Origin of the sequence: Cupriavidus cauae, from assembly GCF_008632125.1 — a bacterium.
In the GTDB taxonomy this organism is placed as follows: domain Bacteria; phylum Pseudomonadota; class Gammaproteobacteria; order Burkholderiales; family Burkholderiaceae; genus Cupriavidus; species Cupriavidus cauae.
The window spans coordinates 1-55,695 of sequence record NZ_VWRN01000054.1 but is presented as its reverse complement, the minus strand read 5'-3'; the positions used below and the strand labels follow the sequence as shown (position 1 = coordinate 55,695).

Sequence of the window (55,695 nt, the reverse complement as noted above, 5' to 3'; positions counted from 1 at the left end):
AGCGTGGGCTCGAGCGCGGCGACGATCTCGACGATCTGGTCCGGGTCGCGCGCATCGAGTTCGATGTCGAACACGTCGATGCCGGCGAACTTCTTGAACAGGCAGCCCTTGCCTTCCATCACCGGCTTGCCGGCCAGCGGGCCGATGTCGCCCAGGCCCAGCACCGCGGTGCCGTTGGTGACCACCGCCACCAGGTTGCCGCGCGAGGTGTACTCCGCCGCGGTGGCGGGGTCCCTGGCGATTTCCTCGCAGGCATAGGCCACGCCCGGCGAATAGGCCAGCGACAGATCGCGCTGGTTCGACAGCGCCTTGGTCGCGGTCACCTGGATCTTGCCCTTGGTCGGGCTGCGGTGATATTCCAGCGCGGCGAGGCGCAGTTGCGCTTCAGGACTGTTGGGGGCGTGTTGCGGTGCGTCACCGCTGGTCTTGCTGCTCATGTCGCTCGTCCGGAAAGAGGCCCAACATGGCGCCGTGCGATGCCGGCAGATGCCGATCGAACAGCCAGGGCCGAAAAAATCGAGCAGCTATTCTAGCCCAGCCGCAGTGCGCGAGTCGCGCCGATGGCGCCCTGCAGGGCCGCAAATGCGGGGAATTTGCGGTTAAAGAGCTTTTACCGGAATAGCGTCAATGGCGAATGGAGCAGAGCAGGCGGATCGGTGCGAACCGGAGGCGAATGCGCCCTGCGCGATCCACCAGTAAAACAAGACGCCGGCATGCCTCCCTTGGCGAAGGCATGCCGGCGTCCATGCCGGCGCACCGGAACCGCGCCGTTTCGCGCTATCTCGCGTTCTTGTCGACCTCCAGCGTCACGCGCCGCGGCCGGCCGCTTTCCATCGGAAATTCCGCGAAGGCGCTGCGCACCAGATACGGCATCAGCCCCGGCATCGTGCTGCCTTCGCTCAAGTTCTGCGCGGTGACCTGGTAGACCCGCTTGTTGCCCGCGGCTTCGCGGATGAAGACGCGCAGGCTCGCCAGCGTGGCCGGCACGTCGCGGATCACCGTCTGCGGCGGCCAGTAACCCGGACCCCAGCCCCAAGGCCCCCACGGGCGGTAGTAGCCGTACGGGCCCCAGTAAGGACCCCACGGGTACCAGGGATCGGGATAGTAGGTCTCGTGCACGCGCACCAGGCGCGGATCGGCATCGAAATCGAAGCTGACCAGATAGCGCGCCTGCGAGCGGGCCACCTGCGTGAAGCCGTGGCCGGCCAGCGCGTCGGCGATCCAGTTCTGATAGGTGGCGCGGTCCAGCTGCGCCTGCTGCTCCTGCTGGCCCTGGCCCTTCTCGGCCTCGAAGGCGTAGGTGCGCGGCGGATCGTTCTGCCAGCCGGGCTGGCGGAACGCCGTCACGTCGGTGGTCACGGTGCTGGCGCAGCCCGACAGCAGCAAGGCGCCGAGCATCGCGGCACCGGTCCATCGGGTCCACCATCGCGCCCAAGATCGTCCGGACCAGCCTGCCGGCGAGCCGGCGTTGCCGGCCCGCGCAGCGCCCTCACCGCGGCCGCCCACGGTGCCCAGCCATTGGCCCGCCCGTGCACAGGCCTTTCGCCATTGCCACATGATGTTCTTCCTTCTGTTCATGGTCCCGCCGATAGGTGGTGCTGCCGACAGGGTGGCCCTGCCGACAGGGCGCCACCCGAGCGCACGTCGACGGATTGCGCGGGGGCGGTCGGCGGGCCGCCCTCTCGTTGCATCAGACCGGCCGCGTGCGCCGGAATTCCCTTGGCGCCATGCGGCCATGCCGTGCTTGGCTACAATGGATTACCCGGCGCCCGGCGCGCCCGACTCACCGCCTTCCAGGACAGGACCATCCATGCTCCGCACCGATACCCCCGTCACCGTCCACCGCAAGGACTATACCCCGCCCGCCTTCGCGATCGAACACGTCGACCTGGTGTTCGAACTGGATCCGCAGCGCACCGTGGTGACCAGCACGCTGCGCTTTGCCCGCCGCCAGGCCGGCGCGCCGCTGGTGCTGGCGGGCGAGGCGCTCGAACTGCTGGGCGTCAGCGTCGACGGCCAGCCGCTCGCCGACTATCGCCAGGACGACGGCGGCCTGACGCTGAACGGGCTGCCCGAGCAAGGCACGCTGCAGATCGTCAGCGCCTGCCAGCCAGAGGCCAACACCACCCTGTCGGGCCTGTATGTCTCCAATGGCAACTTCTTCACGCAGTGCGAGGCCGAGGGCTTTCGCCGCATCACCTATTTCCTCGATCGTCCCGACGTGATGGCGACCTATCGCGTCACGCTGCGCGCGGACAAGGCCGCCTATCCAGTGCTGCTGTCCAACGGCAATCTGATCGGCGAACAAGAGCTGGACGGCGGCCGCCACGAGGCCGTGTGGGAAGACCCCTTCCCCAAGCCCTCCTATCTGTTCGCGATCGTCGCCGGCAAGCTGCAATGCATCGAGCAGCGCATCACCACCGGCTCGGGCAAGGAGAAGCTGCTGCAGGTCTGGGTCGAACCGCAGGACCTCGACAAGACGCAGCACGCGATGGATTCGCTGATCCATGCGATCCGCTGGGACGAGCAGCGCTTCGGGCTGGAGCTCGATCTGGACCGCTTCATGATCGTCGCCGTCGGCGACTTCAACATGGGCGCGATGGAGAACAAGGGCCTGAACATCTTCAACACCAAGTACGTGCTGGCCAATGCGGCGACCGCGACCGACACCGACTTCTTCAATATCGAATCGGTGGTCGGCCACGAGTACTTCCACAACTGGACCGGCAATCGCGTGACCTGCCGCGACTGGTTCCAGCTGTCGCTGAAGGAAGGGCTGACGGTGTTCCGCGACCAGGAATTCTCCGCCGACATGATGGCGCAGCAGGGTGCGGACGACGGCTCGGCCCGCGCGGTCAAGCGCATCGAGGACGTGCGCGTGCTGCGGCAGGTGCAGTTCCCCGAGGACGCCGGCCCGATGGCGCATCCGGTGCGGCCCGACAGCTACGAGGAGATCAACAACTTCTACACCGTGACGGTGTACGAGAAAGGCGCCGAGGTCGTGCGCATGTACCAGACCCTGCTGGGCCGCGACGGCTTCCGCAAGGGCATGGACCTGTATTTCCAGCGGCACGACGGCCAGGCGGTGACCTGCGACGACTTCCTCGCCGCGATGGCCGATGCCAACGGCCGCGACCTGACCCAGTTCGGCCGCTGGTACAGCCAGGCGGGCACGCCCGTGGTCGGCGTGCACACCGACTGGGACGCCGACCAGGGGCGGCTCACGCTGACGCTGACGCAGCAATGCCCGAAGGTCGGCATCGAGACCCAGCCCGGCACGCCGGAGAAGCAGCCTTTCCATATCCCCTTCGCGCTCGGGCTGATCGGCGAGGACGGCAAGGACCTGCCGCTGCAGCTCGACGGCGAGGCCGCCGCGGGCGACACCACGCGCGTGCTGAACTTCACCGAGGCGCGGCAGACCTTCCGCTTCGTCAACCTGCCCAAGGGCCCGCGCGCGCCGCTGCCCTCGCTGCTGCGCAACTTCTCGGCGCCGGTGATCGTCGATGTCGACTACAGCGATGACGAGTTGACCTTCCTGCTGGCGCACGACAGCGATCCGTTCAACCGTTGGGAAGCCGGCCAGCGGCTGGCCACGCGCGCGCTGCTGAAGCTGGTCGCCGACGTGCAGGCCGGGCGTGAGCTCGAGCTGGACCACGCGCTGATCGGCGCGTTCCGCTCGGTACTGACCGACACCTCGCTGAGCCCCGCGTTCCGCGAGCAGGCGCTGATGCTGCCGGCCGAGGCCTATCTGGCCGAGCGCATGGGCGTGGCCGACCCGGCGGCGATCCATCGCGCGCGGCAGTTCATGCGCGCCGGCCTCGCTCGCACGCTGCAGAGCGACTGGCTCGGGGCCTACGAAACCAGCGCGACCACCGGTCCGTATCGTCCCGACGCGGAGTCGGCCGGCAAGCGCGCGCTGCGCAATCTCGCGCTCGGCTATCTGGTCGAGGTCGGCGACGACGCGATGTATGCGCTGGCCGGCGAGCAGTATCAGCAGGCCGACAACATGACCGACCGCTTCGCCGCGCTGACCGCGCTGGTCAACAGCTTCGCGCCGGGCCGCGAGGCCGCGCTGGCCGACTTCTACCAGCGCTTCGAGCACGATCCGCTGGTGGTCGACAAATGGTTCTCGCTGCAGGGCATGCAACGCGGCGAAGTCGGCCCGCATGCGGGCAAGCGCACCATCGACACGGTGCGGGCGCTGATGCAGCATCCCGCCTTCACGCTGCGCAACCCCAACCGGGCGCGGGCGCTGATCTTCAGCTTCTGCTCGGGCAACCCGGCGCAGTTCCATGCCGAGGACGGTTCCGGCTACGAGTTCTGGGCCGAACAGGTGCTGGCGCTGGACGCCATCAACCCGCAGGTGGCGGCGCGCCTGGCGCGCGCGCTCGACCGCTGGCAGAAGTACACGCTGCCGCTGCGCGACAGGATGCGCGCCGCGCTGGAGCGGGTCGCCGCGGCCGACAAGCTGTCGCGCGACGTGCGCGAGATTGTCGGCAAGGCGCTGTCGGCGTGATGCGGGCCGCTGGGGCCGATGGCGGTGCGGTTGGAGGCGCAGCCGCGTGCCCGGTTTGGGGGCGCGGTTAGCCTCCCCGTTGGGGGGCGTGGTTGGGTGCCCGCCAGGGTGCCCGCCGGAGGTCTCGGGCGGGTGCCAGTTGGGTGCGATAGCGAACCGGCCATTGCGGTCCAGGCCCACCGGCATCGGTGGGCCGCCCGCCCCGGCCTGTAGAATGGCGGCCATTCAAGGAGGAAACCCATGACTCGCATCAGCCTGACCCGCTATCTGGTCGAGGAACAACGCAAGCACAACACCATCCAGCCCGAATTGCGGCTGCTGATCGAGGTGGTCGCACGCGCGTGCAAGGCCATCTCCAACGCCGTCAGCAAAGGCGCGCTCGCCGGCGTGCTCGGCTCGGCCGGCACCGGGAACGTGCAGGGCGAAACCCAGCAGAAGCTGGACGTGATCGCCAACGAAGTGCTGCTCGACGCCAACGAATGGGGCGGCCACCTGGCCGCGATGGCGTCGGAGGAAATGGACTCGTTCTACGAGATCCCGAACCGCTATCCGAAGGGCGAATACCTGCTGCTGTTCGATCCGCTCGACGGCTCGTCGAACATCGACGTCAACGTGTCGATCGGCACCATCTTCTCGGTGCTGCATATGCCCAAGCCGGGCCAGACCGTCACCGAGAGCGACTTCCTGCAGCCAGGCACGCATCAGGTCGCGGCCGGCTACGCGGTGTACGGCCCGCAGACCACGCTGGTGCTGACCGTCGGCAACGGCGTCCATATGTTCACGCTGGACCGCGAGGCGGGCAGCTTCGTGCTGACGCAGTCGGACGTGAAGATCCCCGAGGACACCAAGGAATTCGCGATCAACATGTCCAACATGCGGCATTGGGCCCCGCCCGTGCGCCGCTACATCGACGAATGCCTGGCCGGCGAGGAAGGCCCGCGCGGCAAGAACTTCAACATGCGCTGGATCGCCTCGATGGTCGCCGACGTGCACCGCATCCTGACGCGCGGCGGCATCTTCATGTATCCGTGGGACAAGCGCGAGCCGGAGAAGCCGGGCAAGCTGCGCCTGATGTACGAGGCGAACCCGATGGCGATGCTGGTCGAACAGGCCGGCGGCGCGGCCACCAACGGCCATCAGCGGATCCTCGAGGTCCAGCCGGAAAAACTGCACCAGCGCGTGTCGGTGATCCTGGGCTCGAAGAACGAGGTCGAGCGCGTGACCGGCTATCACCGGGAAGCGCAGGCAGGCGGCTGATACGCCTGGCTGCACCGCGGCCGGCCGTTGCGCCTGCCTGCGGACCGGCCTTTGTGTCTGCACGGTGACCGGCCTCCGGGAGAGGCCGGTCTGATCCGGACCGGCTTCGACGTGCCCGTCCTCGCCTTGCCTCGCTGAATGGGAGCCAACCGCAATGCGGTGGCTCCTTTTTCTTTGGGCAGCGCAAATCAGAATCCGCTCATTTCCCCCGCCTCGACGCGTCCCTACCCTGCTGTTTTCTGCACCACACTTCTCCCCCAACAAGCAGCAAGGAAACCGCGATGGTCCCCCTCTCGGATGCCGGCGCCCGCTACGCCATCACCCCACCGATCAACCCGCCGGCCACCGCCATCACGCCGGCAAACCCGCCCTGCGGCGAGGCCCCGCTCGAACGCGCAGCCGTGCAGGCCCTCGCCATCCGGCTGCACGAGACGCTGGACGTCGCGCTGCACTACGGCCTGAGCGACGGCATCGACCTGCATGTCTGCGACCTGCGCCAGCTGGCCAACTGGGGCGTGCCGATCAGCGCCCAGGAGCGCGAGTTGTACTTCTATCCGTGGACCATCGACGCATCGGACCCCGTCTTTCCGGTCACGCTGGTCCGCCTGCGCGAATTCGTCGCCGCGATCGACGCCATGCTCGCCACCCTGACACGGCCCGACGAGCCCATGCCCGCCCATCGCGCCGATGCCGCCAATCGCGCCGATCCCGCCAATACGGCCTCTCCCGCCGACCGCACCTTCGGCTGACCGGCGCCGGCACGGGTGGTGAAAAAAGTGCGCCGAGGGGCTTCACAGCCGCCTGATCCGCTGCTATTATTGCGGGCTCTATCCGGTTCCAAACCGGTAGTGTTGCCGAAGTAGCTCAGTCGGTAGAGCAGCTCATTCGTAATGAGAAGGTCGGGGGTTCGATTCCTCTCTTCGGCACCAATGGATCCAAGCACAAAGCCCAACCCGCGCGGTTGGGCTTTGTCGTTTCTGGGGGCCCGGCGGCCACCATGCTCAACCCGATCCGGCGATCGCGGGTCTGTTGACGAAACCTGTCATGGTTCGCGAGCGCTCGTCGTGGCTGTCCGGGTAACGATGATGCCCACCAAGAGCGTGATGACCAGCGCCGCATGGAACGCCTTGTCCTCCCACGTTTGCGGGCCGAAACCGAGTGCAATCGCAAAGGCGCCAACGAGTGTGCCCAGCAACGCGAAGCCTTGCGCACCGAATGCAATCCAACGTGCCCGCGAAGGGAGGATCAAGCAAGCCGCGAGGCCCAGAACCAGCACGGCTCCAATCACGCCTTCCGCGGTTGCGGCACGCGAGTGCGGATAACCGGCGAACAGCACACCGGCATGGACCACAGAAGCCAGCGCGAAGAGCACGCACTCGCCGGCAAGGAAAAGAAGCATTGTCGTGCGGCGGTTCATCGGCCGCCGCCCCCTCGACGGTCTGCGCGGTGAAGCCCCATTCGGGCGAGAGCGTCGTTCAGCACGCCCCTGTCATTGGCTTCGCCGCACGGGGATCGCCACAGCACAAAGCCATCGGGACGAACGAGCACAGCACCGCTGCTGTCGAGGCCGTAGGCCGCCGGCCATCGGTCCTCGGGAATGAGCCCGCCGCCGGATGAGGAAAGCAGATGCAGATCGATCGGAATGCCAAATTCCTCCGTGACCGCCTCCGTAACCGCTCGCCACGCTGGTCGACTGCATAACAGGACAAGATTCCGGCCAAACAGGTCGTGCGTCGAAATCCGGTTCCCATCGCATTCGATCACGAGATGGGGCGCGCGCGTGCCGGGTTGGCCCGACAGTCCCGCCACGGGCTCGAACGGCCGATCGGGCGGCGGGCCCTCGAGCGACACGGCCCCGGCATCGTAGCGCTGGCCGAACACAACATCGTAGTCGTCGACCAGGGGAACCGGAGCGGGCAGGCGGCCCGCAGGATCCTGGAACCATTTCTGCAGACGGGAGAGCGCCTGCGCCAACGTGGCGGCGATTACCGGACGACGCTCCTGATCATAGGTACCGAGCAGCCTCTCGTCCGCCTCGCCACGGACGACCATGGCGAGCTTCCATGCAAGGTTATGGGCGTCGTGGATGCCTGAGTTGCCACCGAAAGCACCAGTCGGCGGCATAAGGTGCGCGGCATCGCCTATCAGGAAGCCGCGGCCTTCACGAAAGCGGTCGGCAATGCAAGCGGCCACTTCCCATGACCGCGCGTCGACGAGATCCGCCTTGACGCCGGATCGCCCGGCGGCACGCTCGACCAGTTGGCGGCAGCAATGCGCATCGAACGATTCCGGCCGTTGGCCCTCTTCCGGAAAATATTGCAGTGCCAGCAGCCAACGTCCGCCTTCGCGAGGCGTCATGGTGCCGTTGAGATCGCTGACGAAGCAGGAGGTGAAGCGCTTCCCATTGAGTACCGGCGGCAGGTCGGTATCGAAGATGACGTTCATCCAATGCTGCAGCACACCGGGACCAGTGCGGCCGATACCGAGCTGGTCCCGCAGCGTTCCGTTTGCGCCGTCCGCACCGATCAGGTAGTCGGCGCCCACGGTCTCTTCCGCTCCGCTTGCCCGATGACGAATGCGGGCGTGAACCCGACGCTCGTCCTGCTCAAACGAGACGAACTCGGTGTTGAACCGTATGTCGGCACCAAACTGCTCGGCGCAATGCCGCAGAATCGGTTCGAGGACATGCTGGTCACAAGTCGCGGGCTGCGTGGGGCTGTATGGACTGGCGTCAGGCCAGGCCGGGCCGCTCCAATGGACATCGGGATCCGCGAGGTTCCTGGCTCGCGCAATGCCGCCGCCCTGCTGGTCGCCGGTGCGGCTGGCGCGTATTTCCGTCTCCAGGCCAAGGCCCCGAAAAATCTCCATGCTGCGCGGCGATATCCCGGCAAACTTGTATTGAATCGACGTATCCGGATGACGCTCAATGACCATGCAGCGCACGCCCTGACGGGCAAGAAGCGCGGCGGCCGTCAGGCCGGAGAGCCCGCCGCCGACGACAAGAACGGACGTTTGCGTGCCCATGGAACCTCTCCTGGTTGACGCGCGCGAAGGCCTCCGCGCAAAACTTTCATTGACAAAAATATTTGACCAATCAAAATATGTCAACCTCCGCCAAACGACAGGGCAGCATGACGAAATCCCCCGACAGCAGCGGCGAACGCGCAGCCGAGGCGTGGCGCTCGATGTTTGAGTTCCTGATGCGCTCCGCGCCGCAGCGCTTGCGGACTCAGCAGGAGCACGGGCTTACGCCGAACGATTCCCGCGCGTTGTTTTCACTGGATGAAGACGGAAGACCCATCGGCGTGCTTGCCCGCGAATGGGGATGCGATCCATCGACCGCCACCTGGCTGGTCGACCGGTTGGAGCGTGCGGAACTGGCCGAGCGCATTCCTTCGCCTGACGACCGTCGCGTAAAACTCGTCCGCGCGACGAAGAAGGGCCTCGAGACCAAGACCGTGTTGATGGCGGCCTACCACCGTCCTCCAGCGGAAATGTCGAGCCTTTCGCCCCGCGAGTTGGACGAGTTGACCCGCATCTGCAGGAAGTTGTGCGGTCGCTGACGGGACGCCGATTCAAAGGGCCCTCCTGATTGCCCCGCCTTTCGGAATCCGCTCAACGCCAACCGCGCTGGCGCCGGATAAGCTCGAACCTCCTCCATCCGCTCGAGCTCGTCATGAATCCGATCACCCCTCACCGTCGGCCACAGGTATTTGCCTTTGCATCCATGCCCGAAGCCCCGCCCTCGCAGAACGTCGCGGCAATGCCCAAACACGGCGCGGACGACAACGGCCCGCCGGATTGCACCGCAGTGCGCGCGATGGCGATGCGATTGGACCAGGCGATTGGCAGCGCCGGCTCGAACGATCCCGATGCCTTCGTCACGCTCCGCGTCGCCGACCTGCGGCAAATGGACAGCTGGGGCGTCACGATCCACGGCGAAACGCTGCGAAGTTATTTCGACCTCGGCTCGATCGACGACGTGGAACAGCGCTATCCGGTAACGCTGGACGAAGCGCGATGGTTGCGGCGCGCTCTTGCGGCGTTGAATGATGGTCATTGCGCGTCCATCAATCGGAATCGGCGTTGGCGGCCGATGGCCTAGGAGCCGTGCCCCGGGCACCTGTTTTGTTGGAAGCGCGGCGCCCCTATCCCATCTACCTTTCGCCGGTCAACCCCACTTTGCGGCCCCCACTTTTGGGGAACGCCTTGTTAATATCCCGCGCGGCTTCGGCCGATAAAAACAACGGTGAATAACAAGGAAAAGAGATGAGAAATTGGACGGGATTTACCGCAACGGTATTCGCGGCAATGGTGCTGAGCGGATGCGGCGGCGGTGGGGATGATGGCGGCAACGACACGGGCTTCCAGCTGTCGGCCAGCCTGGACGGCACGCCGGTCAGTGGTTTTGCGCTGAAGGATGGTGGCACCACGACGCTCAATATCGAGTCGGGCCAGGAAGTGCGTCTGAGCGCCAGTAACGGCGTGACGTGGACGGCCAGCATGGAAAAGACCACGATCCAGCCCAAGAGCCAGAACAGCGCCGTGTGGGATGCCGTGCTGATCAGCCCGGAAGGCGGCACGGTGACGCTGGTGGCCAAGTCCGCTGCAGATGCGACCAGGCTTGCGACGATCCGTATCGAGGTGCCGCCGCACCGCTATGCGCGGGTGGCGGCCAAGGTCGGTGAAACCACCTTCTGGCGCGAACAGGGAACGACTGTCGACGGATCCCCGATCGACGTCACCTATCGGGATACGACGGACGCGGTCGATGCACAGGGTGGATTCACGATGAACCGCTATCGCATCGACGGCACGCTGACCGACACCTTCCTCAACGACGCCGACCGCAACCGTACGGCCCGCATTCGGGCAAGCAATCCAACCCAGACCTGCACGTTCACGCCGAAGCGCGAACATTTCCAATACCCGATGTTCGTCGGCAAGACCTGGACGTCGGGCTGGCAGTATCAGTGTGGCGCGTATCACGAAACCGCTGCCTTGCAAGCCAATGTGGAAGCCTTCGAGCAAGTCGCAGTCGGTAGCGATACGTTCGATACGCTGCGCATCAAGTATGACGTGGCCTTCACCAATTCGAACGACGGCACCCTGTCCAACGGCATCACCGGCAATGCTGCCTATCGGATGGACTACCGCTGCTGGTGGGCTACCGAACTTGGCCGCGCGGTCAAGTGCGAGTTCAACTACAGCTATGCCGGCATCGAGCCGGCCGGCCATATCCGACACTACGTGCAGACGGCAACGTCGCTGCAATAAGGGAAGCGCGGAAAGCGCATCCACTCGATGAAAAACGGCGCCGCGGCGCCGTTTTTTTTATTCCCGCACCACCCCGATCCCCTCGCCGACCAGCCGAAGTTCCACCTTCGGCATGTCCTCCATCACGCGCATGGCCTTCTGGCCGATGGTGACGCTGACCCCGCCGTGCACCTTCTTGCCGACCACCACGGCGGCGTCCGGGCGCGGGTGCAGCTGCTCGGTCAGCCTGGCCAGATGGGCGTCGGTGTCGAGCATGTCGCGCGTGTACTTGAACAGGGTGGCCCGCGCCTTCTCGCGCAGTTCCGGCGTGGCGCGCTCGGGGTTCTTGGCGAAGAAGGCCATCAGTTGCTGGATCTTGGCCTGCTCCTGTTCCTGCCGGCGCTTGTCCGCCTCGAGCGCGGCCTTTTCGGCGTCGGCATAGGGGTTCAGGCCGACGTGGATGGCGGTGGCGGTGCCGGCCGGCGCGCCGAGCGTGCCGGTGCGCACCGCATGCCAGGCGCGGCAGCGGCCGCCGGTGATATTGCCGCTGCCGACCGCTGGATCGCCCGCAGTGATGGTCTCGCCCGCGGCGACATCGCTCTGGCGAATGCCGCTGTCGACGGTGACCGTGGTGCCGGCTTCGACCACGGCGTTTTCGATGAAGCGGGCATGCACCGATCCCTTGCACTGGATCCGCGCGACGGCGCTGGCCGGATCGTGGGGTCCCTCGGACTTGCCGATGATGCCGCCGCTGACGACCACATTGCCGCCTGCCTCGACATGGGCGGCCTCGATGGTGCCGCCGACGATCACGTCGCCGGCCACGCGCACCGACATGCCGGTCTTGATATCGCCGCTGACGCGCAGCGTGCCTTCGAACGCAATGTTGCCGGAGTGCATGTCGACCGCGTCCACGGCGACGACCGGGTTGACGCTGACGCCGCGCGCGCGCACCGACGGCAAGCCCGCCACCGTCGCCACCAGCAGATTGGGGTCGTTTGCGTCCTGGGCCACGCCGTTCAGGCGTTCGGCGAACGGCGTGTCGGCGACCTCGGGAGCCGGCAACACACGGCCGAACACGTCCTGCCCCGCGGTGCCCGGCACCGCCGGGATACGCCGCATCAGATGCGTGCCGGGCTGCACCAGCAACAGGTTGCCGAGGTCGCGCAGATCGATGCGGGCGCGGTCGTCCTCGGCGCCGCCGCGGCGCGGCTCGAGCAGGTTGATGAAGCGCGCCGGCGTGCCGCGCGTCGGCGCCGTGCCGTGCACGATCGGCAGATCGTCGCAACGCCCCGCGGCGAAGGCCTCGGCCAGCGCCGGCTCGTCGACGGGCAGCTTGATGCCGCGCCCCGCCAGCACGATACGGACGTCGTTGGGCTGCACCGCGCGGCCGCCCTCCGGCGGCCATAGCGTCAGCCGCACCGTCAGCGAATCGGCATCGATGTCGATCTCGAAATAGCCGTCGACCAGCTCGCCGATCACCGCCTCGGCCGGCACGCCATCGCGATGGCAGGTCAGCAGGAAGGCCGCGATAGCCTGCTCATCGAGCTTCGCTTGCGCCCAGCCTTGGGCCTCGAGGGCCGCCATCAAGGCAGCGCGATCGGGCGGCCCCCCGGCCCCATCGGCCCCATCGGCCCTATCGGCCCTATCGGCCTCCGCCGGCGGCTCGTACCGCGCCCGCACGGACTTGTCCGTGTTCTCCACCCACACCCGTACAACCGAAGCTGCTACGTCGCCCATCGCGTCCTCCAGCCGTCTGCCTTTGATTTATCGTTGTTGTCGGGGCGGCACCCGAGTCGGCATGCCGCCTGTCCGTCACCTACGGCGGATTTCGGCAAAACTTTAGGAAAATTTTTTCGGGACGCCTTCCGGTAAACTGTCGCCCTGCCCGCCCGGGCCCTCGCCGCTCCCCAGACGCGGCGCTTCAGGACCCGGGCCAACCCCGCCGTATCCCATGTCGAACACCCACGAAATCCGTCCCGGCCAGTCGATCGAGCTGCTCAAGGAACTTCATATCCTGACCCGCGACGGCAAGATGAACCAGGACAGCCGCCGCAAGCTGAAGCAGGTCTACCACCTCTATCAGTTCATCGAGCCGCTGCTGCAGGACCTCAAGCGCGACCATGCCGACCTGACGCTGGTCGACCATGGCGCCGGCAAGTCGTATCTCGGCTTCATCCTCTACGATCTGTTTTTCAAGACGCAGCAGGACCGCTCGCATATCTACGGCATCGAGACCCGCGAGGAACTGGTGCGCTCGTCCACCGCGCTCGCCGAGCGGCTCGGTTTTCCGGGCATGTCGTTCCTGAACCTGTCGGTGGCGGAGTCGATCACCTCGGAGCGGCTGCCCGCCACGGTCGACATGGTCACGGCGCTGCATGCCTGCAATACCGCGACCGACGACGCGATCCGCTTCGCGCTGACCAAGCGCGCCAAATACATCGTGGTGGTGCCCTGCTGCCAGGCCGAGGTCGCCGCCGTGCTGCGCAGGAACAAGTCGAAGACGCTGGGCAATCCGCTGACCGAGATCTGGCGCCATCCGCTGCATACGCGCGAATTCGGCAGCCAGGTCACCAACGTGCTGCGCTGCCTCCAGCTGGAAGCGCACGGCTATCAGGTCACGGTGACCGAGCTGGTCGGGTGGGAACACTCGATGAAGAACGAGCTGATCGTCGCCCAGTACAAGGACCTGCCGCGCCGGCGGCCCGCCGAGCGGCTGGCCCACGTCCTCGAAACGCTGGGGCTGGAGGAAATGCGCGAGCGGTTCTTCACGCCCGCCTGAGATTCACCGGGGCGCGCTCACCCGCATGTGGGATCTGGGCATCGCGCCTACTGTGTCGCAGTTGTTGCGTCACACATTGCGCCGCACCTGCCGCGTCGCACCTACTGCGGTTCGTCGCCCGCCATCCAGCGCCGCCAGCCTTCGTGGCCGAGCCGGCGCATGGTTTCCTCGTTGCGCTCGTAGATGTCCGCCGCGTCGGGAAAGGCTTCGACTGCGCGCGCGATGCTGTCTTCGCGCAGCAGATGCAGGATCGGATACGGCGCGCGGTTGGTGTAGTTCTCGATATCGTCGGCGTCGGTGCCGGCGAACTGGTATTGCGGGTGGAAGCTGGCGATCTGCAGCACGCCGGCCAGCCCGAGGCTGTCAAGCAGGCGTTCGGCCAGATAGAGGAAATCGTTGTAGTCCGCAAAGTCCGCCAGCATCCGGGGGACGACCAGCAGCGTGGTATCGATGCGCGCGGGATCGGCCTGCGCCAGCCCCTTCAGTTCGGCCTCCAGCGTGTCGAGCAGCGCCTCGGCATCGGCCGCCTCGCAGACCACGTAGCGGATCTGTTCCTTGACGTGGACGCTCTTGGCGAACGGGCACAGATTGAGCCCGATCACCGCGCGCGTCAGCCAGTGGCGCGTGGCGTCGAGGATCGCCTGCTGCTCCGACGGCGACATGGCTCAGGCCGCCTTGCCGACCCGGCTGACGATATCGAGCGCGACCGCCTCGGCGACCTCGATGCCGTCGATCGCCGCGGAATAGATGCCGCCCGCGTAGCCCGCGCCTTCGCCGGCCGGATAAAGGCCTGCGACATTGACACTCTGGTAGTCGTCCTTGCGGCGGATCCGCAGCGGCGACGAGGTCCGCGTTTCGACGCCGGTCAGCACGGCGTCGTCCATCGCGAAGCCGGGCACCTGGCGCTCGAAGGCCGGCAGCGCCTCGCGAATCGCCTCGATCACGTAGTCGGGCAGCGCGGTGCTCAGATCGGTCGGCGTCACACCCGGCTTGTACGACGGCTCGACCGTGCCGAGCGCGGTCGACGGCCGCCGCGCCAGGAAGTCACCCACCAGCTGGCCCGGCGCGCAGTAGTTGCGCCCGCCCAGTTCGAAGGCGCGTTCCTCCCAATGGCGCTGGAAATCGATCCCGGCCAGCGGTCCGCCCGGATAGTCGTCGGGCGTGATGCCGACGACGATGCCGGCATTGGCATTGCGCTCGGCGCGCTTGTACTGGCTCATGCCGTTGGTCACCACACGCCCCGGCTCGGAAGCGGCCGCCACCACGGTGCCGCCCGGGCACATGCAGAAGCTGTACACCGAACGGCCGTTGCTGCAGTGGTGGACGATCTTGTAGTCGGCCGCGCCCAGCAGCTTGTTGCCGGCGAACTTGCCGAAGCGGCTGCGGTTGATCATGCCCTGCGGATGTTCGATGCGGAAACCCAGCGAGAACGGCTTGGCCTCCATGAACACGCCGCGGCGGTACAGCATCTCGAAGGTGTCGCGCGCGCTGTGGCCCACCGCCAGCACGACCTGCTCGCACGGCAGATAGTCGCCATTGGACAGCTGCAGTCCGCGCACGCGGCCGCCATCGATGTCGATGTCGTCGACGCGCGTGCCGAAGCGGATCTCGCCGCCGAGCGCGAAGATCTCGGCGCGGATGTTCTCCACCATCTTGACCAGCCGGAACGTGCCGATGTGCGGCCGCGCCTTGAACAGGATGTCCTCCGGCGCGCCGGCCTTGACGAACTCGTGCAGCACCTTGCGGCCGTAGTGCTTCGGGTCCTTGATCTGGCTGTAGAGCTTGCCGTCCGAGAAGGTGCCGGCGCCGCCCTCGCCGAACTGCACGTTGGACTCGGGATTGAGCACGCTCTTGCGCCACAGCCCGAAGGTGTCGCGGGTGCGCTCGCGCACCTCCTTTCCGCGCTCCAGGATGATCGGGCGGAAGCCCATCTGCGCGAGGATCAGCCCGGCCAGCAGACCGCACGGGCCCATGCCGATCACCACCGGACGCGGCGTCGCCGCATGCTGCGGCGCCTGCGCGACGAAGCGGTACGTCATGTCCGGCGTCACGCTCCAGTTCGGCTTGCCGGCCATGCGCTTGCGCGCCGCCTCCTCGTCCTTTACCTCGATATCGACGATGTAGGTCAGCTTGATATCGGAACGCTTGCGCGCGTCGTGCGCGCGGCGGAACACGGTGAAAGACACCATGCCGTCGCCCTTGACCCCGATCTCGATCAGCCGCGCACGGACGGCGGCCTCCAGGTCACTTTCTGAATGGTCGAGGGGGAGCTTGAGTTCACTGAGGCGTAGCATGGGGGGGCAATGTATTCGGCGGCCGAACGGCGGGTCCGATGGCCGGACCGCAATTCTAAAGCCTTTCGGCCGCGGCGGCCCCTTGCGGCGGCCGCCGCGCCCCGCCCCGGAAGATCGTCAGTCCTGCGCCGGCACCTGCCCCAGCAGCGCGGCGTAGCGCGCCATGTCGACATTGCCGCCGGACAGGATGATGCCGACCCGCTTGCCGGCGATCGGCGCCTTGCCCGCGAAGGCCGCGGCGGCGCCGAGGCAGCCGGTGGGCTCGACCACCAGCTTCATGCGGCCGGCAAAGAAGCGCATCGCCTCCACCAGCTGGGCATCGCTGACCGTGACGATGTCGTCGACCAGCTGCTGCAGCACCGGGAAGGTGTAGTGGCCCAGATGCTGGGTCTGCGCGCCGTCCGCGATGGTGTCCGGCGTGCGGATCTCGACGATGCGTCCGGCGCGCAGGCTCTGCTGGCCGTCGTTGCCGGCTTCCGGCTCGACGCCGATGATCTTGCAGCCGGGATGCATGGCCCGCGCGGCCACTGCGCTGCCCGACAGCAGCCCGCCGCCGCCCAGCGGCACCAGCAGCACGTCGAGCGGGCCGGCCTGCTCGAACAATTCCTTGGCGGCGGTGCCCTGCCCGGCCATCACGTGCGGATGGTCGAACGGCGGGATCAGCGTCAGCCCCTGCTCGCGGGCCAGCCGTTGGCTGATTTCCTGGCGGTCCTCGGTATAGCGGTCGTACAGCACGACCTCGCCGCCATAGCCGCGCGTCGCGGCGATCTTGGCCGCGGGCGCGTCCTTGGGCATCACGATCACCGCGCGGGTGCCGAACAGCCGCGCCGACAGCGCGATCGCCTGCGCGTGGTTGCCCGAAGAAAACGCCGCGACACCGGCGGCGCGCTGCTCGGGGGACAGCTGCGCGATCGCGTTGTAGCCGCCGCGAAACTTGAAGGCGCCCATGCGCTGCAGGTTCTCGCACTTGAAGAACAGCCGCGCGCCGGTCTGCGCGTCGGCGGTGGCCGAAGTCAGCACCGGCGTATGGTGCGCGACGCCACTGATGCGGCGATGCGCCTCCACGACATCGGTGAACGAGATGGCCAATTGCGTCATGGGACAGCACTCCTTGCAGGGAAAGACGTACGAACTTCGAAGGGAAAGGTGTCGGCTCGGCTTCAATGCGCGAGGCGCCGGCGGCGCCAGCCGGAAAGTATGCGCGCGATACGGGTCCGCGAGAATACCCGGGCACGCTGGCGCAGCCGCACCGCGGTATCGCGCCGCGCTCGCAGGGTGAACCACCCGGAGCGGGACAGCGCGACCACGCTGCCCGGCGGCAGCGGCCGCCGCGGCCAGTGCAGCGTCTCGGCCAGCAGCAGCGGCGGCTCGATCAGTTCCACGTCGCCATCCGTGACATGCAGCTCGGTGCCGGCTTTGGCATGGAAGGCGAACGATTGCCCGGCGCGCAGCGTCAGCGCGCGGTGCAGGTAGACGGGATGGGGCAGCAGGGAGAGGATGGACATGATGGCCTCGGCAGGTTCGGCTGCGTCTGCGTGTCACCGACACAGCGGTAAAGACCGGCCGGTATCGGGAGTACCGCGATCAGTGGCGCGATCAGTGGCGCGATCAGTGGCGCGGTCAGTGCCGCAAGTCAGTGCAGCAATCGAATGAACGCAGCGTACCGGCCGCCGTCGCGGCGCGGCAGGCACACCGCACCGGAACGGACAGCAGAACAGAGCCCCATCCTTCGCTCTGTTACGATACGGCCGAAACTTTTCTGTATCTGTTGCGCATCGGCCGGATGCGCCACCATGCCGCATGGACTCCGCCCCGCTGTACCGCCAACTCGCCGGCCACTATCGGCAAGCCATCGCCGCGGGCACGCTGCTGCCGGGCGAGCGGATGCCCTCGATACGGGCCCTGATGGAGCGCCACGGCGTCAGCCTGTCGACCGCGCTGCAGGCGTGCCGGGAGATGGAGGCGCAAGGGCTGCTCGAAGCGCGTCCGCGCTCCGGCTACTTCGTGCGGCCGCCGGCGCCGCAGGGCACGCCGATCGCCGAACCCTCGGCCTCGCTGCCCGATCCCGCGCAGTACGTCGGCATCCACGCCCGTATCTCGGCCATCATCGCGCGCGGCCGTCGGTATCCCGACGCGGTCAATCTGGCCGGCGCCTGCGCGCCGCCCGAGCTCTATCCGGTCGAAGCGTTGCGCCAGGCAGCCGGCCGTGCGCTGCGCCGCCATCCCAATCTGCTGGGCAGCGCGGTCGAGCCCGACGGGCATCCGGCACTGCGCGCCGCGCTGGCGCGCCAGGCACTTCAGGCCCGCATGACGCTGGCCCCCGAGCAGATCGCCATCACGCACGGCTGCACCGAGGCGCTGAACCTGGCCTTGCGCGCGGTCGCCGGCCCGGGCGATGTCATTGCGGTCGAATCGCCGACCTATTACGGGCTGCTGCAGATCCTCGAAAGTCAGGGCATGCGCGCGCTCGAAGTCCCGTGCAGTCCGCAGACCGGCCTGTCGCTCGAAGCGCTGGAGCTGGCGGCGCAGACCTACGACAACATTCGGGCGGTGGTGGTGGTGCCGAACCTGCAGAATCCGCAGGGCAGCATCATGCCGGACGCGAACAAGGCCCGGCTGGTGCAATGGTGCGAGGCGCGCGGCATCGCGCTGATCGAGGATGACTGCTTCTCCACGCTGGCCGACGACGATGCGCCGCTGGCCGCCGCCAAGGCGTGGGACCGCAGCGGCAACGTGATCTACTGCGCGTCGCTGCACAAGAATCTGGCGCCCGGCATGCGGCTGGGCTGGATTGCCGCCGGCAAATGGCAGGCTCGGGTCGAGATGCTGAAGTTCAGCCAGTCGCGGCCAAATGAGCTGCTGTCGCAGATCGCCGTGGCCGAACTGATGGCATCGGGCGATGTCGACCGGCACCTGCGGCGCCTGCGCGCGCGGCTGCGCCATCAGCGGCATTGGGCCGCCGAGACGATCGCGGCCCTGTTTCCGGCCGGCACGCGGCTGTCGGCGCCGCAGGGCGGCATGCATCTATGGGTGGAATTGCCGGACCGGCTGTCGTCGGAGGCGGTGTTCGAGCAGGCGCTCGAGGCCGGCGTGCGGGTGATGCCCGGCGTGGTCTTTTCCAACTCGAGCCGCTTCGACCATTGCCTGCGGATCAATATCGGCGCGCCCCGCTCGACTGCACTGGAACAGGCGTATCGGAAGCTGGCCGGCGTGGTGGCCCGGGTGGTGGCGCAGGGGGTGGCGCGACCGGAGCCGCGCTAGCGGGAGGGGTGGAACGCGGTGCCGGGGGCACCGCGTCCGTGCAGTCCTTGCAGCGATTGCTTGCAGACCTGTTGCAGGGCTGTTCCAGGCTTTAAGGCCTGCAAGCCTGCCGGCTTACAGGAACACGATCAGCGCAACACCGGCGGCGATCAGGCCGAACTTGACCACGTAATAGACCTGGCGGTTCCACGCCTTCAGGCGACGGCGATACTGCCCGCCCAGCCAGACGATGCGGAACAGCTTGTTGATCATGCCGGTCTGGTCGTTCTCGTCGTTCGGCGAACTGGCCGCGCTCATGACCTTGCGGCCCAGCCAGCGGTTGACCTTGCCGGCCCAGCCATAGCGCATCGGCCGCTCGATGTCGCAGAACAGGATCAGCCGGTTCTGGTCGCTGCGGTTCTCGGCCCAGTGCAGATAGGTCTCGTCGAACACCACGCCCTGCCCATCGCGCCAGCTGTGCCGCTCGCCGTCGACCTCGATGAAGCAGCGATCGTCGTTCGGCGTCGCCAGGCCCAGGTGGTAGCGCAGCGAACCGGCAAAGGGATCGCGGTGGGGATTGAGCTTGCCGCCCGGCGGCAGCTCGGCGAACATCGCGGCCTTGACGAACGGCAACTCACGCAGCAGCGCGACCGTGCGCGGGCACAGTTGCTCGGCCGACGGGTGATGCGCCTCGTACCACTTCAGGTAGAAGCGCTTCCAGCCGTATTTGAAGAAGGAATTGAAGCCGGCGTCGTCGTTCTTCTCGGCGGCCTTGATCTTGCGCATCGCGGCCAGCGCCAGCCCCTCGTCGCGGATCTCGGGCCAGGCGGCGCGCAGCTTCTCCAGCTCCGGGAAGCGCTCCACCGGGATGTACGGCGTGCGTGGGACGCCCGAGAAGGCGTACATGAAGCAATTGACCGGCGCCACCAGCGCCGAATGATCCAGCAGCTGCCGCCAGATACGCAGGCGCACCTTGCCGCGGAAATGCACATACAGAATCGCGCCGAGATAGGCCGCGACAATGATCCACTTGACCACCTCGAACTCTCCCTGAACTGCCTCGTGGCTGCCTGCCGCCGTGCGGGCGAAGGCACACGATGAGGTATGAAGGACCGTAGTTTACCTAAACGGCAGGCCCGGCGCAGGAGAGGCGAAATCAGCGGTTGCCGCGGGACTGCCGGGCGATGCGCTCGATCAGCGCGCGGGCATCGTCGGGCGCGCCCTGCAGGGTCAGCAGGCGCGCGTTCAGCACCATGTTCTCGAGGACCAGCTTGGCGGTCGACGCCCACATCGTGGCCAGCACCGCGTCGACCGGCATGCCGGCCGCTTCCATCGCCTGCGAGCGCTCGGCCACCAGGCGGCAGACCAGGGAGCGCAGCGCGCCGTCGTCGAACGGCAGATTGGCATAGTCGATCGGATCTTCCTTCTCGACCTCCACCATCAGTTGCATCAGCATGTCCTCGGTCATCGGCAGCTCCTTGCGGGGATGATGAGGGTCGCCCTTCGGGGACCCGGCGGCGACGGCCGGGGGCGCGCCGCCCATGCGACCGAAGCTAAGGCAAACGGCGCCGGGCTGTCAATTCCGCGGCGGGCCGCAGGGGGGACGGCGCCGTTCGCATCGGGCATCGCCTGGCGCCACGAATCGATCCTGGCCGGCGATAGAAAAGCGCCCGACATTCGGGCTGAACGAAGCGCGAGCGCCACAGTCAGACACGTGGTTCTCATTCTCATTTCCAACGGAGACGTACAGACAATGACAAAGCGTTTGTTGTCCGCCATGCGGCAGTACGCATGGTTCCAGGGAGTCAAGCACCACGTCGTCCAGGGCGTCGAGGCGCTGGCCGAACTGCTGAAGTCGCCGTCGGTGGCCGCGCGCGCGGTGGCCGCGATCATCGCCGAGACCGAGCACGGCGTGCAGGTGTGGGTGTCGTACTTCGGCAAGCCGCTCGACCCGCATACCAATTACGTGCTGTGGCCCACCCGCGCGCTGAAGGCCGCGCGCCCGCGCATCGCGCTGCCGGGTTTTCCGGCGCGCGACCGCCCCGAGGGTTGACGACGCGCAATGACCTCCGGACCGTCCCTCGGACAGGCGCGCTGTAGGCGACGTCCCGACAGCAGCCTGCCGGGGGGCGCCACTAGAATGGACATCACACCGCCAACCCACAGCACGGAGGCCGAGATGGACATGCCCGAACCGGTACACGACGAAGCGCTGGTCAACCTTTACCTCGAGCGCATCTCGGCGCTGTCGGTCAGCGCGTTCGACGGCGCCGATGTCGGTGAGGAACTGCAGCAGTTGATGACCGAGGCGGTCAGCGAATGCGACGCCAGCAAGACCGCGCCGGTCGGCAACAACCTGCAGGTGCTGGTCGCTCGGCTGCGCGAGCGCGCCGAAGCCGCTGAGCGCGAAGATCAGCCGGCGATACGCGAGACCTTCGAGCAGGCGCTGGCGCTGGCGGGCGGTTCCGCGGGGTAGGCGCGGAACACGGGCACGGCAAGGCGCCAGCGGAGCGGAAACGGTGATATCCGAGTTTGCCGGGATATCGGAAGACGGGCGCGGAAGACGGTACTGCGCGGAAGGCGGTACTGCGGAGAGGGGATGATTGCGGGAGTACTGGGGGTACTGGGGGTACTGGGGGTACTGGGGGTACTGGGGGTACTGGGGGTACTGGGGGTACTGGGGGTACTGGGGGTACTGGGGGTACTGGGGGTACTGCGTGAGAGATACTGCGTGCCGCTGAGATGTCCGCACGGTACCTGGTTCAAGGACCGGGGATCGTGCGTTTTGCCGTGAATCACGGCGACATCTCGGGAATTTGGTTGCGGGGGCAGGATTTGAACCTGCGACCTTCGGGTTATGAGCCCGACGAGCTGCCAGACTGCTCCACCCCGCGTCTGGAAGAACAACATTATGCAGCAATCGCGCCGCCATTGCAAGCATTATTGTCGGCGTCAATCTCGGGCGCCAAGCGCCAATCCATCACAACGTGACATGATCGGCGGCATCGCCCGCGCCGCGACTACCACGACCACGACCACGACCACGACCACGACCACAACCACGATCACGATCACACTGCGACCGTGACCGTGACTGCGACTGCCAGCTTCAGGACTCCGGCCCAAGAATACGATCCACGCGCGCATAGCCCGCGCTGAACGCCGCGACCTCCGCGGCATGGCGGGTCGCAAAGACCTGGTCGCCGCTGGAGATCATCTCGACATCGCCGGCATCGCTGGGGTCGCCTCCTTCCTGGCCGATGCGGACCTCGTAGGCCCAGCCCGGCGACCCTCCGCCCGGTCGCTCGGACACCAGCACATAGACGTCCATGCCGCGATAGTCCTCGACACGCCAGTCGTCGTCATGCATCGCGCCTCCTGCATTGCTCGGGTACACAGGTTCAGGCTAGGCCGGCCATGCGGTGCGCGCAATGCGAGGGAGACTGACGTGGCTGTCGGAGAATGGCGGAGCCGAAGCACCAGGACAAGAAGCCAGAGCGCCAAGGTGCCGAGACGCCCGGCCGAAGGGCCAACGCCCAAGTGAAGGGCCAATGCCGAACCGAAGCATCTACGCTGAATCCAACATCGACATCGACATCGACATCGACACCCCAAAACAAAAACGGCTTGGAGAGAGAACTCTCCAAGCCGTTCGTACTGCATGTAGGTGGCGCGGCTGGCAGGATTCGAACCCACGACCCCTTGGTTCGTAGCCAAGTACTCTATCCAACTGAGCTACAGCCGCACGCGAGAAAGAGATTATATCGCGTTTTTTGTTTTTGGGAAGCCCCCTGCACCATCTTTTTCCGCGTCACCCTCGCCGGCCGCTGTTCCTATAATGTCTGCCCATCAAGAAGTGATCCGTACCATGAGCAAGGCTTTTGTCAAAGAACCGTCGGACGACGAAGACGACGACCTCCCGGAAGGCGCGACGCCGCTGCCGGCCGGCACCAAGAACTACATCACGGCGCAGGGCTACCAGCGGCTGCGCGACGAGCTGATGCACCTGATCGATGTCGAGCGCCCCGAGATCGTGCAGATCGTCTCGTGGGCCGCGTCGAACGGCGATCGTTCCGAGAACGGCGACTATCTCTATGGCAAGAAGCGCCTGCGCGAGATCGATCGCCGCATCCGCTTCCTGACCCGCCGGCTCGACAAGGCCGAGGTGGTCGACCCCTCGCTGCAGGGCGACAACGACCAGATCTTCTTCGGCGCGACGGTGACCTACGCCAACCAGTCCGGCGAGGAAAACACCATCACCATCGTCGGCATGGACGAGGTCGATCTGGACGCGCACCGGGTCAGCTGGATCTCGCCGATCGCCAAGGCGCTGATCAAGGCCCGCGAAGGCGATACCGTGCCGCTGCGCACGCCCAACGGCATCGAACAGATCGATATTCTGGAAGTCCGCTATCCGAAGCGCGGCGAGGCCTGAGGCCCGAAGCCTGGCGCCTCGCCGCTGCCGGCGGCGCGTCAGCCGTCGTTGCGGTCGCGGAAGATGCGGATGACGTCGGTGTTGCGGCGCAGGGCCCGCATCACGTTGGCCAGGTGCAGGCGGTCGTGGACCTGGATCACGAACTGCATGTAGGTCGCTTCCTGCCGCCCGTTGTCCTGGTGCTCCATCGCGACGTGCGCGACGTTGGCGTCGGCGGCGGTCAGGTCCGCGGCCACCCGCGCGACGATGCCCTTGACGTTGCGCACCAGCACCTTGATCGAGACATCGAAGGCGCGCGTGGTCTTGTTCGCCCACATGACCTCGATCCAGTGCTCCGGATCCTTGCTGTGCAGCCGCTTGGCGACCTTGCAATCCTGCACATGGATCTGCAGCCCTTCGCCCTTGCCGAGATACCCGACGATCGAGTCGCCGGGAATCGGCCGGCAGCACGCCGAGAAGATCATCGACATGCCCTCGTCGCCGGTGATCGGCACCGCGGGCGCGTCCTCGCTGGCGAAGGTCTGCACCGCCGCCATCAGCGCGGTATCGAAGTCGCCCGACAGCTCCTGCAGCAGGATCTCCATGCGCTTGGCGACCACCGCCGGCACGCGCCGTCCCAGCGCCAGGTCGGCGAAGATGTCGTCGCGCTGCTTGTTGCCGGTCCACTGGATCATCCGCTCCCACACCGGCTGCGGCACCGCCTTCAGGTCGATGCCGAGCTGGCGCGCGGCCTGCTCCAGCAGGCGCTCGCCGAGCTGGATCGCCTCGTCGAGCTTGGTGGTCTTCAGATAGTGGCGGATCGCCGCACGCGCCTTGCCGGTACGCACGAACGACAACCAGGCGGGATTGGGCTTCGAATACGGGGCGGTGATGACCTCGACGATATCGCCGCTCTTGAGCTCCGTGCGCAGCGGCAGCAGCTCGTTGTTGATCTTGACCGCGACGCACTGGTTGCCCAGGTCGCTGTGCACCGCATAGGCGAAGTCGAGCGCCGTGGCGCCGCGCGGCAGCGCGCGGATATGGCCCTTCGGCGTGAACACATAGACCGCGTCCGGGAACAGGTCGATCTTGACGTGCTCGAGGAATTCCTGCGAATCGCCGGTCTGGCTCTGGATATCGAGCAGCGACTGCAGCCACTGGTGCGCCTGCTGCTGGATGTCGTTGATCTGGTCGGCGTGGTGCTTGTACATCCAGTGCGCCGCGACGCCGGCCTCGGCGATCTGGTGCATCTCGCGCGTGCGGATCTGGAATTCGACCGGCGTGCCGAAGGGACCCACCAGCGTCGTATGCAGCGACTGGTAGCCGTTGATCTTCGGGATCGCGATGTAGTCCTTGAACTTGCCCGGCATCGGCTTGTACAGCCCATGCAGCGCGCCGAGCGCCATGTAGCAGTGCATCTGCGTCTCGACCACGACGCGAAAGCCGTACACGTCGAGCACCTGCGAGAACGACAGCTGCTTGTCGTGCATCTTGCGGTAGATGCTGTACAGCGTCTTCTCGCGGCCGGACAGCTCGGCGACGATGCCCGCGTTGGCCAGCGCGCTCTGCGCGGCCTCGAGGATGCGCGAGACCACCTCGCGCCGATTGCCGCGCGCGGCCCTGACGGCCTTCTCCAGCGTGGCGTAGCGGAACGGCGAGCCGACCTTGAACGACAGTTCCTGCAGCTCGCGATAGGTGCTGTTCAGGCCGAGCCGATGCGCGATCGGCGCATAGATCTCCATCGTTTCCAGCGCGATGCGCCGGCGCTTCTCCGGCGGCACGAAGTCCAGCGTCCGCATGTTGTGCGTGCGGTCCGCCAGCTTGACCAGGATCACGCGCACGTCGCGCGCCATCGCCAGCAGCATCTTGCGGAAGCTCTCCGCCTGCGCCTGCTCGCGGCTCTGGAATTCGAGCTTGTCCAGCTTGGTCAGGCCATCGACCAGTTCGGCGACCTTGGGACCGAACTTCTCGGCCAGCTCGCTCTTGGTGATGCCCTGGTCCTCGATCACGTCGTGCAGCAGCGCCGCCATGATCGATTGCGCATCGAGCTTCCACTCGGCGCACAGCTCGGCGACCGCCACCGGATGCGTGATGTACGGCTCGCCGCTCTGCCGGTACTGCCCGAGGTGGGCTTCGTCGGAAAACTGGAAGGCCTCCCGGACGAGGGCCTGGTCGGCCGGCTTCAGGTAATTGAGCTTCTCCATCAGGGCGGCGATGGAGATCACCTGCTGCCGCGGCGGCACCGCGGGCTGCGAGGTCGGCCCGAAGAAATGCCGGTACGTCTGCGCGAGGACCGCGTCGATGAAGAGGCTGTCGGCAGCCGGTGCGGCCGCCGCGGCCACCGCGACGCCGCTGTCGGCCTCGCGCGGCTGCGTGGCGGGGACGCTGGCGCCCCGGCTCTTGGCGGGTGCCATCGCCGGCGCTACGGCACGCTCGCCCACCACGTCGTCGCCCAGGGGATCGGGCATGTTGGGCGCGCCGGTGCGCGCCGCGGCGCGCGTCTCCCCCGTGCTGCCCGGTTTGGGCGACGATCGCGAGGAAGAGCGCGGCGACGAGGGCATGATGGCGGCCTGTGGTTCAGACGTGGGCAACGAGTGCGATCAGGGCAATCCGGTCGACCAGAGCGACGATCGGGCGGGATTCCAGAGGAGTTCGCAATGCCGTTGAAAGACCGGGCCGCCAGCCGTAAATCAGGTCGGCACCTTCTTCAGCATTTCGATGCCGACCTGGCCCGACGCGATCTCGCGCAGTGCCACCACGGTCGGCTTGTCCTTGGCCTCGACCTTCGGCGTGTGCCCCTGCACCAGCTGGCGCGCGCGGTAGGTCGCCGCGAGCGCGAGCTCGAAGCGGTTCGGGATGTGTTTCAGACAATCTTCGACGGTAATACGCGCCATATCAAATCTACCTTGAGACAGAACCTATGCGATGGCCGCCATTTTACCGCAGGTGGCCCGCGGCCCCGCGGCCTCGCGTTTCAGTGGATGCCGAGTTCGATGAACAGATCGGCGTGCCGGGCCTTCTGCGACGAGAAACGCAGGCGCGTGGCACGCACCACGCAGCGCAGCTTTTCCAGCGCTTCCTCGAACACGTCGTTGATGATCACGTAGTCGGCTTCGGAGGCATGCGCCATCTCGCTGCCGGCCGCCAGCAGGCGCCGCACGATCACGTTGGGCTCGTCCTGCCCGCGCTTGCGCAGGCGCTCCTCGAGCGCGGTCAGCGACGGCGGCAGGATGAAGACCTCGACCGCGTTGGAGAAGCGCTTGTGCACCTGCTGCGCGCCCTGCCAGTCGATCTCCAGCAGCACGTCGTGGCCATGCGCCATCTGCTGCTCGATCCAGACGCGCGAGGTCGCGTAGTAGTTGCCGTGGACCTCGGCCCATTCAAGGAACTCGCCGCGATCGCGCGCCTCGCGGAAGGCCTCGATCGTGGTGAAGTGGTACTCGCGTCCATCCTGCTCGCCCGGACGCGGCGGCCGCGTGGTGTGCGAGATCGACAGGCGGATCGACGGGTCCTGCGCCAGCAGCGCGTTGACCAGCGTGGACTTGCCCGCCCCCGACGGGGCCACCACCATGAACAGGTTGCCGGGGTAGACGGTGTCGATCGCAGTATGCGCTTGCGCCACCGGTTGCGCGGACGCCTGCGCGGACGATTGCGCCGGCGCGCTGGACTGCGCGTTGGGCGAAGACTGGGACGAAGGATGGGACTGAGTCGGGTCGCTCATGTTGGTCATTCGAGATTTTGAATCTGTTCGCGCATCTGCTCGATCAGCAGCTTGAGCTCCATCGAGGCATCGGCGAGCTCCTTGGCCGCGGCCTTCGAGCCCAGCGTGTTGGCCTCGCGGTTCAGCTCCTGCATCATGAAGTCGAGCCGCTTGCCGACCTGGCCGCCCTTGTCGAGGATATGCCGGGTCTCGTTCAGATGCGCCTCGAGCCGGGACAGCTCCTCGGCGATATCGATGCGGATGCCGTAGACGGTCGCCTCCTGGCGGATGCGCTCGCCGATCTCGTCGCGCGACATCGACGGCATGCCGTTCGGCGCGACCAGGTTGAAGGCCTCCTGCAGGCGCTCGGTCAGTTTTTCCTGGTGCTGCGCGATCAGGTCCGGCACCGCGGGCGCCAGGCGCTGCACGATCGCCAGCATCGCGTCGATGCGGTCCACCAGCGTGGCCTTGAGCGCATCGCCCTCGCGGCGGCGCGCTTCGAGCAGCTGCGCCAGCGCGTCCTTGGCGGCGCCGAGCACCGCTTCGCGCAGCGCGTCCTGCGACAGCTCGGGCTCGATCAGCACGCCGGGCCAGCGCAGGATCTCGCCCATGCGCAGCGTGCCGGCCTGGTCGAAGGTCTGCGCGACGGTGGCCTCGAGCTCGCGCAGCTGCGCCAGCAGGCCGGTATTGAGCGCCAGCGCCGCGCCGCCCGCGTCGGTGCGCTGCAGGTTGATGCGGCACTCGAGCTTGCCGCGCGACAACTTGGCCATCAGCATCTCGCGCAGGGCCGGCTCGAAGGCGCGGCATTCTTCCGGCGCGCGGAACAGCAGATCGAGGAAGCGCGAATTGACGGTGCGGAATTCGACCGACACGGCGGCGGTCCTGCCGCTGGGCGCGCCATGCGCGTCGGTCAGCGGTGCCTGGCGCGTCGCCAGGCCATATCCGGTCATGCTATGGATCATGGATTCGTCTCTTGAAGGGGCTGGCGGCGAGGACCGCACGGCGCGGCGATCGCGGCCGGCCCGGCAGGTGGGCTGACCAACACTGTAATGAACACTGTATTGTAAAGAACTTTGCCCCGCGGGCCCCGCGGGGGCCCGGTCCGGCTCATGCGGACCCATGGCGCAGCCACGCGGACCCATGCCAGGCCCATGCCAGGCCCATACCCGCCCATCGCGGGCTCCGTGGCCGGCTCCATCGCCGGACCCCAACCTGGCGTCCGACCGCCCGCGCGCCGCCCTCCCCGCCAGCGTCCCGCGCCGCCCGGCGTTAAAATCGCGCCTGTTCCCCGATTTCCCTTCCAAGAGAGCCTCCATGCGACCCAGTGGACGCGCGGCCGATGCGCTGCGCCCGATCACCCTGACCCGCCATTACACCCGGCACGCCGAAGGTGCGGTGCTGACCGCCTTCGGCGACACCAAGGTGCTGTGCACCGCCAGCGTGCTGGCCAAGGTGCCGCCCCACAAGAAGGGCAGCGGCGAAGGCTGGGTGACGGCCGAATACGGCATGCTGCCGCGCGCCACCCATACCCGCTCGGATCGCGAGGCCGCGCGCGGCAAGCAGTCGGGGCGCACGCAGGAGATCCAGCGCCTGATCGGCCGTGCGCTGCGCTCCGTGTTCGATCTGTCCAAGCTCGGCGAATACACGCTGCAGCTCGACTGCGACGTGCTGCAGGCCGATGGCGGCACCCGCACCGCCGCGATCACCGGCGCCTTCGTCGCCGCGCACGACGCCGTCTCGGTGATGCTGCGCGACGGCCTGATTACCGCAAGCCCGATCCGCGACTTCGTCGCCGCGGTATCGGTCGGCATGGTCGACGGCGTGCCGGTGCTCGACCTCGACTACGCCGAGGACAGCGCCTGCGACACCGACATGAACGTGGTGATGACGGGCAGCGGCGGCTTCGTCGAGGTCCAGGGCACCGCCGAGGGCGTACCGTTCTCGCGCGCGCAGCTCGACGCGATGACGCAGCTGGCCGAGCGCGGCATCGCCCAGCTGGTCACGATGCAGCGCCAGGCGCTGGATCTGGCATGACGGCGGACATGAACACGGGCATGACGACGGGCATCGCGATGCGCGCGCCGCAACGCCTGGTGCTGGCCTCGAACAACGCGGGCAAGCTGCGCGAGTTCGGCGCGCTGCTGGCACCGCTGGGCTTCGACGTGGTGCCGCAGCGAGAGCTGGGCATCCCCGAGGCCGAGGAACCGCACGTGACCTTCGTCGAGAACGCGCTGGCCAAGGCGCGCCATGCCAGCCGCCTGTCGGGCCTGCCGGCGCTGGCCGACGACTCCGGCATCAGCGTCGATGCGCTGGGCGGCGCGCCCGGCGTCTACTCGGCCCGCTACGCGCAGCTGGCCGGCAAGGAGAAGAGCGATGCCGCCAACAACGCGCATCTGATCGCCGAACTGGCGGGCCAGGCCAACCGCCGCGCCCACTACTACTGCGTGCTGGTGCTGGTGCGGCACGCCGACGATCCGTGCCCGATCATCGCGGAAGGCCGCTGGGACGGCGAGGTCGTCGACACCCCGCGCGGCGACGGCGGCTTCGGCTACGACCCGTACTTCCTGCTGCCGGCGCTGGGCAAGACCGCCGCCGAGCTGTCGGCCGAAGAGAAGAACCGCGTCAGCCATCGTGCGCTGGCATTGCAGGCGCTGTGCGAGCGGCTGCGCCGGGATGCGGCCGCCCCCACCGCCCCCACCGCCGCCCACGGCCAGCCATGATTCCGATCGTTCCCGTCCCGGCTTCCGGCGCCGCCGCGCCCGCCCCTGCTGCATCGGGCGGCGACAGCGTCGGCCTGTGGCTCAAGCCGGGGCAGATCTCGCTGCCGGCCTCGCCGCCGCTGTCGCTGTATGTGCATGTGCCCTGGTGCGTGCGCAAATGCCCGTACTGCGACTTCAATTCGCACGCGGCGCCCGACGGCAGCGAGATTCCCGAGGCCGCGTACCTGGACGCGCTGCGCGCGGACCTCGAGCAGTCGCTGCCGCTGGTTTGGGGACGCCCCGTGCATACGGTCTTCATCGGCGGCGGCACGCCGAGCCTGCTGTCGGCCGCCGGCATGGACCGTCTGCTGTCCGACATCCGCGCGCTGCTGCCGCTGGACGCCGATGCCGAGATCACGATGGAGGCCAACCCCGGCACCTTCGAGGCCGAACGCTTCGCCAGCTATCGCGCCAGCGGCATCAACCGGCTGTCGATCGGCATCCAGAGCTTCGACGACGAACACCTGCAGGCGCTGGGCCGCATCCACGGCGGCGCCGAGGCCCGGGCCGCGATCGACATCGCGCTGCGCCACTTCGACAACGTCAATCTGGACCTGATGTATGCGCTGCCCCAACAGACGCTGGCGCAGTGCCGGCAGGACGTCGAGACGGCGCTGTCGTACCGCACCTCGCACCTGTCGCTGTACCACCTGACGCTGGAGCCGAACACGCTGTTCGCGCGCTTTCCGCCGGCGCTGCCCGACGACGACACCGCCTACGAGATGCAGGACTGGATCGAGGCGCGCACCGCCGAGGCCGGGTATCGCCATTACGAGACCTCGGCCTATGCGCAGCCGCATCGCGAGGCGCGCCACAACCTGAACTACTGGCGGTTCGGCGACTACCTCGGCATCGGCGCGGGCGCGCACGGCAAGCTGTCGTTCCCGCATCGCGTGCTGCGCCAGATGCGCTACAAGCATCCGGCCACCTATATGGCGCAGGCGATGGCCGGCAACGCAGTACAGGAGGCGCGCGACGTCGATGCGACCGAGCTGCCGTTCGAGTTCATGCTGAACGCGCTGCGGCTGACCGACGGCGTGCCGGCGAGCCTGTTCCACGACCACACCGGCCTGCCGCTGCATGCGATCCGGCGCGAGCTGGCGCTGGCGACGGACAAGGGCCTGCTGGACCCGGACCCGACCGTGATCCGCCCGACCGAGCTGGGCCGGCGCTTCCTGAACGACCTGCAGGAGATCTTCCTGAAGTCGTGAGGCGCAGCGGCCGAACCCGCCGCACCAAAGAAAAAGGCCGCAGTTCAGACTTGCGGCCTTTTTCCATGTCACGCTGCCATCGCAGCGGCGGACATCGCGTCAGCGTCAGATCGGCGACGCCATGTCGTTGGCGACCTGCACGCGCTGGCCGACCTGCAGATTGTTGGCCTGGCGCTGCGTGACGGTGGCCATGCGGCCATCGTCCAGGCGCACGTGCACGCGATAGACGGTTTCCATGCCGCCGGTGGCGCGCTGTTCGATCTGGTTGCCGGCCACGCCGCCCGCCACCGCACCGCCGATGGTCGCGATGGTCTGGCCGCGGCCGCCACCGATCTGGTGGCCGAGCAGGCCGCCGGCGAGGCCGCCGATCACCGTGCCGAGCAGACCCGAGCTGGCGCCGCGCGGTTGCTGGATCGGCTCGATCGCTTCGACGCGGCCGTAGAACACCGAGCCCGCGGGCGCCTGGTAGGCCCCCTGGCCGGTCTGGTAGCCGGCATTGGGGGCACCGTAGCCATAACCGCCACCGGGCGCCGCGCAGCCGGCGGTGCCGATTGCCGCGGCCAGCGCAGCGGTGCCCAACAAAGTCTTGCCATTCATTTAATGTTCTCCTGACTGGGACGAGAAGAGACGGGATGCGGCGCGGCGCCGCTCCCTCCTGCCCTAGGAGATATACATCCAGACAAGGTTCCGCGATGTCGGACGGACGCCGACAGCCCGCGTTTCTTGTCTTCCCGCGGTGCAAGATGTGTAACGAGGCGTTTCCCTGGCCGTTTCCGCGGCCTTTCCGCGGCCCGTTTGCCGCCCCGTTTCCCGGGCCCAACCCGCCTTGCTATAATGCGCGGCCGGTCGCAAGGCCGGCCATCAAGGGGACTGGAGACGTGGCCGAGTGGTTTAAGGCAGCAGTCTTGAAAACTGCCGATGGGGTGACCCATCCGTGAGTTCGAATCTCACCGTCTCCGCCATCCGAGGCACAAGGTCCCGGCCCCATCGCGGCCTTCATCGCGGCCTTCTCTCCGCCCTCACCGCCTTCTCCGCCCTTATTGCCCGACCTTATTGCCGGCCCTTGTTCCCGGGCACGTATCCGGGTCCTTATTCCCGGCCCTTCATCCCCCACACATCCCAAGGCCACGTGACTACGGCCATATCCGCGCGACCATAAAAAAGCCCCGCACAGGGCGGGGCAACGACATGTCGTGGAGAGAATCGCCGATCGCCGATCGTCAATCTCAATCGATGGTGATCTTGCCGGTCTCGATCACGTTCTTCCAGCGCTGCAGTTCCTGGTTCTCGAACTGCGCGAACTGCTCCGGCGTATTGGCGACGACCTCGAAGCCCGTCTCGGCCAGCTTGGCGCGCATCTTCGGATCGGTCAGCGAGCTGACCAGCGCACCGTGCAGGCGCGACTTGACGTTGGCCGGCAGTCCGCGCGGGGCGGCAACCGCCTGCCACGAGTAGACCTCGACGTCCTTGACGCCCGCTTCGGCCAGCGTCGGCACGTCCGGCAGCAGCGGCGAGCGCTTCTCCGAGGTAATCGCCAGCGCCTTCAGCTTGCCGGCCTTGATGTGCTGGATCACCGCGTTGATGTTCTGGAACGAGACCTCGACCTGGCCGGCCAGCAGATCCTGGATCGCCGGGCCGCCGCCCTTGTACGGCACGTGCAGGCCGGTGGTGCCGGTCTTCTGCCAGAACAGCGCCGCGGTCAGGTGGTCGGACGAACCGGCGCCCGACGAGGCGAAGCTGACCTTGCCCGGGTTCTTCTTCATATGGGCCACCAGATCCTGCACGCTGCGCGCCGCCACCGACGGATTGGCGACCAGCACGTTGGGGGCGCGCACCGCGACCGTCAGCAGGTCGAAGTCCTTGGCCGGATCGTACGGCAGGTTCTTCTGCAGGAAGGGGTTGACCGCGTAGACGCCGATCGACGCGATCATGATCGTGTAGCCGTCGGGCGGCGCGCGCTTGACCATCGCCGCGCCGATCGCGCCGGTCGCGCCCGGACGGTTCTCGACCACGAAGGGCTGGCCCAGCTTTTCGTTCAGCGGCTGCGCCAGCATGCGCGCGATGGTGTCGGTCGAACCGCCCGGCGGGAACGGCACCACCACGGTCACCGGTTTCTGCGGCCAGTCCTGCGCGGCGGCGGTGCCGGTGGCCAGCAGGCCGGCGGCGAACGCGCCGGCCAGCACGCCCGCCGTCAGCATCAGCCGCGGCAGGCGGCGCACACAGGTTTGCGCGGTCGCGGCGGCGCCGCGCAGGAAGTGGGTCTTGCTCATGTTGTCTCCTGAATCTCTGCTCGTGGTCGAGCTGCGGTCGTTAGATGATGTCGTTTCGATGTCGTCGCTTCGACGATGGTGTTTCGGATACCGGCGGCGATGCCGCCGAATCCCGCTACCGCACCATGCACGGCGCCTTGTTGTCGAATTTCCAGCCCGGGATCAGGAACTGCATCGCCACCGCGTCGTCGCGCGCCCCCAGTCCCATGTTGCGATAGGTCTGATGGGCCTTGTCCAGCTCGGCCATGTCGATCTCGACGCCGAGGCCGGGGCGCTTGGGCACCTGCACCATGCCGCCTTCGATCTTCAGCGGCTCCTTGGTCAGGCGCTGGCCGTCCTGCCAGATCCAGTGCGTGTCGATCGCGGTGACACGCCCCGGCGCGGCCGCGGCCACATGGGTGAACATCGCCAGCGAGATATCGAAGTGGTTGTTCGAATGCGAGCCCCATGTGAGCCCCCACTCCGCGCACATCTGCGCGACGCGCACCGAGCCCTGCATGGTCCAGAAGTGCGGATCGGCCAGCGGAATGTCGACCGACTGCAGCCGCACGGCATGGCCCATCTGCCGCCAGTCGGTGGCGATCATGTTGGTCGCGGTCGGCAGCCCGGTGGCGGTGCGGAATTCGGCCATGATCTCGCGGCCCGAATAGCCGTCCTCGGCGCCGCACGGGTCCTCGGCGTAGGCGAGCACGCCATGCTTGTCGCGGCACAGCCGGACCGCCTCGGCCAGCGACCAGGCGCCGTTCGGATCGAGCGTGATGCGGGCCTTGGGAAAGCGCTCGGCCAGCGCGACGATCGCTTCCATCTCCTCGTCGCCGCGCAGCACGCCGCCCTTGAGCTTGAAGTCGTTGAAACCGTAGCGCTGGTAGGCGGCCTCGGCCAGGCGCACCACCGCCTCGGGCGTCATCGCCTCCTCGTTGCGCAGCCGGAACCAGGCATCGTCGGCATCGGCTTCCTGGCGATACGGCAGCGTGGTGCGCTTGCGGTCGCCGATATAGAACAGATAGCCGAGCATCTCGACGGCGTCGCGCTGCTGCCCTTCGCCGAGCAGCGCGGCGACCGGCACGTCCAGGTGCTTGCCCAGCAGGTCGAGCAGCGCCGCTTCCAGCGCGGTGACCGCATGGATCGTGATGCGCAGATCGAAGGTCTGCAGGCCGCGCCCGCCCGCATCGCGGCTGGCGAAGGCCTGCCGCACGCGATTGAGCACCGCCTGGTAGGCGCCGATCGGCTGGCCGACCACCAGCGGGCGGGCGTCCTCCAGCGTCTGCCGGATACCCTCGCCGCCCGGCACCTCGCCGACGCCGGTACGGCCGGCGCTGTCCTTGAGCAGCACCACATTGCGCGTGAAGAAGGGACCGTGGGCGCCCGACAGGTTCATCAGCATGCTGTCGTGGCCGGCGACCGGGATCACGGTCAGTTCGGTGACGACGGGCGTGGCGCCCGGCGCGGAGATCGATTGGTCTGTCATGAAGCGTCTCGGAATGCTGTCTCGGATGGCTTTTTGTCTCCCGGCCCGGGGCACACCCGATGGTGGCACGGAGCGGGACGAGGTAAAGTCGGTTATCAGTCGTCGTATAACTTACGACGCAGTATAATGAGCCGTTCCAGAACCGGTCAAGCACCGTACTTACCCTATGAAAGCCTCGACCTTGGCCCCCACTCCGCTTCGCCGCCGCGGCCGCACGCTGGCCGAAGAAGCGGTCGCCAGCCTGACCGACAGCATTCGCCAGGGCACGCTGCGCCCCGGCGACAAGCTGCCCACCGAATCGGAAATCATGGCCACGCTCGGCGTCAGCCGCACCGTGGTGCGCGAGGCGCTGTCCCGCCTGCAGGCGAGCGGCCTGGTCGAGACCCGCCACGGCATCGGCACCTTCGTGCTGACGCCGCCCCCGGCCGAATCGGCCTCCCCCTTCCGCATCGATCCGTCGGCCATGGTTACCGCGATGGACGTGCTGGCGATGCTGGAATTCCGCGTCAGCATCGAGGCCGAGGCCGCCGGCTTGGCCGCCGTGCGGCGCGGCGACGCCGATCTGGCCGAGATGCGGCGCGCGCTGGACGAGCTGAAGCGCACCGCCGCTTCCGGGGGCGATTCGGTCGCCTCCGACTTCGCCTTCCACCTGGCCGTCGCGCGCGCCACCGGCAACCGCTACTTCAGCGAGATGCTGGGCCATCTTGGCGCCTCGGTGATCCCGCGCGGCCGGCTGCACGTCACGCCCGGCGACCGCGAGCAATATCTGGAACGGGTCAACTTCGAGCACGACAGCATCTACGACGCGATCGAGCGCCGCGACCCCGATGGCGCCAAGGCGGCGATGCGCATGCATCTGACCAACAGCCGCGAACGCCTGCGCAAGGCATCGGCAGCGGCCGCCAGCACCCCCGCCTGACCCCGGCACGCCGGCGCCGAGGGTTAACCCCCGGCGCCGGGCTCTTGCGTCTTAGTTGTACGATGTCTTATGATGACGTTCATCGAGCGGCGCCTCGGCTTCCTTGTCCCGGCGCCGCCACCGTCCAACGTTGCGCATTCGGGCACGCCGCCCGGCCTTTTCATCGGAAACCACCATGTCCCTGAACCCCCAAGACCTCAAACAGATCATCAGCGCCGGCCTGCTGTCGTTCCCGGTGACCGATTTCGACGCCAACGGCGACTTCGCCGCGGCCTCCTACGCCAAGCGTCTCGAATGGCTCGCCCCGTACGGCGCCAGCGCGCTGTTCGCCGCCGGCGGCACCGGCGAGTTCTTCTCGCTGGCCCCGAACGAGTACAGCGACATCATCCGCACCGCGGTCGATACCTGCCGCGGCAAGGTGCCGATCATCGCCGGCGCCGGCGGCCCGACCCGCGTCGCGATCGCCTATGCGCAGGAGGCCGAGCGCCTGGGCGCCCACGGCGTGCTGCTGCTGCCCCACTACCTGACCGAAGCCAGCCCGGAAGGCATCGCCAACCACGTCGAGGCGGTCTGCCGCTCGGTGTCCTGCGGCGTGATCGTCTACAACCGCGCGGTGTGCCGCCTGAATGCGGTGCAGCTGGAACGGCTGGCCGAGCGCTGCCCGAACCTGATCGGCTACAAGGACGGCCTGGGCGACATCGAGCTGATGGTGTCGATCCGCCGCCGGCTGGGCGAGCGCTTCGCCTACCTGGGCGGGCTGCCGACGGCCGAGGTCTACGCCGCGGCCTATCGCGCGCTGGGCGTGCCGGTCTACTCGTCGGCGGTGTTCAACTTCATCCCGAAGACCGCGATGGATTTCTATCGCGCCATCGCCGCCGAGGATCACGAGACCGTCGGCCGCCTGATCGATACCTTCTTCCTGCCCTACCTCGACATCCGCAACCGCAAGCAGGGCTACGCGGTCAGCATCATCAAGGCGGGCGCCCGCCTGGTCGGCCACGACGCAGGCCCGGTGCGCGCGCCGCTGACCGATCTGAGCGAAGAGGAATGCGCGATGCTGCAACGGCTGATCGACAAGGTCGGCGGCCAGTAACGCTGTTCGTTCGTGCGCGCGCCGCGGCCGGCCATGCCGGCGCGGCGCGCGCCATGATGCCCCCGGCGCATCGGCCGCCCCCGGTCTGGAACCGCGGCGGCCGCTGCGCCATCGACGTTTTCAGGAGAAGCCAATGAAGATCACCGGAGAGATGCTGATCGGCGCCAGCGCCGTGCGCGGCCAGGACGCCGTGCTGCAGGCGATCGATCCCGCCACCGGCGCGACGCTGGGCCCCGACTTCCACGGCGGCGGCGCGGCCGAGGTCGACCGTGCCTGCGTGCTGGCCGAACAGGCCTTCGATCCCTTCCGCAACACGCTGCCGGAACAGCGCGCCGCCTTTCTGGAGCGCATCGCCGACGGCATCGAGGCGCTCGGCGACACGCTGATCGAACGCGCCCATCGCGAGAGCGGCCTGCCGCTGGCGCGTCTGCAGGGCGAACGCGGCCGCACCGCCAATCAGCTGCGTCTGTTCGCCCGCGTACTGCGCGACGGCCGCTGGCAGCAGGCCACCTGGGACAGCGCGCTGCCCGAGCGCACGCCGCCGCGTCCCGACCTGCGCATGCAGAACATCGCGCTGGGCCCGGTGGCGGTATTCGGCGCCAGCAACTTCCCGCTCGCGTTCTCGGTGGCCGGCGGCGATACCGCGTCGGCGCTGGCGGCGGGCTGCCCGGTCGTCGCCAAGTCGCACCCCGCCCATCTGGGTACCTCCGAGCTGGTCGGCCGCGTGATTCAGCAGGCGGTGGCCGACGCCGGCCTGCCGGAAGGCGTGTTCTCGCTGGTGCTGGGCGCCGGCAACGAGATCGGCACCGCGCTGGTCGCGCATCCGGCGATCCAGGCGGTGGGCTTCACCGGCTCGCGCGGCGGCGGCCTGGCGCTGACGCGCGTGGCGCAGCAGCGGCCGCAGCCGATCCCGGTCTATGCCGAGATGAGCAGCATCAATCCGGTGTTCCTGATGCCGGCGGCGCTGGCCGCGCGCGGCGAACGCATCGCCGCCGAGCTGATCGACTCGCTGGTGATGGGGGTCGGCCAGTTCTGCACCAACCCGGGCCTCGTGATCGCCATCGACAGCCCGGCGCTGGCCGCCTTCCGCGCGGCCGCGGTGCAGGCGCTGGGCGGCAAGCCCGCCGGCACGATGCTGACGCCGGGCATCCATCAGGCCTATCAGCAGGGCGTGGCCAGGCTTGGCGAGATCAACGGCCTGCAGCGCATCGGCACGGGCCTGGCCGGCACCGGCCCCAACCAGGCCTGCGCCGCGATGTTCGAGACCAGCGCCGCGCAGTTCATCGCCGACCATCGGATGCAGGCCGAGGTGTTCGGTCCGTCTTCGGTACTGGTGACCTGCCGGGACATCGACGAGATGACCGCGCTGACGCGCAGCCTGGAGGGCCAGCTGACCGCGACCGTGCACGCCGATGCCGGCGACCACGCGGCCGCGCGGCAACTGCTGCCGGTGCTCGAGCGCAAGGCCGGACGGGTGCTGTTCAACGGCTATCCGACCGGCGTGGAAGTTTCCTACGCGATGGTGCATGGCGGCCCGTTCCCGGCCACCTCCGACGCGCGCACGACCTCGGTCGGCGCCGCGGCGATCGCGCGCTTCCTGCGTCCGGTCTGCTATCAGAACGTGCCCGGCGAACTGCTGCCGCCGGCGCTGCGCGACGACAATCCGCTGGGGCTCTGGCGGCTGCGCGACGGCGAGCTGACGCGCGCCTGACACGATCCTGCCGCAAGGGGGGCGCCGCCCGGCGCCCTCTGCCACGGCTGAACGCGGCCATTCCCAGGCCCGGCGCGGCCCGCTATGCGAGCCATCCCACAGTCGCCGGGGAGAAGCGCAAGTACAGTGACGTCATCACCGTCACGCGTCTCCCGCCACGACCAAGGATCGCCACCATGAATGCTCCGCCGCGCGCCGAACGCATCCCTCCCGCCGCCGCCCATGTGGTGGTGGTCGGACCGGTGCGGAACTGCGGCGCGACCATCGCGGAGGAAGTGGCCCGCTTTCGCAGCATCCTGTCCGGCTTCGCCTCGGTCGGCTTCCTGTTGATCGAAAGCGACTCGGTGGACGATTCGGTGCCGCGGCTGCGGCAGCTCGCCGCGCAGGTGCCGGGCTTTGTCTTCGAGTCGATGGGCACGCTGCGCGATCGCCATCCGATCCGATGCGACCGCATCGCGGTCTGCCGCAATGTCTATGTCGAGCGCGTGGCCAACGACCCGCGCTATCGCCATATCGACTACGTGATGGCCGCCGATCTGGACAACATCAATCATCAGCTGAGCGCCGAGGCGGTGCTCAGCTGCTGGCGCAGCGACGTCGACTGGAGCGTGATGACGGCCAACCAGCGGCTGGGCTACTACGATATCTGGGCCCTGCGGCATCCGGCCTGGGCGCCGCTAGACTGCTGGGCGGCCTATCGCGAGATGGCCGCGGTGGTCGGCCATCGCCAGGCGGTCGAAATGTGCGTCGCCTCCAAGCAGGTCCGCGTGCCGTCTGACGCCGCGCCGATCGAGGTCGAGTCGGCGTTCGGCGGCTTCGCGGTCTACCGCAGGGACGCCTTTGTGACAGGGCGCTATGTGGGCCTCGATGCAAACGGCGGGGAAGTCAACGAGCACATCAGTTTCCACGCCGATCTGCGCGCGCGGGGCCATCGCATCTATATCAACCCGGCGATGATCAATGCCGATTTCACCGAGCACACCTACTACAAGACCCGCCTGGGGCATCTGCGCAAGGAACTGATGTGGCGGGTGCGCGAGGCCGCCGATTCGCTGCATTGCCGCGAACAGCTCGAAGCGGCCATCGACGCGATCAAGAAGAGGCTGGCCGGGTCGATGGAGCGCCCCGGCAAGCTGCGCTGACGCACGGGGCCGTGCCGCGGGCGCTCAGGCCCCTCCCTTCACCCTGCCCTTCATCCGTGCCCTTCAGGCCGCCGCGCGCAGCGGTGCGGCGGCGCTGGCCGTGGAAGCGGAAGCCGGAGCCTGGGCGGCCGGGGCGATGGACGTGCCGGGCGCGGCAATGCCGCTGCTGCGCGAGCGCCCCGAGCTCAGATAGCCCGCGATCGATTCCTGCGTGACCTCGCCCAGATAGACGCCCTCGGCGTCGACCACCGGCAGCCAGCTGGTGTTGTGCTGGTACATGCGCGACAGCACGATGCGCAAATGTTCGTCGAAGGCCGCGGTCGCGGCGAACGGACGCAGCACGTCGCCGCAGGCCTGCTTGCCCGCGGCCGGATTGCGCGCATCGCGGCGCGCCACATAGCCCAGCGCGCGCTGGCCCGCATCGAGCACCGGCAGGTAGCGCACGTCGGCGTCGTCCATCAGCCCCAGCGCCTGCGCCAGCGGCATGTCGGGCGTCGCGGTCGCGCCCATGGTGGCGGCGTCCCCGGCCCGCACCAGCAGCAGGCGCTTGAGCGTGTTGTCGTGGCCGACGAAGGCCTGCACGAACTCATCGGCCGGATGCGCCAGCAGCGCGTCCGGATGATCGAACTGGACCAGCTTGCCGGCGCGGAACACCGCGACCTTGTCGGCCAGCTTGATCGCCTCGTCGATGTCGTGCGAGACCATGATCACGGTCTTGCCAAGCTGCCGCTGCATCTGCAGGAATTCGTTCTGGATGCTTTCGCGGTTGATCGGATCGACCGCGCCGAACGGCTCGTCCATCAGCAGCACCGGCGCGTCGGCGGCGAGCGCGCGGATCACGCCGATGCGCTGCTGCTGGCCGCCCGACAGCTCGCGCGGATAGCGCGACAGCATCCGGTTCGGATCGAGCTGCACCATCGCCATCAGTTCGCGCGCGCGTTCGCGGCAGCGCTGCTTGTCCCAGCCCAGCAGGCGCGGCACCACGGTGATGTTCTGCTCGATCGTCATGTTGGGGAACAGGCCGATCTGCTGGATCACGTAGCCGATCTTGCGGCGCAGCGCGACCTCGTCGATGCCGGCGGTGTCCTCGCCCTCGATCAGCACGCGGCCCGAGGTCGGCGGGATCAGCCGGTTGATCATCTTCAGCGTGGTGGTCTTGCCGCAGCCCGACGGGCCGAGGAATACGCAGATCTCGCCGCGCGGCACCGTCAGCGACACCGAGTCGACGGCGCGCACCAGCGCGCCATCCTTCTGCGTGAACGATTTGCTCAGTTGGTCCAGTTCGATCATGTGCGGATTCCTTTGGGCGTCAGCACGCGCTGCAACCATTGCAGGCACACGTCCGCCACGATGGCGAGCAGGCTGACCAGGACGGCGCCCACCGCGAGTTTGCTCATATTGCTCTGGCTGATCGCTTGCAGGATCAGCACGCCGAGGCCGCCGGCGCCGATCAGCGCGGCGATGGTGGCCACGCCGATGTTCATCACCACCGCGGTGCGCACACCGCCGAGGATCACCGGCACCGCCAGCGGCAGGTCGACCAGCCGCATGCGCTGCCAGGTGGTCATGCCGATGCCGCGCCCGGCCTCCTGGATGCCGCTGTCGATGCCGGCCAGCGCCACATAGGTGTTGCGCAGGATCGGCAGCAGCGAATACAGGAACACCGCGGTAACGGCCGGCAGGTAGCCGAGCGCGTGGCCGAAACGCGCGAACACTGGGATCATCAGGCCGAACAGCGCGATCGACGGGATCGTCAGCACCACCGTGGCCAGCGTCATCATCGGCGTGGCCAGCCAGCGCCAGCGCGTGGCCAGGATGCCGAGCGGCACCCCGATCAGGATCGCCAGCCCGACCGCCGCGCCGACCAGCGCGAGATGCTCGCCGGTCATCTTCAGCAGCGTCGGCCAGCTGTGTTGCAGATAGGAAATCAGGTCCATGGATTGTCCGTGGTTGTCCGTGGTTGTCCGTGGGCGTCCCGGCGCAGGCGTCAGATCAGCCCGTGCTGGCGCAGGAAGTCGGCCGCGACGGCATCGACCGGTTTCTGTTCGATGTCGACGCGGTAGTTCATCTCCGTCATCGACGCGTTGTCGAGCGCCGCGGCCAGCGCGTTCAGCAGCTCGGCCAGCTGCGGATGCGCGTCGAGCACCGCCTTGCGCACCACCGGCACCGCCTGGTAGGCCGGGAAGAAGCCCTTGTCGTCGCGCAGCAGCACCAGGTCGAAGCCCTTGACGCGGCCGTCGGTGGCGTACACCAGGCCGGTCTGGACCTGGTCGTTGCGCAGCGCGGTGTAGACCAGGCCCGGATCGAGCTGGATCACGTCGCGCCGCGTCCATGGCAGCCCGTAGGCGGCCTTCAGCGGCTCCAGGCCGTCGGGGCGCGCGGCGAACTCCATGTCGACCGCGAAGGCGTGGCGCTTGTCCTCGCCGTCGGCGCGGATCTTGTCCGCGAGCTCCGACAGCGAGCTCACGCCGGCGGCTTCGGCGCGGTGGCGCGGCATCGCCAGCGCATAGGTGTTGTTGATCGTCGAGGGCTGCAGCCACACCAGGCCCTTGGCCGCATCCAGTGCCTTGACGCGGGCGTAGCTCTGCTCGGCATCGAGTTTTTCCTCGACGCGGTTGAACACGATCAGCGCGGTACCGGTGTAGTCCCACACCACGTCGAGCTGGCCGCTCTCCATCGCCTGGCGCATCAGCGTGCTGCCCAGTCCGGCGGTCAGCTCGGTGGTCAGGCCCTTGGCGCGCAGGTACTGCGAGGTCATCGACGACAGGATCAGCTGCTCGGTGAAATTCTTGCCGCCCACGCGCACCGGATCGGCGGCCGCCGCGGGGGCGTTCGCCAGCAGCGCGGCGATGCTCAGCAGGGCGGCCATCCACGTGCGCGGACGAAGCGATCGAATCAGCGTCATGGTGTTCTCCTTGAGGTTCCGCTTCATGCCGCCAGCCCTCGCCGGCGCAGGTAGAAGCGTCCGCCCGCGGCGAACAGCGCGTCGAGCGCCAGCGCCAGCAGCGCGGTGGCCGCGGCGCCCAGCAGCAGCAGCGACGGCTTGTTCAGGTAGATGCCGGGGAAGATCAGTTCGCCGAGGCTGTTGGCGCCGATCAGGAACGACAGCGGCACGGTGCCGACGTTGATGACCAGGCTGGTACGCACGCCGGCCAGGATCACTGGCATCGCGTTGGGCAGCTCGACCCGCAGCAGGCGCTGGCGCGGCGTCATGCCGATGCCCTTGGCCGCTTCCAGCAGCGCGGGCGGCAGGCCGCGCAGCCCCTCGCAGGTATTGCGCACGATCGGCAGCAGCGAGGCCAGCCACAGCGCCAGCACCGCCGGCCGCTCGCCGATGCCGAGCACGGCCAGCGACAGCGCCAGCACCGCCAGCGACGGCACGGTATTGCCGATATTGAAAACCTGCATCAGCCGGTCGGCCCAGCGCCGCAGCGCCGGCCGCGACAGCAGGATGCCGGCGGGCACGCCGGTGGCGAGCGCCAGGGCCATCGACCACGCCACCAGGCGCAGGTGATCGGCCACGTCGTAAAGCAGGCGTTCGCGGTGCTCGGCGATCGTGTCGACGCCGACCCAGGCCAGCAGGCCCGCCAGTGCCAACACGATGAAACCGGCCCAGCCGAGTCCACGCCAGATTCGCAGAGACATCTTTCCTCCCGTAAGCCGGCCGGCGTCGCGATCGGCGGATCGACGACGGACGGCGACAAAAGCGCGGCGCGGCAAGGCGCGACGGCCGCGACGGCGGTCCATGAAGGGACGACGGCAACGGACCAGCGCAATGGCGGGACCCGATGGGGACATGCGCCATGGCGGCGGACCCGGCCGGGTCCAGGCTAGATTGGTGCTGTCCGCCATGACCGGCGGGATGCCGGCGGACGGACGGGGGGCGCCCATTGCCGCAAAAGGGGGGGCGAGGCGATGGGAGCCCGGTGACGGACCGCGGGGCCGCCCGGAACGGGCGGGCGTCAGCGGCCCTGGCGCGGCGCTGCGGGTCGGTGCGACGGTCGGGCGACGGTGGACGCGGCGGCCAGCGGTGAGCCGGGCTACGCATGGACGGTCGCGGACGGTCGGTCAGACCTCGCAGGCCAGTGGCAGCGCAAAATTGAAGGTTCCGACGCGCCGCCGGATCAATCGGCCGTGGTCACGAATCGGCCGCGCCGAGCGCGAAGCTCAAGCGGCTAATTTGCAACAACGGATGGCAAAGAGGTCGCTATTCTAACCAACTTCAGCGATCTTGTCACCCCGGTCGGTATCGGGCGGCTTTCTGCCGTCATGTTGCGCCTTCCCGGCCAGTCAAAAGCGGGCCTCGCCACGGCCTTTTCCCGAACTCCTGGCGTCCCGTCCGCGTTCCATCCGTGCTCACAAACGAGCTGCGATCGTCCCACCTACGGAACGCTCTTTTGTCCTTCGCCCGGCTACCGCTTTTCCGCCAATCCCTTACATTGACTGGGTAACGCGGCGCGAGGCGCCGCTCGCCAAGACACAGGAGATCCGACATGGACGACATCCGCAACCCGAACGACGCCACCACCATCCCGGCCACCGCCGGGGAATCGGTGCAGCGCACCCGCACCATCGACCGCGTGGTGCGCGGCATCGCCACCTCCGACGGCGCCGGCGTCAAGCTGACCCGCGTGCTGACGCAGAACCTGCAGCGCCGGCTGGACCCGTTCCTGATGCTCGACGCCTTCGGCACCGACCGGGCCGACGACTACATCGGCGGCTTTCCGGCCCACCCGCATCGCGGCTTCGAAACCATCACCTACATGCTGGCCGGCCGCATGCGCCATCGCGACAGCGCCGGCAACGAGGGCCTGCTGGAGAACGGCGGCGCGCAATGGATGGTGGCCGGCGCCGGCGTCGTGCATTCGGAGATGCCGGAGCAGCAGGACGGCCGCATGGAGGGCTTCCAGCTGTGGCTGAACCTGCCGGCCAGCGACAAGATGACGGCACCGTGGTACCGCGACCTGCCGGCCGCGGCGATCCCGACCGTCGCGCTGCCGGTCGGCGCGGTGGTGCGCGTGCTCGCCGGCGCCTCGCACGGCGTGCAGGGCGCGATGACGCGGCCCGTCACCGAACCGCTGTACCTGGACGTCGCGCTGCCGGCCGGGCAATCGTTCGCGCAGGCTCTGCCTGCCGGGCATAACGCCTTCGTCTACGTCTATCGGGGCGAGGTCAGCATCGGCGAGGGCGACGCGCTCGCCGCGCTCGACGCGCAGCGGATGGGCGTGCTGGCCAACGAGGCCGATGCCGACGGCGTGATCGTCAAGGCCACGCAGGATGCGCGCTTCCTGCTGATCGCCGGCAAGCCGCTGGGCGAGCCCATCGTGCAGTACGGGCCGTTCGTGATGAACAGCGAGGCGCAGATCCACCAGGCGCTGAGCGACTTCCGCGACGGGCGGTTCGAGGGGAAGGTGCAGAGCGCGGGGTAAGGCCGGCCCTCTCCCCGACCCTCTCCCGCAAGCGGGAGAGGGAGAACACCCACCGACCCGTGACATGCCGCGGGTTTGCTCCCCTTTCCTGCTGCGGGAGAGGGAGAACACCCACCGACCCCTGACATGCCGCGGTTTTGCTCCCCTCTCCCGCTTGCGGGAGAGGGGCCGGGGGAGAGGGCAGACTTATACCGGCCCTTACCCGTTCCCCTCCACCGCCGCCACGCCCTTGCCCTTGCGCAGCCGCGCGCGCAGGTCGCCGATCATCGGCCAGATCAGCACCAGGATGGCCAGCGTCATGATGGTGCCCACCAGCCCGTTGGACCAGAAGATATCGAGCGAGCCGGACGAGACCAGCATGGTCTGCCGGAACGCGTCCTCGGCGCGGTCGCCGAGCACCAGCGCGAGCACCAGCGGCGCCAGCGGATAGTCGAGCTTCTTCAACACATAGCCGATCACCCCGAAGCCCAGCATCAGCCAGACATCGAACAGCGCGTTGTTGACCGTGTAGGCGCCGATCGCGCAGACCACCAGGATCAGCGGCGCGATGATCGAGAACGGGATGCGCAGGATCGCGGCGAACAGCGGCACCGTCGACAGCACCACCAGCAGCCCCACGATATTGCCCAGGTACATGCTGGCGATCAGCCCCCAGACGAACGGTCCCTGCTCCTGGAACAGCAGCGGCCCGGGCTGCAGGCCCCAGATCATCAGCCCGCCCAGCAGCACCGCGGCGGTCGCCGAGCCCGGAATGCCCAGCGCCAGCATCGGCAGCAGCGCGCTGGTGCCGGCCGCGTGCGCGGCGGTCTCGGGCGCGACCACGCCCTCGATATTGCCCTTTCCGAACGAGTCCGGATCGCGCGCCATCCGCTTGGCCACGCCATACCCCATGAACGACGCCGCGGTGGCCCCGCCGGGCGTGATGCCGAGCCAGCAGCCGATCGCCGATGAGCGCAGCACCGTCATCCAGTAGCGCGGCAGCTCGGCCCAGGTGCGCAGCACCACCTTCAGGTCGATGCGCGCCTGCTTGCCGCGGAACGCCACGCCCTCCTCCATCGTCATCAGGATCTCGCTGATGCCGAACAGCCCGATCACCGCCACCAGGAAGTCGAAGCCGCGCAGCAGCTCGGTCGAGCCGAAGGTCATGCGCAGCGTGCCGGAGACCGTGTCCATGCCGACCGCCGCCAGCAGGAAGCCGACGCACATCGCGATCAGGATCTTGGGCTTGGACTCCTTGCCCATGCCGACGAAGCTGCAGAACGTCAGCAGATAGACGGCGAAATACTCGGGCGGCCCGAAGCGCAGCGCGAACTTCGCCACCAGCGGCGCCAGGCAGGTGATCAACAGCACGCCGGCCATCGCGCCCAGGCACGAGCCGGTGAAGGCCGAGGTCAGCGCCCGGCCCGCCTCGCCGCGCTGCGCCAGCGGGTAGCCGTCGAAGGTGGTCGCCACCGACCAGGCCTCGCCCGGGATATTGAACAGGATCGACGTGATCGCGCCGCCGAACAGCGCGCCCCAGTAGATGCAGGACAGCATGATGATGGCCGAGGTCGGATCCATCGAGAACGTCAGCGGCAGCAGGATCGCGACGCCGTTGGGGCCGCCCAGCCCGGGCAGCACGCCGACCACGATGCCGAGCAGGATGCCGACGAACATCAGGCCGACGTTCTGCCACGACAGTGCGACCGAGAAGCCGTGCATCAGCGAATTGAATTCCTCCATGGCGCCCTCCTAGAAGCCGAGCGCCGCTTCCAGCGGGCCCTTCGGCAGCGGCACCCGGAACTGGATCTCGAAGATCCAGAACAGCACCAGATTGATCCCCGCGCCCAGCAGCACCGCGCGCCACCATTCGGCCTTGCCCACCGCCATCATGAAGCCGGCGATGAAGATCGCCGACGCGACATAGATGCCGAGCCAGCCGATCAGCGCGACATAGACCGACAGCGGCAGCAGGATCACGCAGACCTGCCGCAATTGCTGCCAGCTGGCGAAGATCGCGTCGGCCGGCGTGCGCCAGGCCTGCCATGCCACGGCCACGCTGCACACCAGCACGATCGCGCCGACGCGCAGCGGAAAGTAGCCGGCCTCCGGGCCGTCCGCCGCCCAGCCCGCGCCGATGCGGTGGTTGCTCCAGATCACCACCACGGCGCCCGCCAGCAGCAGCGCGGCCACCACCAGCTCGACCGCGCGCAGCGACACGCCGCGTGCGTCGGCGTGCGCGTCCTTGTCGACGCCGGCGGCGGCCGCATGCTCTTGCTGTGTTTCCATCGAAAACTCTCCCAGTCGGTGCGCGCGGCGGCCCGCGTCGAGCCGTCCGCGCGCCATTGGCGGTGCCGGCTCAGCGCGCGGCCATGAAACCCGCTTCCTTCAGGATGTCGCGGTGCGCGTTCTCGTCCCTGGCGAGGAAATCCTCGAGCGCCTTGCCGGCGAGAAATTCGCTCTTGAGCGCATTGCGCTCCAGATACTCCTTCCACTCCGGCGTGGCGACGATCTTGCGCATCAGCTCCACGTAGTACTTCTGCTGATCGGGCGTGATGCCGCCGGGCATCATGAACACGCGCAGCATCTGGTACTGGACGTCGAGCCCCTGCTCCTTGCAGGTCGGCACGTCGCGCCAGCTCTGCGACTGGGTGACCTTGGTGGTGTAGCCCATCCGTTCGGGCGCGAACACGCACAGCGCACGATGCTCGCCGGCCCGCCACTGGCCGATCGATTCGGACGGGTTGTTGACGTTGGCGTCGATGTGCTTGCCCGACAGCTGCGTGGCCGCCTCGCCGCCGCCCTTGTACGGCACGTAGATGAACTTGGCGCCGGTCTTCTTCTGGATCAGCGTGGTGATGATCTGGTCCTCGCGCTTGGAGCTGGTCCCGCCCATCTTGACCTTGCCCGCGCCGGCCTTGGCGCCCTCGACGAATTCGGCGACGGTCTTGTACGGCGCTTCGGCATTGGTCCACAGCACGAACTCGTCCTGCGCCACCATCGCGATCGGCGTCAGGTCGCGCCAGCTGAACGGCAGGTGGCTGACCATCGGCACCGTGTACAGCGCGGACGAGGTCACCAGCAGCTTGTGCGGATTGCCCTGCGACGCCTTGGTGTCCATCAGGCCCTCGGCACCGCTGGCGCCGGCCTTGTTGACCACGATGACCGGCTGGCTCATCAGCTTGTGCTTGGCGATGATGCTCTGGATCGAGCGCGCCATCTGGTCGGACGCACCGCCCGCGCTGAACGGTACGACGATCTCGACCGGCTTGGTCGGCTCCCATGCCCACGCCGCGGCCGGCGCGCCGCCGATCGCGAGCGCGACGGCGCCGAACGCCAGCATCGAACGCTTGCCCTGCTTGCTGTGCTTGCTTTGCATTGCCTGTCTCCTCGTTGGAATGTCACATCGGTCCGCCCCGTGCCGGCCGTCGAGCGGCCTTGTCGCGGTCTGTGCGGCGGACGGGTCTGGCCCCGGCACGGCAACGATGCCGGCCTGTCCTCCCTGTGCTGCTACTCTCTCCCTGCTGTCCCGCTCCCTGCTGTGCCATCCGTCTGCACGATCGGTCTGCGCTATCTGTCCTTCGCCGCGCCCGGCGCTGCACCGTCCGTCCGCTGCGCCAGCGCGGCCGCCAGCACCCGCGCCACGTGCCACGCCTGCGCGTGGGCGCCATCGGCGATCTGATGCCGGCAACTGGTGCCGTCTGCGACCACGATGGCGTCCTCCGCGCGCGCCCGCACCGCCGGCAGCAGCGACAGCTCGGCCATCGCCATCGAGGCCTCGTAGTGCTCGGCCTCGTAGCCGAAGCTGCCCGCCATGCCGCAGCACGACGAATTGACCGGCGACACCTTCAGCTCGGGAATCCAGCCCAGCACGGTCTGCACCGGCGTGAAGGCGTCGAAGGCCTTCTGGTGGCAGTGGCCGTGCACCAGCGCCTCGCGCTGCGGCAGCGGCTGCAGTGCCAGTTCCTTCAGGCTCAGGCGCCCCGCCTGGCGCTCGCGCACCAGGAATTCCTCGAACAGGAAGGCGCTCGCCGCCAGGCGCGCCGCCTCGTCGCCATAGCCATAGCCGAGGAATTCGTCGCGCAACGACAGCAGGCACGAGGGCTCGAGCCCGACGATGGGCACGCCGCGCGCAACGAAGGGCTGCACCGCGTCGAGCAGGCGCCGCGCCTCCTGGCGGGCCTGCTCGACCAGTCCCGCCGCCAGGAAGGTGCGGCCGCAGCAGAGCGGACGCTCGCCGGGCCGCATCAGCGGATGCACGGTGTAGCCGGCCGCTTCGAGCACCGCCTGCGCGGCGCGCGCGTTCTCGGGCTCCATGTGGTTGTTAAAGGTGTCGACGAACAGCACCACCTCCCGGTTTCCCCCGGCGACCGCACCGTGCAACGGATCGTTCATCGAACCGTCCAGCGAAGCGGCCAGGGAAGCGGTGTCCGTCGCAGCGCCGGCGCCGGCAGTGGCCGGGGTGGCATCGCCGCGGCCGGCACGCGCAATCGTCGACAGAAACGAACGCTGCCAGCGCGGCAGGCTGCGCTGCGGCGCGAAGCCGAGTGCGCGCCTGGCCCATGCCGACAGCAGCGGAATCCGGTCGGCCAGCGCCATCAGCCCGGGCATCCGGCTCGCCAGCGGCGCATAGCGCGGCATGAAGGCCACCAGCCGATCGCGCAGCGTCAGCCCGTGGCGCTGCGCCCACGCGTGTCGCGCCTCGATCTTGAGACGCGCCATGTCGACGCCGGTCGGGCAGTCGCGCTTGCAGCCCTTGCACGACACGCACAGGTCGAGCACCGCCTTGACGTCCTCGCTCGCCAGTCCTTCGTCGCCGAGCTGGCCCGATACCGCGAGCCGCAGCGTGTTGGCGCGGCCGCGCGTGACATGCTGCTCGTCGCGCGTGACGCGGTAGCTCGGGCACATGGTGCCGGCGTCGAACTTGCGGCAGTGGCCGTTGTTGTTGCACATCTCGACCGCGGCGGCGAGCCCGCCGGTGCGATCGTCGCCGCTGCCCGGCGGCGTTTCCTCGCCGCTCAGCGGATCGCGCCTGACGTTCCAGGCCGACCAGTCGAGCGCCGGCTGCAGCGGCAGCCGCTGGTAGCCCGGCGGAAAGCGAAACAGCTCGCGCGTGTCCATCTTCGGCGGCCGCACGATCTTGTCGGGGTTGAAGCGGTTGTCCGGATCGAACAGCGCCTTGATCTCGCCGAAGGCGGCATGGATGCGCGGGCCGTATTGCCAGGCCACCCACTCGCCGCGGCACAGGCCGTCGCCGTGCTCGCCCGAATAGGCGCCCTTGTACTCGCGCACCAGCGCGGCGGCCTCCTCGGCGATCGCGCGCATCTTCGCGGCGCCGTCGCGGCGCATATCGAGGATCGGCCGCACGTGCAGCGTGCCGACGCTGGCGTGCGCATACCAGGTGCCCTCGGTGCCGTGGCGATGGAACACCTCGGTCAGCCGGCGCGTGTACTCGGCCAGGTGCGGCAGCGGCACCGCGCAGTCCTCGATGAAGGAGACCGGCTTGCCGTCGCCCTTCATGCTCATCATGATGTTCAGGCCGGCCTTGCGCACTTCCCACAGCGCCTTCTGCGCGCCGGCGTCCGGCATCTTGACCACCGAGCCGGGCAGGCCAAGATCGCCCATCAGCTCGCCCAGCGCATCGAGGTCGGCGCGCAGCGCGGCGGCATCCTCGCCGGCGAACTCGACCAGCAGGATCGCCTGCGGCTCGCCCCGCAGCGCCGACGCGATCACCGGGCGGAAGGCCGGGTTGGCCATCGACAGGTCGATCATCGTGCGGTCGACCAGCTCGACGGCGACCGGCGAGAGCCCCACGATATGCTGGGTCATTTCCATCGCCTGGTAGAAGGTCGGGAAATTGACCACGCCCAGCACCTTGTGCGTCGGCAGCGGCGCGAGCTTCAGCGTGATTTGCCGGCTGTAGGCCAGCGTGCCTTCGGAGCCGACCAGCAGGTGCGACAGGTTGGCGTGTCCGTCGTCGGTATAGGCGCGCGGATTCTGGCAGTCGAACAGGTCGATGTTGTAGCCCGCGACGCGGCGCAGCACCTTGGGCATGCGCTCGGCGATCTCGTCGCGCTCGCGCGTGGCGATCGCGCGCAGCTGCGCCAGCATCGCCTGCACGCGCGGATCGGTAGGCGCCTGCGCCAGCGAGCCGAAATGGCATTGCGCGCCGTCGGCCAGCACCGCGTCGATCGCCAGCACGTTGTGCACCATGTTGCCGTAGGCGAGCGAGCGCGAGCCGCAGGAGTTGTTGCCCGCCATGCCGCCGATCGTGCATTGCGCGCCGGTGGAGACGTCGACCGGGAACCAAAGGCCATGCGGCTTGAGCCAGGCGTTCAGGTGGTCGAGCACGATGCCGGGCTCGACCGTGACGGTGGCCGCGACCGGATCGAAGTCGATCACCTGGTTCAGCCACTTGCTGTTGTCGATCACCAGCGCCTCGCCGACGGTCTGGCCGCACTGGCTGGTGCCGGCGCCGCGCGCCAGCACCGGCGCATGCGCGTCGCGTGCGATCTCCAGCGCCAGCAGCAGATCGCGCTGGTCGCGCGGCACCACCACGCCGACCGGCATGATCTGGTAGATCGACGCGTCGGTGGCATAGCGGCCGCGGCTGGCGCGGTCGAACAGCACGTCGCCGCGCAGCTCGCGCTTGAGCCGCGCCGCCAGCGGCGAGCCGGGCCCGCCCTCGGAGCGGACGAAGTGCAGCGGCCTGACGAGCGGCGCCGCGGGCAATGGTGACGCCAACGAAGGGACCGACGTGGAGGCCAGGCGCGTGGACAGATCCGTCATCGCAGCTCCATCCGCTCAGGCGGCGGCCTTCAGCGCCGGCGTATCGGCATGCGACGTCAGGTACTCCATCGCCGCGGCCACGCCGCTGCCCTGCAGCGGCACGCCCGACAGCTTCAGTCCCATCTCGCAGCCCGACAGCGTCGCCATCAGCGTCAGGTCGTTGCAGTCGCCAAGATGGCCGATACGGAACATCTTGCCGCGCATCTTGCCCAGCGCCTGGCCCAGCGACATGTTGAAGCGTTCGTAGATGCGCTTGCGCACCGCGTCGGCGTCGACGCCCTCGGGCATCATCACGCCGGTCAGCACCGGGCTGTAGACCGCCGGATCGGCGCACTGGATCTCCAGGCCCCAGGCGCGCACCGCGCGGCGGGTCGCCTCGCCCAGGCGCTGATGGCGCGCGAACACGTTGTCCAGCCCCTCCTCCAGGATCATGTCGAGCGCCTCGGACAGTCCGTACAGCAGGTTGGTGTTCGGCGTGTACGGCCAGTAGCCGTTCTTGTTGGCCTCGATGATCTCGTCCCAGCGCCAGAAGCTGCGCGGCATGCGCGCTGCCTTGCTGGCGGCGATGGCCTTTGGCGACAGCGCGTTGAAGCTGATGCCCGGCGGCAGCATCAGGCCCTTCTGCGAGCCCGACACCGTCACGTCCACGCCCCACTCGTCGTGCCGATAGTCGGCCGAGGCCAGGCCCGAGATCGTATCGACCATCAGCAGCGCCGGATGACCGGCCGCATCGATCGCGCGGCGCACCGCGGCGATGTCGGAGGTCACGCCGGTCGAGGTCTCGTTGTGGACCACGCAGACCGCGCGGATCCGATGGCCGCTGTCCTCGCGCAGCCGCGCCTCGATCATGTCGGGCTGCACGCCCCGCCGCCATCCCTCGATGCCCGGCAGGCCGAGGAATTCCGGCTGCAGGCCCAGCGACTCGGCCATCGACTTCCACAGCGTGGCGAAATGCCCGGTCTCGTACATCAGCACGGTGTCGCCCGGGCTGGTGGTGTTCGACAGCGCGGCCTCCCAGGCCCCGGTGCCCGAGGCGGGATAGATGATCACCGGGTGCTCGGTCTTGAAGATCTTGCGGATGTCGGCCAGCACCTTGCGCCCGAGCGCCCCGAATTCCGGCCCGCGATGGTCGATGGTCGGATAGCTGATTGCACGCAGGATGCGATCCGGTACCGGGCTCGGTCCCGGGATCTGCAGGAAGTGGCGGCCGGCGGGGTGGAAATCGAGCGAGATCATGGGCGGGTGCCTCCTTGTTGAATTTTGAATTCAAAATACTCTAGCAGCCGACCCCGGCGATCCCAAGCGGAAATTGCCCCGCAAGCGCGCTCGTTTACCCGGATTGCCGGCGCCATGCGGGCTGCGGGACAGTTCCACGCGACTGTGCGCTAGAATGGCCGGGACATCACGGATAAGGACTTTGAATGCAAAATTCCGCCGAAGGGGAACCGCTGCCCGACAGCGGCGCCACCCCGCTGCTGCCCCGGCTGGAGCGCCAGCGCCTGCACGACACCGTGGTCGAGCACCTGCGCAAGTTCATCACCGAGGGCGTGCTCAAGCCCGGCATGAAGCTCAACGAGCGCGAGCTGTGCGAGACGCTGGGGATTTCGCGCACGCCGCTGCGCGAGGCGTTCAAGGTGCTGGCCGCCGAGAACCTGATCGAGATCTCGCCGAACCGCGGCGCCAGCGTGTCGCGCATGACCGAGGCCGAGATCTGGGAGACCTTCGAGCTGATGGCCGGACTGGAAGCGTTTGCCGGCGAACTGGCCTGCGAGCGCATCACGCCGGCCGAGCTGGCGCAGATCAAGGCGCTGCATTACGCGATGCTGGCCTGCCGCGCGCAGAACGATCTCTCCGGCTACTACAGCCGCAACCAGGAGATCCACGACCGCATCAACGCGGCCGCGCGCAATGGCGTGCTGCGCCAGACCTATCTGTCGATCAACCGCCGGCTCAAGGCGCTGCGCTTCCGCTCCAACCAGCAGACCCAGAAATGGGACCGCGCGGTGCAGGACCACGAGGCCATGATCCAGGCGCTGGAAGCGCGCGACGGCAAGCGCCTCGCCGCGATCCTGCGCCAGCATCTGCTGGAGAAGCGCGAGGCGGTGATGCAGGGCTCGCTGGCGGCCGCCACGCCCGCCGAGGGCACGAACGCCCCCGCTTCGGCGGCCTGAGCGCCTGCCTGCCATCGCGGCCCGCGCTCGCCGGGCCTTGCCTGGCTCTGCCTTGCGCGCGCGCGGCGCAGCACGCGCCGCCGCTGGCCCCTTCCCTGCGCCCGCACCCGGCATGCGACTTGCAACCGTCCGCTATCCGTTGCGGGGCCTGCATCGGCGGCCAGATCGGCCGTTCCGGGACCCGCGCACTTATATAATCCCGACCTGATAACAGGCATTACGCTTCCGTGATGACGCGGCCAGGCGCGCCGGCCATGCTGGCCCACGCCTTGCCGCTGTTCACTGCTGATCGCTGCCGCCGCGCCGTGGCGCCGCTTCCCTGCGGATTGCCCGGTGCCGCGCAGCGCCGACGGACGAAGCCGCCTCATAACCAGAGCCGCCTCAGTGACATCCAATTTCCCCCCCAGGCTGGCGCTTGCCCATATCGTCAAGCGCTATCCCGGCGTGACCGCCAACGACGACGTCTCGCTGACCGTCGCCCCCGGTGAAATCCATGCCGTGCTCGGCGAGAACGGCGCCGGCAAGTCGACCCTGATGAAGATCATCTTCGGCGCGGTCAAGCCCGACGCCGGCCAGATGCACTTCAACGGCGCGCCGGTGGTCATCGACAGCCCGCACGACGCCCGCGATCTGGGCATTGCGATGGTGTTCCAGCATTTCTCGCTGTTCGACACGCTGACTGTGACCGAGAACATCGCGCTGGGCCTGCCGGCCGCGCAGCGCGGCGGCACCTCGATGAAGGCGCTGGCCGCGCGCATCCGCGAGACGGCCGCGCGCTACGGCCTGCCGCTCGAGCCCGAGCGCCATGTGCACACGCTGTCGGTGGGCGAGCGCCAGCGCGTCGAGATCGTGCGCGCGCTGCTGGCGCGGCCGCAATTGCTGATCCTCGACGAACCCACCTCGGTGCTGACGCCGCAGGCGGTGCAGACGCTGTTCGTCACGCTGCGCCAGCTCGCCGACGAAGGCACCAGCATCCTGTACATCAGCCACAAGCTTGACGAGATCCGCGCGCTGTGCCATCGCGCCACCGTGATGCGGATGGGCCGGGTCACCGGCGTCTGCGATCCGCGCCAGGAAAGCGCGGCCTCGCTGTCGCGCATGATGATCGGCGGCGAGCCGCCGCGCGAGGCGCGCGTGGCCACGCCGCGTGGCGCGCTGCGGCTGGCGGTGCGCGAGCTGTCGCTGCCGCGCGCGCACGCCTTCGCCACCGCGCTCGACGGCATCGCGCTGGACCTGCATGCCGGCGAGATCGTCGGCATCGCCGGCGTGTCCGGCAACGGCCAGCAGGAACTGCT

50 protein-coding genes and 4 tRNA genes (1 of these 54 only partly in view) are annotated in these 55,695 nt (G+C 68.2%); 24 read left to right on the top strand and 30 right to left on the bottom strand.

Features of this window, described 5'->3' with window-relative positions:
• Together F1599_RS22025 and F1599_RS22020 are read right to left on the bottom strand one after the other, a co-directional pair.
• A protein-coding gene (locus F1599_RS22025) for an NADP-dependent malic enzyme (protein WP_150084585.1) crosses the window boundary here: on the bottom strand, positions 1–437 show its 5' end (the start). 1,885 nt of this gene lie to the left of the window's left edge; 437 of the gene's 2,322 nt are visible here — the first part of the coding sequence; its start codon is at positions 435–437; its stop codon lies off the left edge, out of view.
• Positions 438–777: 340 nt separating this feature from the next.
• Complete coding sequence (locus F1599_RS22020) at positions 778–1,398, bottom strand: DUF4136 domain-containing protein (protein WP_150084589.1); 621 nt, start codon at positions 1,396–1,398, stop codon at positions 778–780.
• A gap of 412 nt (positions 1,399–1,810) precedes the next feature.
• Between F1599_RS22020 and pepN the strand changes: the two genes are divergently transcribed.
• The 4 genes from pepN (at position 1,811) to F1599_RS22000 (ending at position 6,702) form a co-directional block, all read left to right on the top strand.
• Entirely contained in the window at positions 1,811–4,516 is a 2,706-nt protein-coding gene (gene pepN, locus F1599_RS22015; RefSeq protein WP_150084584.1) for an aminopeptidase N, read from the top strand.
• A 240-nt stretch (positions 4,517–4,756) separates the two neighbouring features.
• On the top strand, positions 4,757–5,773 hold the full coding sequence (locus tag F1599_RS22010; protein WP_149317977.1) for a class 1 fructose-bisphosphatase: 1,017 nt from the start codon (positions 4,757–4,759) through the stop codon (positions 5,771–5,773).
• Between the two features lie 281 nt (positions 5,774–6,054).
• Positions 6,055–6,522, top strand: coding sequence for a hypothetical protein (locus tag F1599_RS22005; RefSeq protein ID WP_150084582.1), 468 nt, complete (start codon positions 6,055–6,057; stop codon positions 6,520–6,522).
• Between the two features lie 104 nt (positions 6,523–6,626).
• Positions 6,627–6,702, top strand: a tRNA-Thr gene (locus F1599_RS22000).
• Between the two features lie 113 nt (positions 6,703–6,815).
• On the opposite strand, the gene F1599_RS21995 is transcribed toward F1599_RS22000, so the two are convergent.
• Both F1599_RS21995 and F1599_RS21990 read right to left on the bottom strand, forming a co-directional pair.
• Complete coding sequence (locus F1599_RS21995; protein ID WP_190286430.1) at positions 6,816–7,190, bottom strand: hypothetical protein; 375 nt, start codon at positions 7,188–7,190, stop codon at positions 6,816–6,818.
• Positions 7,187–8,797: an FAD-dependent monooxygenase gene (locus F1599_RS21990; protein ID WP_149317975.1), complete on the bottom strand. Its 1,611-nt coding sequence runs from the start codon at positions 8,795–8,797 to the stop codon at positions 7,187–7,189. The genes F1599_RS21995 and F1599_RS21990 overlap by 4 nt, the downstream gene beginning before the upstream one ends.
• Positions 8,798–8,904: 107 nt before the next feature.
• Here F1599_RS21990 and F1599_RS21985 point away from each other — a divergent pair, with 107 nt between their 5' ends.
• From F1599_RS21985 to F1599_RS21975, 3 genes are all read left to right on the top strand, one after another.
• A complete protein-coding gene (locus tag F1599_RS21985; RefSeq protein ID WP_149317974.1) occupies positions 8,905–9,336 on the top strand; it encodes a MarR family winged helix-turn-helix transcriptional regulator in 432 nt (143 codons plus the stop codon).
• 113 nt (positions 9,337–9,449) lie between these two features.
• Positions 9,450–9,878 carry a hypothetical protein gene (locus tag F1599_RS21980; RefSeq protein WP_150084580.1) on the top strand — a complete coding sequence of 143 codons (429 nt, stop codon included), beginning with the start codon at positions 9,450–9,452 and terminating at the stop codon, positions 9,876–9,878.
• Positions 9,879–10,042: 164 nt separating this feature from the next.
• Positions 10,043–11,050 (top strand): hypothetical protein, encoded by a 1,008-nt coding sequence (locus F1599_RS21975; RefSeq protein WP_150084578.1) that lies wholly within the window; start codon positions 10,043–10,045, stop codon positions 11,048–11,050.
• Between the two features lie 57 nt (positions 11,051–11,107).
• Here F1599_RS21975 and F1599_RS21970 read toward each other — a convergent pair whose 3' ends face one another.
• Positions 11,108–12,616: a DUF342 domain-containing protein gene (locus F1599_RS21970; protein WP_223819813.1), complete on the bottom strand. Its 1,509-nt coding sequence runs from the start codon at positions 12,614–12,616 to the stop codon at positions 11,108–11,110.
• A 367-nt stretch (positions 12,617–12,983) separates the two neighbouring features.
• Between F1599_RS21970 and F1599_RS21965 the strand changes: the two genes are divergently transcribed.
• A complete protein-coding gene (locus F1599_RS21965; protein ID WP_149317971.1) occupies positions 12,984–13,811 on the top strand; it encodes a class I SAM-dependent methyltransferase in 828 nt (275 codons plus the stop codon).
• A 101-nt stretch (positions 13,812–13,912) separates the two neighbouring features.
• Here F1599_RS21965 and F1599_RS21960 read toward each other — a convergent pair whose 3' ends face one another.
• The 4 genes from F1599_RS21960 to F1599_RS26005 form a co-directional block, all read right to left on the bottom strand.
• Positions 13,913–14,473 (bottom strand): DUF1415 domain-containing protein, encoded by a 561-nt coding sequence (locus F1599_RS21960; protein ID WP_150084576.1) that lies wholly within the window; start codon positions 14,471–14,473, stop codon positions 13,913–13,915.
• Positions 14,474–14,476: 3 nt separating this feature from the next.
• A complete protein-coding gene (locus F1599_RS21955; RefSeq protein WP_149317969.1) occupies positions 14,477–16,105 on the bottom strand; it encodes an NAD(P)/FAD-dependent oxidoreductase in 1,629 nt (542 codons plus the stop codon).
• Between the two features lie 117 nt (positions 16,106–16,222).
• Positions 16,223–17,203 carry a threo-3-hydroxy-L-aspartate ammonia-lyase gene (locus F1599_RS21950; protein ID WP_149317968.1) on the bottom strand — a complete coding sequence of 327 codons (981 nt, stop codon included), beginning with the start codon at positions 17,201–17,203 and terminating at the stop codon, positions 16,223–16,225.
• A gap of 62 nt (positions 17,204–17,265) precedes the next feature.
• Complete coding sequence (locus tag F1599_RS26005) at positions 17,266–17,610, bottom strand: hypothetical protein (protein WP_190286429.1); 345 nt, start codon at positions 17,608–17,610, stop codon at positions 17,266–17,268.
• A gap of 295 nt (positions 17,611–17,905) precedes the next feature.
• On the opposite strand from F1599_RS26005, the gene F1599_RS21940 reads away from it, so the two are divergent.
• Entirely contained in the window at positions 17,906–19,366 is a 1,461-nt protein-coding gene (locus tag F1599_RS21940; protein WP_150084572.1) for an aminotransferase-like domain-containing protein, read from the top strand.
• A gap of 114 nt (positions 19,367–19,480) precedes the next feature.
• Here the strand turns inward: F1599_RS21940 and lpxO are convergent, their stop codons facing one another.
• Together lpxO and F1599_RS21930 are read right to left on the bottom strand one after the other, a co-directional pair.
• Positions 19,481–20,383 (bottom strand): lipid A hydroxylase LpxO, encoded by a 903-nt coding sequence (gene lpxO / locus F1599_RS21935; RefSeq protein ID WP_149317965.1) that lies wholly within the window; start codon positions 20,381–20,383, stop codon positions 19,481–19,483.
• Between the two features lie 118 nt (positions 20,384–20,501).
• A complete protein-coding gene (locus F1599_RS21930) occupies positions 20,502–20,813 on the bottom strand; it encodes a hypothetical protein (RefSeq protein ID WP_149317964.1) in 312 nt (103 codons plus the stop codon).
• A 285-nt stretch (positions 20,814–21,098) separates the two neighbouring features.
• Between F1599_RS21930 and F1599_RS21925 the strand changes: the two genes are divergently transcribed.
• Complete coding sequence (locus F1599_RS21925; RefSeq protein ID WP_149317963.1) at positions 21,099–21,398, top strand: hypothetical protein; 300 nt, start codon at positions 21,099–21,101, stop codon at positions 21,396–21,398.
• Between the two features lie 132 nt (positions 21,399–21,530).
• Complete coding sequence (locus tag F1599_RS21920; RefSeq protein WP_149317962.1) at positions 21,531–21,821, top strand: hypothetical protein; 291 nt, start codon at positions 21,531–21,533, stop codon at positions 21,819–21,821.
• 341 nt (positions 21,822–22,162) lie between these two features.
• Here the strand turns inward: F1599_RS21920 and F1599_RS21910 are convergent.
• From F1599_RS21910 to F1599_RS21900, 3 genes are all read right to left on the bottom strand, one after another.
• Positions 22,163–22,239 (bottom strand) — tRNA-Met (locus F1599_RS21910).
• A gap of 215 nt (positions 22,240–22,454) precedes the next feature.
• Positions 22,455–22,715 (bottom strand): hypothetical protein, encoded by a 261-nt coding sequence (locus tag F1599_RS21905; RefSeq protein WP_150084568.1) that lies wholly within the window; start codon positions 22,713–22,715, stop codon positions 22,455–22,457.
• Between the two features lie 298 nt (positions 22,716–23,013).
• Positions 23,014–23,090 (bottom strand) — tRNA-Arg (locus tag F1599_RS21900).
• Positions 23,091–23,213: 123 nt separating this feature from the next.
• Here F1599_RS21900 and greB point away from each other — a divergent pair.
• Positions 23,214–23,780, top strand: a complete 567-nt coding sequence (gene greB, locus F1599_RS21895; RefSeq protein ID WP_187829164.1) for a transcription elongation factor GreB — start codon at positions 23,214–23,216, stop codon at positions 23,778–23,780.
• A gap of 38 nt (positions 23,781–23,818) precedes the next feature.
• Here greB and F1599_RS21890 read toward each other — a convergent pair whose 3' ends face one another.
• Positions 23,819–26,227, bottom strand: a complete 2,409-nt coding sequence (locus F1599_RS21890) for a RelA/SpoT family protein (protein ID WP_149317959.1) — start codon at positions 26,225–26,227, stop codon at positions 23,819–23,821.
• On the opposite strand from F1599_RS21890, the gene F1599_RS21885 reads away from it, so the two are divergent.
• Positions 26,226–26,426 carry a hypothetical protein gene (locus F1599_RS21885; protein WP_149317958.1) on the top strand — a complete coding sequence of 67 codons (201 nt, stop codon included), beginning with the start codon at positions 26,226–26,228 and terminating at the stop codon, positions 26,424–26,426. The two genes, F1599_RS21890 and F1599_RS21885, sit on opposite strands and share 2 nt — an antisense overlap.
• Before the next feature lie 23 nt (positions 26,427–26,449).
• Here F1599_RS21885 and rpoZ read toward each other — a convergent pair whose 3' ends face one another.
• The 3 genes from rpoZ to F1599_RS21870 all read right to left on the bottom strand — a co-directional run bounded on the left by rpoZ (position 26,450) and on the right by F1599_RS21870 (position 28,421).
• Positions 26,450–26,653, bottom strand: coding sequence for a DNA-directed RNA polymerase subunit omega (gene rpoZ, locus F1599_RS21880; RefSeq protein ID WP_006578656.1), 204 nt, complete (start codon positions 26,651–26,653; stop codon positions 26,450–26,452).
• Positions 26,654–26,733: 80 nt separating this feature from the next.
• Positions 26,734–27,330, bottom strand: coding sequence for a guanylate kinase (gene gmk, locus F1599_RS21875; RefSeq protein ID WP_187829170.1), 597 nt, complete (start codon positions 27,328–27,330; stop codon positions 26,734–26,736).
• A gap of 155 nt (positions 27,331–27,485) precedes the next feature.
• Positions 27,486–28,421 carry a YicC/YloC family endoribonuclease gene (locus tag F1599_RS21870; protein WP_149317957.1) on the bottom strand — a complete coding sequence of 312 codons (936 nt, stop codon included), beginning with the start codon at positions 28,419–28,421 and terminating at the stop codon, positions 27,486–27,488.
• A gap of 352 nt (positions 28,422–28,773) precedes the next feature.
• Here F1599_RS21870 and rph point away from each other — a divergent pair, with 352 nt between their 5' ends.
• Genes rph through hemW form a run of 3 tightly spaced genes read left to right on the top strand, consistent with a single transcriptional unit; the run spans position 28,774 to position 31,429 of the window.
• Positions 28,774–29,493 (top strand): ribonuclease PH, encoded by a 720-nt coding sequence (rph, locus tag F1599_RS21865; RefSeq protein ID WP_149317956.1) that lies wholly within the window; start codon positions 28,774–28,776, stop codon positions 29,491–29,493.
• Positions 29,490–30,179: an RdgB/HAM1 family non-canonical purine NTP pyrophosphatase gene (gene rdgB, locus F1599_RS21860; RefSeq protein WP_223819812.1), complete on the top strand. Its 690-nt coding sequence runs from the start codon at positions 29,490–29,492 to the stop codon at positions 30,177–30,179. Before rph ends, rdgB begins: the two co-directional genes overlap by 4 nt.
• Positions 30,176–31,429, top strand: a complete 1,254-nt coding sequence (gene hemW / locus F1599_RS21855) for a radical SAM family heme chaperone HemW (protein WP_150084566.1) — start codon at positions 30,176–30,178, stop codon at positions 31,427–31,429. The genes rdgB and hemW overlap by 4 nt, the downstream gene beginning before the upstream one ends.
• Before the next feature lie 105 nt (positions 31,430–31,534).
• Here the strand turns inward: hemW and F1599_RS21850 are convergent, their stop codons facing one another.
• Complete coding sequence (locus F1599_RS21850; RefSeq protein ID WP_149317954.1) at positions 31,535–32,026, bottom strand: glycine zipper 2TM domain-containing protein; 492 nt, start codon at positions 32,024–32,026, stop codon at positions 31,535–31,537.
• A 275-nt stretch (positions 32,027–32,301) separates the two neighbouring features.
• Here F1599_RS21850 and F1599_RS21845 point away from each other — a divergent pair.
• A tRNA-Ser gene (locus F1599_RS21845) sits at positions 32,302–32,391 on the top strand.
• Between the two features lie 264 nt (positions 32,392–32,655).
• Here F1599_RS21845 and F1599_RS21840 read toward each other — a convergent pair.
• Together F1599_RS21840 and gudD are read right to left on the bottom strand one after the other, a co-directional pair.
• Positions 32,656–33,627: a Bug family tripartite tricarboxylate transporter substrate binding protein gene (locus F1599_RS21840; RefSeq protein ID WP_223819814.1), complete on the bottom strand. Its 972-nt coding sequence runs from the start codon at positions 33,625–33,627 to the stop codon at positions 32,656–32,658.
• Between the two features lie 187 nt (positions 33,628–33,814).
• Positions 33,815–35,167 carry a glucarate dehydratase gene (gene gudD, locus F1599_RS21835; RefSeq protein WP_150084565.1) on the bottom strand — a complete coding sequence of 451 codons (1,353 nt, stop codon included), beginning with the start codon at positions 35,165–35,167 and terminating at the stop codon, positions 33,815–33,817.
• Positions 35,168–35,333: 166 nt separating this feature from the next.
• Here gudD and F1599_RS21830 point away from each other — a divergent pair, with 166 nt between their 5' ends.
• The 4 genes from F1599_RS21830 to F1599_RS21815 all read left to right on the top strand — a co-directional run bounded on the left by F1599_RS21830 (position 35,334) and on the right by F1599_RS21815 (position 40,032).
• The gene (locus F1599_RS21830; protein ID WP_150084563.1) at positions 35,334–36,086 is read left to right on the top strand and encodes a FadR/GntR family transcriptional regulator; all 753 of its coding nucleotides are present in this window, start codon (positions 35,334–35,336) and stop codon (positions 36,084–36,086) included.
• Positions 36,087–36,261: 175 nt separating this feature from the next.
• The gene (gene kdgD, locus F1599_RS21825) at positions 36,262–37,179 is read left to right on the top strand and encodes a 5-dehydro-4-deoxyglucarate dehydratase (protein WP_223129683.1); all 918 of its coding nucleotides are present in this window, start codon (positions 36,262–36,264) and stop codon (positions 37,177–37,179) included.
• A gap of 133 nt (positions 37,180–37,312) precedes the next feature.
• On the top strand, positions 37,313–38,890 hold the full coding sequence (locus tag F1599_RS21820; RefSeq protein ID WP_150084561.1) for an aldehyde dehydrogenase (NADP(+)): 1,578 nt from the start codon (positions 37,313–37,315) through the stop codon (positions 38,888–38,890).
• Positions 38,891–39,066: 176 nt separating this feature from the next.
• Positions 39,067–40,032 (top strand): hypothetical protein, encoded by a 966-nt coding sequence (locus F1599_RS21815; protein ID WP_150084560.1) that lies wholly within the window; start codon positions 39,067–39,069, stop codon positions 40,030–40,032.
• A 63-nt stretch (positions 40,033–40,095) separates the two neighbouring features.
• On the opposite strand, the gene F1599_RS21810 is transcribed toward F1599_RS21815, so the two are convergent.
• The 4 genes from F1599_RS21810 to F1599_RS21795 are packed head-to-tail and all read right to left on the bottom strand — an operon-like array spanning position 40,096 to position 43,677.
• Complete coding sequence (locus tag F1599_RS21810; protein ID WP_150084559.1) at positions 40,096–41,322, bottom strand: osmoprotectant ABC transporter ATP-binding protein OsmV; 1,227 nt, start codon at positions 41,320–41,322, stop codon at positions 40,096–40,098.
• Entirely contained in the window at positions 41,319–41,969 is a 651-nt protein-coding gene (locus F1599_RS21805; RefSeq protein WP_149317948.1) for an ABC transporter permease, read from the bottom strand. Before F1599_RS21805 ends, F1599_RS21810 begins: the two co-directional genes overlap by 4 nt.
• Positions 41,970–42,019: 50 nt before the next feature.
• Entirely contained in the window at positions 42,020–42,937 is a 918-nt protein-coding gene (locus F1599_RS21800; protein ID WP_150084558.1) for a glycine betaine ABC transporter substrate-binding protein, read from the bottom strand.
• Positions 42,938–42,960: 23 nt separating this feature from the next.
• A complete protein-coding gene (locus F1599_RS21795; RefSeq protein WP_149317946.1) occupies positions 42,961–43,677 on the bottom strand; it encodes an ABC transporter permease in 717 nt (238 codons plus the stop codon).
• Between the two features lie 848 nt (positions 43,678–44,525).
• Between F1599_RS21795 and F1599_RS21790 the strand changes: the two genes are divergently transcribed.
• On the top strand, positions 44,526–45,461 hold the full coding sequence (locus F1599_RS21790; protein ID WP_150084557.1) for a pirin family protein: 936 nt from the start codon (positions 44,526–44,528) through the stop codon (positions 45,459–45,461).
• A 198-nt stretch (positions 45,462–45,659) separates the two neighbouring features.
• On the opposite strand, the gene F1599_RS21785 is transcribed toward F1599_RS21790, so the two are convergent.
• From F1599_RS21785 to F1599_RS21765, 5 genes are all read right to left on the bottom strand, one after another.
• The gene (locus tag F1599_RS21785; protein WP_149317944.1) at positions 45,660–47,183 is read right to left on the bottom strand and encodes a tripartite tricarboxylate transporter permease; all 1,524 of its coding nucleotides are present in this window, start codon (positions 47,181–47,183) and stop codon (positions 45,660–45,662) included.
• Between the two features lie 9 nt (positions 47,184–47,192).
• Positions 47,193–47,729 (bottom strand): tripartite tricarboxylate transporter TctB family protein, encoded by a 537-nt coding sequence (locus F1599_RS21780; RefSeq protein ID WP_150084556.1) that lies wholly within the window; start codon positions 47,727–47,729, stop codon positions 47,193–47,195.
• A gap of 70 nt (positions 47,730–47,799) precedes the next feature.
• Positions 47,800–48,783 (bottom strand): tripartite tricarboxylate transporter substrate binding protein, encoded by a 984-nt coding sequence (locus F1599_RS21775; RefSeq protein ID WP_149318033.1) that lies wholly within the window; start codon positions 48,781–48,783, stop codon positions 47,800–47,802.
• 227 nt (positions 48,784–49,010) lie between these two features.
• The gene (locus F1599_RS21770) at positions 49,011–52,229 is read right to left on the bottom strand and encodes an FAD-binding and (Fe-S)-binding domain-containing protein (RefSeq protein WP_150084555.1); all 3,219 of its coding nucleotides are present in this window, start codon (positions 52,227–52,229) and stop codon (positions 49,011–49,013) included.
• Positions 52,230–52,244: 15 nt separating this feature from the next.
• The gene (locus F1599_RS21765; protein ID WP_150084553.1) at positions 52,245–53,465 is read right to left on the bottom strand and encodes a pyridoxal-phosphate-dependent aminotransferase family protein; all 1,221 of its coding nucleotides are present in this window, start codon (positions 53,463–53,465) and stop codon (positions 52,245–52,247) included.
• Between the two features lie 185 nt (positions 53,466–53,650).
• Here F1599_RS21765 and F1599_RS21760 point away from each other — a divergent pair, with 185 nt between their 5' ends.
• Both F1599_RS21760 and F1599_RS21755 read left to right on the top strand, forming a co-directional pair.
• Positions 53,651–54,400, top strand: a complete 750-nt coding sequence (locus tag F1599_RS21760) for a GntR family transcriptional regulator (RefSeq protein WP_149317940.1) — start codon at positions 53,651–53,653, stop codon at positions 54,398–54,400.
• Between the two features lie 384 nt (positions 54,401–54,784).
• A partial coding sequence (locus tag F1599_RS21755; RefSeq protein ID WP_150084550.1) for an ABC transporter ATP-binding protein occupies positions 54,785–55,695 on the top strand: 911 nt, incomplete at its 3' end.

What these genes read in the sequence shown, in the direction of transcription:
- F1599_RS22020 (WP_150084589.1), bottom strand. Translation starts at nt 1,398, where the DNA reads ATGCTCGGCGCCTTGCTGCTGTCGGGCTGCGCCAGCACCGTGACCACC.
- pepN (WP_150084584.1), top strand. Translation starts at nt 1,811, where the DNA reads ATGCTCCGCACCGATACCCCCGTCACCGTCCACCGCAAGGACTATACC.
- F1599_RS22010 (WP_149317977.1), top strand. Translation starts at nt 4,757, where the DNA reads ATGACTCGCATCAGCCTGACCCGCTATCTGGTCGAGGAACAACGCAAG.
- F1599_RS22005 (WP_150084582.1), top strand. Translation starts at nt 6,055, where the DNA reads ATGGTCCCCCTCTCGGATGCCGGCGCCCGCTACGCCATCACCCCACCG.
- F1599_RS21995 (WP_190286430.1), bottom strand. Translation starts at nt 7,190, where the DNA reads ATGAACCGCCGCACGACAATGCTTCTTTTCCTTGCCGGCGAGTGCGTG.
- F1599_RS21990 (WP_149317975.1), bottom strand. Translation starts at nt 8,797, where the DNA reads ATGGGCACGCAAACGTCCGTTCTTGTCGTCGGCGGCGGGCTCTCCGGC.
- F1599_RS21985 (WP_149317974.1), top strand. Translation starts at nt 8,905, where the DNA reads ATGACGAAATCCCCCGACAGCAGCGGCGAACGCGCAGCCGAGGCGTGG.
- F1599_RS21980 (WP_150084580.1), top strand. Translation starts at nt 9,450, where the DNA reads ATGAATCCGATCACCCCTCACCGTCGGCCACAGGTATTTGCCTTTGCA.
- F1599_RS21975 (WP_150084578.1), top strand. Translation starts at nt 10,043, where the DNA reads ATGAGAAATTGGACGGGATTTACCGCAACGGTATTCGCGGCAATGGTG.
- F1599_RS21970 (WP_223819813.1), bottom strand. Translation starts at nt 12,616, where the DNA reads ATGGCGGCCCTCGAGGCCCAAGGCTGGGCGCAAGCGAAGCTCGATGAG.
- F1599_RS21965 (WP_149317971.1), top strand. Translation starts at nt 12,984, where the DNA reads ATGTCGAACACCCACGAAATCCGTCCCGGCCAGTCGATCGAGCTGCTC.
- F1599_RS21960 (WP_150084576.1), bottom strand. Translation starts at nt 14,473, where the DNA reads ATGTCGCCGTCGGAGCAGCAGGCGATCCTCGACGCCACGCGCCACTGG.
- F1599_RS21955 (WP_149317969.1), bottom strand. Translation starts at nt 16,105, where the DNA reads ATGCTACGCCTCAGTGAACTCAAGCTCCCCCTCGACCATTCAGAAAGT.
- F1599_RS21950 (WP_149317968.1), bottom strand. Translation starts at nt 17,203, where the DNA reads ATGACGCAATTGGCCATCTCGTTCACCGATGTCGTGGAGGCGCATCGC.
- F1599_RS26005 (WP_190286429.1), bottom strand. Translation starts at nt 17,610, where the DNA reads ATGTCCATCCTCTCCCTGCTGCCCCATCCCGTCTACCTGCACCGCGCG.
- F1599_RS21940 (WP_150084572.1), top strand. Translation starts at nt 17,906, where the DNA reads ATGGACTCCGCCCCGCTGTACCGCCAACTCGCCGGCCACTATCGGCAA.
- F1599_RS21930 (WP_149317964.1), bottom strand. Translation starts at nt 20,813, where the DNA reads ATGACCGAGGACATGCTGATGCAACTGATGGTGGAGGTCGAGAAGGAA.
- F1599_RS21925 (WP_149317963.1), top strand. Translation starts at nt 21,099, where the DNA reads ATGACAAAGCGTTTGTTGTCCGCCATGCGGCAGTACGCATGGTTCCAG.
- F1599_RS21920 (WP_149317962.1), top strand. Translation starts at nt 21,531, where the DNA reads ATGCCCGAACCGGTACACGACGAAGCGCTGGTCAACCTTTACCTCGAG.
- F1599_RS21905 (WP_150084568.1), bottom strand. Translation starts at nt 22,715, where the DNA reads ATGCATGACGACGACTGGCGTGTCGAGGACTATCGCGGCATGGACGTC.
- greB (WP_187829164.1), top strand. Translation starts at nt 23,214, where the DNA reads ATGAGCAAGGCTTTTGTCAAAGAACCGTCGGACGACGAAGACGACGAC.
- F1599_RS21885 (WP_149317958.1), top strand. Translation starts at nt 26,226, where the DNA reads ATGTTGGGCGCGCCGGTGCGCGCCGCGGCGCGCGTCTCCCCCGTGCTG.
- F1599_RS21890 (WP_149317959.1), bottom strand. Translation starts at nt 26,227, where the DNA reads ATGCCCGATCCCCTGGGCGACGACGTGGTGGGCGAGCGTGCCGTAGCG.
- rpoZ (WP_006578656.1), bottom strand. Translation starts at nt 26,653, where the DNA reads ATGGCGCGTATTACCGTCGAAGATTGTCTGAAACACATCCCGAACCGC.
- gmk (WP_187829170.1), bottom strand. Translation starts at nt 27,330, where the DNA reads ATGGTGGTGGCCCCGTCGGGGGCGGGCAAGTCCACGCTGGTCAACGCG.
- F1599_RS21870 (WP_149317957.1), bottom strand. Translation starts at nt 28,421, where the DNA reads ATGATCCATAGCATGACCGGATATGGCCTGGCGACGCGCCAGGCACCG.
- rph (WP_149317956.1), top strand. Translation starts at nt 28,774, where the DNA reads ATGCGACCCAGTGGACGCGCGGCCGATGCGCTGCGCCCGATCACCCTG.
- rdgB (WP_223819812.1), top strand. Translation starts at nt 29,490, where the DNA reads ATGACGGCGGACATGAACACGGGCATGACGACGGGCATCGCGATGCGC.
- hemW (WP_150084566.1), top strand. Translation starts at nt 30,176, where the DNA reads ATGATTCCGATCGTTCCCGTCCCGGCTTCCGGCGCCGCCGCGCCCGCC.
- F1599_RS21850 (WP_149317954.1), bottom strand. Translation starts at nt 32,026, where the DNA reads ATGAATGGCAAGACTTTGTTGGGCACCGCTGCGCTGGCCGCGGCAATC.
- F1599_RS21840 (WP_223819814.1), bottom strand. Translation starts at nt 33,627, where the DNA reads ATGCTGACGGCGGGCGTGCTGGCCGGCGCGTTCGCCGCCGGCCTGCTG.
- gudD (WP_150084565.1), bottom strand. Translation starts at nt 35,167, where the DNA reads ATGACAGACCAATCGATCTCCGCGCCGGGCGCCACGCCCGTCGTCACC.
- F1599_RS21830 (WP_150084563.1), top strand. Translation starts at nt 35,334, where the DNA reads ATGAAAGCCTCGACCTTGGCCCCCACTCCGCTTCGCCGCCGCGGCCGC.
- kdgD (WP_223129683.1), top strand. Translation starts at nt 36,262, where the DNA reads ATGTCCCTGAACCCCCAAGACCTCAAACAGATCATCAGCGCCGGCCTG.
- F1599_RS21820 (WP_150084561.1), top strand. Translation starts at nt 37,313, where the DNA reads ATGAAGATCACCGGAGAGATGCTGATCGGCGCCAGCGCCGTGCGCGGC.
- F1599_RS21815 (WP_150084560.1), top strand. Translation starts at nt 39,067, where the DNA reads ATGAATGCTCCGCCGCGCGCCGAACGCATCCCTCCCGCCGCCGCCCAT.
- F1599_RS21810 (WP_150084559.1), bottom strand. Translation starts at nt 41,322, where the DNA reads ATGATCGAACTGGACCAACTGAGCAAATCGTTCACGCAGAAGGATGGC.
- F1599_RS21805 (WP_149317948.1), bottom strand. Translation starts at nt 41,969, where the DNA reads ATGGACCTGATTTCCTATCTGCAACACAGCTGGCCGACGCTGCTGAAG.
- F1599_RS21800 (WP_150084558.1), bottom strand. Translation starts at nt 42,937, where the DNA reads ATGACGCTGATTCGATCGCTTCGTCCGCGCACGTGGATGGCCGCCCTG.
- F1599_RS21795 (WP_149317946.1), bottom strand. Translation starts at nt 43,677, where the DNA reads ATGTCTCTGCGAATCTGGCGTGGACTCGGCTGGGCCGGTTTCATCGTG.
- F1599_RS21790 (WP_150084557.1), top strand. Translation starts at nt 44,526, where the DNA reads ATGGACGACATCCGCAACCCGAACGACGCCACCACCATCCCGGCCACC.
- F1599_RS21785 (WP_149317944.1), bottom strand. Translation starts at nt 47,183, where the DNA reads ATGGAGGAATTCAATTCGCTGATGCACGGCTTCTCGGTCGCACTGTCG.
- F1599_RS21780 (WP_150084556.1), bottom strand. Translation starts at nt 47,729, where the DNA reads ATGGAAACACAGCAAGAGCATGCGGCCGCCGCCGGCGTCGACAAGGAC.
- F1599_RS21775 (WP_149318033.1), bottom strand. Translation starts at nt 48,783, where the DNA reads ATGCTGGCGTTCGGCGCCGTCGCGCTCGCGATCGGCGGCGCGCCGGCC.
- F1599_RS21770 (WP_150084555.1), bottom strand. Translation starts at nt 52,229, where the DNA reads ATGACGGATCTGTCCACGCGCCTGGCCTCCACGTCGGTCCCTTCGTTG.
- F1599_RS21765 (WP_150084553.1), bottom strand. Translation starts at nt 53,465, where the DNA reads ATGATCTCGCTCGATTTCCACCCCGCCGGCCGCCACTTCCTGCAGATC.
- F1599_RS21760 (WP_149317940.1), top strand. Translation starts at nt 53,651, where the DNA reads ATGCAAAATTCCGCCGAAGGGGAACCGCTGCCCGACAGCGGCGCCACC.